At 55.3% G+C, this 57671-nt stretch carries 47 protein-coding genes and 1 pseudogene (1 of these 48 running past the window's edge); 9 read left to right on the top strand and 39 right to left on the bottom strand.

The genetic code is table 11. The features are described 5' to 3' along the window. The 12 genes from NZ823_16125 to NZ823_16070 all read right to left on the bottom strand — a co-directional run. Nucleotides 1-1282: the 5' portion of a 4Fe-4S binding protein gene (locus tag NZ823_16125; protein MCS6806654.1), read on the bottom strand. The gene continues 101 nt to the left of window position 1, outside the view; the window shows 1282 of its 1383 coding nt (coding positions 1-1282); the start codon lies at nt 1280-1282; the stop codon falls past the left edge of the window. 10 nt (nt 1283-1292) lie between these two features. Then, the gene (locus NZ823_16120) at nt 1293-2027 is read right to left on the bottom strand and encodes a sulfite exporter TauE/SafE family protein (GenBank protein ID MCS6806653.1); all 735 of its coding nucleotides are present in this window, start codon (nt 2025-2027) and stop codon (nt 1293-1295) included. A 202-nt stretch (nt 2028-2229) separates the two neighbouring features. Beyond that, complete coding sequence (locus tag NZ823_16115) at nt 2230-4161, bottom strand: FAD-dependent oxidoreductase (protein ID MCS6806652.1); 1932 nt, start codon at nt 4159-4161, stop codon at nt 2230-2232. 9 nt (nt 4162-4170) lie between these two features. Next, a complete protein-coding gene (locus tag NZ823_16110) occupies nt 4171-4476 on the bottom strand; it encodes a hypothetical protein (GenBank protein ID MCS6806651.1) in 306 nt (101 codons plus the stop codon). 10 nt (nt 4477-4486) lie between these two features. Then, entirely contained in the window at nt 4487-4675 is a 189-nt protein-coding gene (locus NZ823_16105; protein ID MCS6806650.1) for a cbb3-type cytochrome oxidase assembly protein CcoS, read from the bottom strand. Nucleotides 4676-4775: 100 nt separating this feature from the next. Continuing rightward, entirely contained in the window at nt 4776-5345 is a 570-nt protein-coding gene (locus tag NZ823_16100; protein ID MCS6806649.1) for a cbb3-type cytochrome c oxidase subunit II, read from the bottom strand. A gap of 110 nt (nt 5346-5455) precedes the next feature. Continuing rightward, a complete protein-coding gene (locus tag NZ823_16095) occupies nt 5456-6853 on the bottom strand; it encodes a cbb3-type cytochrome c oxidase subunit I (GenBank protein MCS6806648.1) in 1398 nt (465 codons plus the stop codon). Nucleotides 6854-6888: 35 nt separating this feature from the next. Beyond that, on the bottom strand, nt 6889-8670 hold the full coding sequence (locus NZ823_16090) for a c-type cytochrome (GenBank protein ID MCS6806647.1): 1782 nt from the start codon (nt 8668-8670) through the stop codon (nt 6889-6891). 151 nt (nt 8671-8821) lie between these two features. Beyond that, entirely contained in the window at nt 8822-10177 is a 1356-nt protein-coding gene (locus NZ823_16085; protein ID MCS6806646.1) for a cytochrome b N-terminal domain-containing protein, read from the bottom strand. 16 nt (nt 10178-10193) lie between these two features. After that, nucleotides 10194-10688, bottom strand: coding sequence for a Rieske (2Fe-2S) protein (locus NZ823_16080; protein MCS6806645.1), 495 nt, complete (start codon nt 10686-10688; stop codon nt 10194-10196). Further along, nucleotides 10660-10863, bottom strand: a complete 204-nt coding sequence (locus tag NZ823_16075; GenBank protein MCS6806644.1) for a hypothetical protein — start codon at nt 10861-10863, stop codon at nt 10660-10662. The genes NZ823_16080 and NZ823_16075 overlap by 29 nt, the downstream gene beginning before the upstream one ends. 12 nt (nt 10864-10875) lie before the next feature. Further along, complete coding sequence (locus NZ823_16070) at nt 10876-11373, bottom strand: Rrf2 family transcriptional regulator (protein ID MCS6806643.1); 498 nt, start codon at nt 11371-11373, stop codon at nt 10876-10878. A gap of 865 nt (nt 11374-12238) precedes the next feature. Between NZ823_16070 and NZ823_16065 the strand changes: the two genes are divergently transcribed. From NZ823_16065 to NZ823_16050, 4 genes are all read left to right on the top strand, one after another. Beyond that, nucleotides 12239-12847 (top strand): DUF937 domain-containing protein, encoded by a 609-nt coding sequence (locus tag NZ823_16065; protein MCS6806642.1) that lies wholly within the window; start codon nt 12239-12241, stop codon nt 12845-12847. A 193-nt stretch (nt 12848-13040) separates the two neighbouring features. Further along, on the top strand, nt 13041-13559 hold the full coding sequence (locus NZ823_16060) for a hypothetical protein (protein ID MCS6806641.1): 519 nt from the start codon (nt 13041-13043) through the stop codon (nt 13557-13559). A gap of 179 nt (nt 13560-13738) precedes the next feature. Beyond that, nucleotides 13739-13963 (top strand): hypothetical protein, encoded by a 225-nt coding sequence (locus NZ823_16055; GenBank protein ID MCS6806640.1) that lies wholly within the window; start codon nt 13739-13741, stop codon nt 13961-13963. A 150-nt stretch (nt 13964-14113) separates the two neighbouring features. Then, nucleotides 14114-15373: a hypothetical protein gene (locus tag NZ823_16050; protein MCS6806639.1), complete on the top strand. Its 1260-nt coding sequence runs from the start codon at nt 14114-14116 to the stop codon at nt 15371-15373. A 253-nt stretch (nt 15374-15626) separates the two neighbouring features. Here NZ823_16050 and NZ823_16045 read toward each other — a convergent pair whose 3' ends face one another. From NZ823_16045 to hslV, 6 genes are all read right to left on the bottom strand, one after another. Continuing rightward, complete coding sequence (locus NZ823_16045) at nt 15627-17195, bottom strand: SPFH domain-containing protein (protein MCS6806638.1); 1569 nt, start codon at nt 17193-17195, stop codon at nt 15627-15629. Nucleotides 17196-17299: 104 nt separating this feature from the next. Then, entirely contained in the window at nt 17300-17914 is a 615-nt protein-coding gene (locus tag NZ823_16040; protein ID MCS6806637.1) for a hypothetical protein, read from the bottom strand. 244 nt (nt 17915-18158) lie between these two features. Further along, nucleotides 18159-18674: a thioredoxin family protein gene (locus NZ823_16035; protein ID MCS6806636.1), complete on the bottom strand. Its 516-nt coding sequence runs from the start codon at nt 18672-18674 to the stop codon at nt 18159-18161. A gap of 102 nt (nt 18675-18776) precedes the next feature. Further along, complete coding sequence (locus NZ823_16030; protein MCS6806635.1) at nt 18777-19979, bottom strand: fibronectin type III domain-containing protein; 1203 nt, start codon at nt 19977-19979, stop codon at nt 18777-18779. Then, entirely contained in the window at nt 19976-21415 is a 1440-nt protein-coding gene (gene hslU, locus NZ823_16025; protein ID MCS6806634.1) for an ATP-dependent protease ATPase subunit HslU, read from the bottom strand. The genes NZ823_16030 and hslU overlap by 4 nt, the downstream gene beginning before the upstream one ends. 12 nt (nt 21416-21427) lie before the next feature. Then, nucleotides 21428-21952, bottom strand: coding sequence for an ATP-dependent protease subunit HslV (gene hslV / locus NZ823_16020; GenBank protein MCS6806633.1), 525 nt, complete (start codon nt 21950-21952; stop codon nt 21428-21430). A 205-nt stretch (nt 21953-22157) separates the two neighbouring features. Between hslV and NZ823_16015 the strand changes: the two genes are divergently transcribed. Beyond that, nucleotides 22158-22781 (top strand): cyclase family protein, encoded by a 624-nt coding sequence (locus NZ823_16015; protein ID MCS6806632.1) that lies wholly within the window; start codon nt 22158-22160, stop codon nt 22779-22781. Between the two features lie 9 nt (nt 22782-22790). Here NZ823_16015 and NZ823_16010 read toward each other — a convergent pair whose 3' ends face one another. Further along, nucleotides 22791-24176 (bottom strand): insulinase family protein, encoded by a 1386-nt coding sequence (locus NZ823_16010; GenBank protein MCS6806631.1) that lies wholly within the window; start codon nt 24174-24176, stop codon nt 22791-22793. 202 nt (nt 24177-24378) lie between these two features. Here NZ823_16010 and NZ823_16005 point away from each other — a divergent pair, with 202 nt between their 5' ends. Then, nucleotides 24379-24882, top strand: a complete 504-nt coding sequence (locus tag NZ823_16005) for a zinc ribbon domain-containing protein (GenBank protein ID MCS6806630.1) — start codon at nt 24379-24381, stop codon at nt 24880-24882. A 149-nt stretch (nt 24883-25031) separates the two neighbouring features. Here the strand turns inward: NZ823_16005 and NZ823_16000 are convergent, their stop codons facing one another. From NZ823_16000 to NZ823_15970, 7 genes are all read right to left on the bottom strand, one after another. Further along, complete coding sequence (locus NZ823_16000) at nt 25032-26357, bottom strand: right-handed parallel beta-helix repeat-containing protein (GenBank protein MCS6806629.1); 1326 nt, start codon at nt 26355-26357, stop codon at nt 25032-25034. A 247-nt stretch (nt 26358-26604) separates the two neighbouring features. Further along, a complete protein-coding gene (locus tag NZ823_15995) occupies nt 26605-28062 on the bottom strand; it encodes a hypothetical protein (GenBank protein ID MCS6806628.1) in 1458 nt (485 codons plus the stop codon). A gap of 255 nt (nt 28063-28317) precedes the next feature. Then, complete coding sequence (locus NZ823_15990; protein ID MCS6806627.1) at nt 28318-30156, bottom strand: hypothetical protein; 1839 nt, start codon at nt 30154-30156, stop codon at nt 28318-28320. Between the two features lie 105 nt (nt 30157-30261). Beyond that, a complete protein-coding gene (locus tag NZ823_15985) occupies nt 30262-32652 on the bottom strand; it encodes a sulfatase (protein MCS6806626.1) in 2391 nt (796 codons plus the stop codon). Between the two features lie 13 nt (nt 32653-32665). Continuing rightward, complete coding sequence (locus NZ823_15980; protein MCS6806625.1) at nt 32666-33595, bottom strand: hypothetical protein; 930 nt, start codon at nt 33593-33595, stop codon at nt 32666-32668. Nucleotides 33596-33927: 332 nt separating this feature from the next. Beyond that, nucleotides 33928-34140: a hypothetical protein gene (locus NZ823_15975; protein ID MCS6806624.1), complete on the bottom strand. Its 213-nt coding sequence runs from the start codon at nt 34138-34140 to the stop codon at nt 33928-33930. Nucleotides 34141-34261: 121 nt separating this feature from the next. Next, nucleotides 34262-34519, bottom strand: a complete 258-nt coding sequence (locus tag NZ823_15970; GenBank protein ID MCS6806623.1) for a hypothetical protein — start codon at nt 34517-34519, stop codon at nt 34262-34264. Between the two features lie 114 nt (nt 34520-34633). On the opposite strand from NZ823_15970, the gene NZ823_15965 reads away from it, so the two are divergent. Both NZ823_15965 and NZ823_15960 read left to right on the top strand, forming a co-directional pair. Then, nucleotides 34634-36943 (top strand): hypothetical protein, encoded by a 2310-nt coding sequence (locus tag NZ823_15965; protein ID MCS6806622.1) that lies wholly within the window; start codon nt 34634-34636, stop codon nt 36941-36943. 489 nt (nt 36944-37432) lie between these two features. Continuing rightward, nucleotides 37433-38635, top strand: a complete 1203-nt coding sequence (locus NZ823_15960; GenBank protein MCS6806621.1) for a hypothetical protein — start codon at nt 37433-37435, stop codon at nt 38633-38635. 200 nt (nt 38636-38835) lie between these two features. Here NZ823_15960 and NZ823_15955 read toward each other — a convergent pair whose 3' ends face one another. The 13 genes and pseudogenes from NZ823_15955 to NZ823_15895 all read right to left on the bottom strand — a co-directional run bounded on the left by NZ823_15955 (nt 38836) and on the right by NZ823_15895 (nt 57235). Then, a complete protein-coding gene (locus tag NZ823_15955; GenBank protein ID MCS6806620.1) occupies nt 38836-39501 on the bottom strand; it encodes an ABC transporter ATP-binding protein in 666 nt (221 codons plus the stop codon). 105 nt (nt 39502-39606) lie between these two features. Continuing rightward, nucleotides 39607-41034, bottom strand: coding sequence for an efflux RND transporter periplasmic adaptor subunit (locus tag NZ823_15950; GenBank protein MCS6806619.1), 1428 nt, complete (start codon nt 41032-41034; stop codon nt 39607-39609). 871 nt (nt 41035-41905) lie between these two features. Next, nucleotides 41906-43093, bottom strand: a complete 1188-nt coding sequence (locus NZ823_15945) for a SpoIIE family protein phosphatase (GenBank protein ID MCS6806618.1) — start codon at nt 43091-43093, stop codon at nt 41906-41908. Between the two features lie 10 nt (nt 43094-43103). Continuing rightward, nucleotides 43104-43487 (bottom strand): response regulator, encoded by a 384-nt coding sequence (locus NZ823_15940; protein MCS6806617.1) that lies wholly within the window; start codon nt 43485-43487, stop codon nt 43104-43106. Then, nucleotides 43484-47383 carry an ATP-binding protein gene (locus NZ823_15935; GenBank protein MCS6806616.1) on the bottom strand — a complete coding sequence of 1300 codons (3900 nt, stop codon included), beginning with the start codon at nt 47381-47383 and terminating at the stop codon, nt 43484-43486. The genes NZ823_15940 and NZ823_15935 overlap by 4 nt, the downstream gene beginning before the upstream one ends. A gap of 165 nt (nt 47384-47548) precedes the next feature. Beyond that, nucleotides 47549-47992, bottom strand: a complete 444-nt coding sequence (locus NZ823_15930) for an ATP-binding protein (protein MCS6806615.1) — start codon at nt 47990-47992, stop codon at nt 47549-47551. A gap of 75 nt (nt 47993-48067) precedes the next feature. Beyond that, a pseudogene (locus tag NZ823_15925) lies at nt 48068-51064 on the bottom strand (hypothetical protein). Nucleotides 51065-51803: 739 nt separating this feature from the next. Further along, nucleotides 51804-52178, bottom strand: a complete 375-nt coding sequence (locus NZ823_15920) for a hypothetical protein (GenBank protein ID MCS6806614.1) — start codon at nt 52176-52178, stop codon at nt 51804-51806. A gap of 427 nt (nt 52179-52605) precedes the next feature. Continuing rightward, nucleotides 52606-53007, bottom strand: a complete 402-nt coding sequence (locus tag NZ823_15915; protein ID MCS6806613.1) for a septum formation initiator family protein — start codon at nt 53005-53007, stop codon at nt 52606-52608. 20 nt (nt 53008-53027) lie between these two features. Continuing rightward, a complete protein-coding gene (locus tag NZ823_15910) occupies nt 53028-53912 on the bottom strand; it encodes a hypothetical protein (protein MCS6806612.1) in 885 nt (294 codons plus the stop codon). 191 nt (nt 53913-54103) lie between these two features. Further along, nucleotides 54104-54931 carry a signal peptidase I gene (lepB, locus tag NZ823_15905; GenBank protein ID MCS6806611.1) on the bottom strand — a complete coding sequence of 276 codons (828 nt, stop codon included), beginning with the start codon at nt 54929-54931 and terminating at the stop codon, nt 54104-54106. 22 nt (nt 54932-54953) lie between these two features. Beyond that, nucleotides 54954-55706 (bottom strand): ribonuclease III, encoded by a 753-nt coding sequence (gene rnc / locus NZ823_15900; GenBank protein MCS6806610.1) that lies wholly within the window; start codon nt 55704-55706, stop codon nt 54954-54956. 140 nt (nt 55707-55846) lie between these two features. Further along, the gene (locus NZ823_15895) at nt 55847-57235 is read right to left on the bottom strand and encodes a hypothetical protein (protein ID MCS6806609.1); all 1389 of its coding nucleotides are present in this window, start codon (nt 57233-57235) and stop codon (nt 55847-55849) included. A 225-nt stretch (nt 57236-57460) separates the two neighbouring features. On the opposite strand from NZ823_15895, the gene NZ823_15890 reads away from it, so the two are divergent. Continuing rightward, on the top strand, nt 57461-57671 hold a 211-nt coding region (locus tag NZ823_15890), incomplete at its 3' end, for a hypothetical protein (protein ID MCS6806608.1).

The raw sequence follows: 57671 nt of genomic DNA, 5'->3' as shown, positions 1-57671 counted from the left end.
CAGGCGGCAGCATAGATGGCGGAACAGCGATTTCAAATTCTTGCTCGCTCTGCTCGCCCGGTTTCACCAGCAACGGATTCTGCGTGGACATCAAGCGAGCGCCCGGCAAATTCACCAATGAGAGTGTGAGCATTGCGTCGTGATGACCGCGATTGGCGACCGTCAACCGAAACTGATTCTGGATTTGTCCGTCCGGTCCAATTCGGTAAAGGGTCGTTCGCACGGGCGTGACGCGCACCAACACATCCCGTCGCATGGAGAGCGCCACGAACAACCCAGCGCCATAAAACAGCACCACTAGCAAGATGACCACTCGCTTGGCGTCTCGCAGGCCCAGCCGGCGATACCAAACCGGTTTCTTTTCTTGCAACAACTCGCCATGCTCGCCCCATGCATAGTGAATCAGTCCTTGTTTACCGAGCTTGCCAAGCACCTCGGCGCAGGCGTCAATGCACTCGCCGCAGTGAATGCACTCGATCTGGTAGGGCGACGTGCGAATGTCAATCCCCATTTCGCACACGCGCACGCACTTCTTGCATTCGATGCACTCACGGTTTTCATCGCGGTAATGCACGATCAGCGTATTGTCATCCGAGAGCATGCCTTGCAGATACCCGTATGGGCACACGCTCGTGCAGAATCGTTGTCGAACCAATGTGAAGTCCAGAAAGGTGATCAGCGTCGTCGTGGCGCCTGCGATGCCGCCTGCCGTCTTGATGTCCAGTGACATGAGTCGCCAAAACAGATCGCGTGGCTCAACGAAGTATGAGATGAACACGAAGGCCAGAAACACCGACACCACGCCGAGCGCCAGATAGAAAAGCGCGCGACTGATCCGTTGGCGTTGTCGGGCCTTCAGGTCAATGAAGCGTTTGTTGATGAAACGCCGGATGCGCTCCTCAATCGCAATGGATGCTTCGCTGAAGATCAACTGCGGACAGAGATAGCCGCAGTAAAATCGCCCATAAAAGATCGAAACTGCCGCGATGAGGAACAGCAGGAACATCAGCGCGAAAAAGATGATGCCGAATTCATTGATCCACAGCTCGTAGCCAGCGAAATAAAATCGTTGGCGCGGAATGTCAAACCGCATTACGTCAAAGAATGGCAGCGCGATGAAGATGATGACGCAGATCAGATGAACCGCCTTGCGTAGGCGGTGATACGAGATGCCCTTAGGGAGGGTCTGGGCCGATGGCTGCCCTGAGGTTTTGGCCGCCGGCGGGCATGTTGGTCGTGGTTTGACCGGTTTCGTTATGACCGACGTTGAGTCATTCTTCACAAGACAACCCTCAGTGATGGCAGCACGGAGCGTCGCCATGGCCGAGCAGTGGTGCGGCCATCACGCCGCGCCAAATCAAAAAAGCGCCGAGCAACGTCACGCTCACCGCTGCCAGTCGTGTTCCCCAGCGTCCCAATTTCAGACTGAACGCGGAGGAGCACAATCCAACGGCCAGCAACGCGCCGACCGTGCCCAAGCCGAATGCGAACATGGTCAGCGCCCCGCCAAGTGGCGTCGCCGAGGCGATAGCTTTGAGCAGCGCCGCATACACCAGTCCACATGGAAGAAAACCAAGCATCAATCCCAGACGAAACTTGCTGGCTACAGTTGGCGAGGCGATTTGACAATTCAGCGGTCGGAACAGGCGCATGGTGAAGCGAAGCGGATCAAATCGCTGAATGGCCGTAAGCGGCATCAGATCGAGCATCACCAGACCGGTTAGCACCATGAGTCCTCCAACGATGATCGCCACCACATTCTCGATGCCGGCCAGTTGTCCGATTAACCCGATTGTTCCGCCGGTCAATCCGCCCACGGCGCCAAGCGTCATGTAAGTCACAATGCGTCCGAGATTGTATGAAAGGTGGGCAACGAGCACGTTAGCGCGCCGTCGGCGTGAATTGCCGGTTGCGTGTGAGCCAAGCGGCAAGCTGTAGGAGAGGACGATCGGCCCGCACATCTGCACGCAGTGAAGGCTGCTCAGGAGCCCAAAGCTGAAGATGAGATAAAATTCCAAGAGCGTCATAGTGTAACGTTACCCATAGAAGACGCGCATGGCCGCAGAGAATTTGCTTGCTGCAACAAGTCGGTGGAGAACCATCACCGGAGCGCCGTTCTCCGACCGCCCGCAAGGCGATGAGCTGGAGGCGCAGGTGGCCAGAGCGGGCCATCTGCACAGACTGACATCCGAGGGGCGATCACCGAGAAATTTGCAGCGTTGTAGTGGGCTATTCATATTTGATCTTCGGATTCCTGACCGGAACCGTCACGCACTCCCGGTAGAACTCAAATCGTTTCATTTTGATCGCGTGGGTCGGACAGCGCGATGCGCACAGCGCACAGCGAATGCACGTCGTCTCGTCTTTCAACATCACGCCGCCGAGTTGATCCAGTTCCTGATCGCTCAACGTCTCCAAATCGGCGAGCGTGATGCCGAACGTTTCCGCGGCGAGCTTCATCAAGCGTTCCTCCATGCGCAATTGATGAAGGCCCACGAGCCGGATGATATTCTGAGGACAGATGTCCACGCAGCCATTGCAGGCGATGCAAATATCGGTGTCAAACACGGTGTTGATGTTGCAGCGCAAACAGCGTGACGCTTGTTGCTGCGCTTCGGCTTCAGGAAACGGCGCTTCAATCGTATCGAGTGAGGCGATCCGTCGTTCAGCTTCCACGACTGGCGGGTGGCGGCGCTCCAGCCGCTCCCAACCTTCGAGCATGGTGTAATCAGCGGGCAGCCAGCGTTTGCGCACCACCACGTCGGTTCGCGTGCCGCGCAAGTAGTCGTGCATCGAGCGCGCTGCGATCTGAGCCGACGCGATGGCGTGAATAAAGAGTCGCGGGCCGTGCGCAATGTCGCCGCAGGCGAAGACGTCGGGGGCGCTGGTTTGATAAGTCTCTGGATCAACTTTAATCAACCCACGCTCGACTTCGACGCCATCTTCTGGCGAGAGAAACGAGAGGTCCGAGGTTTGGCCGATCGCAAAGATAATCGTGTCGGCAGGGATGTCTTCGACATGAGATTCATCAAATGTGGGATTGAAACGTCTCTCGGCATCGAAGACCGACACGCATCGGATCGTTCGCAGGCCGGTGACGGCGCCGTTACTGCTGAGGATTTCCTTCGGACCACGCGCGTTGTGCAGGATGAGGCCCTCTTCTTCGCCTTCAAGAATTTCCGTCTCGTCGGCGGGCATCTCGTGGCGTTGCTCCAGACAGACGATATGAACTTCTTTGTCGCCGCTGAGGCGCAGGGCTGAACGCGCCACATCATACGCGATGCGTTCTCCTCGCTCGATGTCCGAGGCGGCCTCTTCGCTCATGACCTGTTGCACCGGACGAAGCGCTGAGCGGGCAACATCATACGCCACGTTGCCACCGCCGATGACAACAACACGTTTGCCCAGCGGCAGCGGCGTGCCTTCATTGAAGGCGCGTAGGAAATCCATCCCATCGTAAACCTGTGGCAAGTCGAAACCGGGAATTGGCAGCTTCCGCCCTTTGGGCAGACCGACGCCGAGGAATATGGCTTTGTATCCCTGGCGCCTCAGATCGCTGATGGTGAAATCGCGACCCAGGCGCATATTGCACTTGAGTTCCACGCCGAGCGAGAGGATGGCATTGATCTCATGCTCGACCAGCTCACGCGGCAAGCGAAACACTGGCACGCCCACTGTGAGCATGCCGCCCGGTTTGGTGTGCGCTTCAAAGACGGTCACCCGGTAACCGAGTTGTGCCAGATCGTGAGCTACCGTGAGCCCGGAGACTCCAGCGCCCACCACGGCGACCTTTTCATAATCGCCGCGACCCGGCGGCAACATGCGTTTGTCGCAGGCGTCGAGATAGAACTGATAGTCGCCGGTCTCCGGGCCGAACTTCTCGGTCACGAATCGCTTGAGCGCGCGGATCGTGATCGGCGCATCAATGTCGCCACGCCGGCAGTTGACCTCGCACGGCGCCCCACAGACGCGCCCACAGATCGAAGCAAACGGATTCGTCGCCCGTGCCAGCCGATATGCGTCTTCATAGCGTCCTTCGGCGATCGCCGTCACGTACCCGCATGCGTCGGTGTGCACAGGGCAGGCGTCCTGGCACTTGATCATCTTGATCCAGTAATCGGTGCCATCCGGCACGTCCAGCTCGTAGGGCTTTTTGTTCATTGTCGTCCGTTAGTCCTCGTGAAATTTTCTCCAGGCAAAGCTAACGACGATGATGCCGTAGATCAGCGCTAACGCCGCCACAATGTACATCAGCGCCGGCGATGATTGCGTCACCTCATTGAATTGCTGCACCAGGATGCCACGATCCTCGTGCGTCGTCTCGCCATACATGTAGATGAAGAAATACGCCAGACAGCCGCCAGCAATGACAATGAAGGCCACCTTCAAGAACGTCGGCACATCTGTGCCCTTGCGCTCGGTGATCCAGCCGTCGGCATACTCTTTGATCTCCTGTTGGGGTTGAGTCTCGGCCATACTTACCTCCTCAGGCGGTTTTGTTCGCCTCTTCGTCCACGCGATCATCATCAGCAAGCATCCGGTACTTGGGCGACTCGCCGTCAGGTCCCCAATAGCCATCTTTGAATGACCGCAAGAAGAAGATGATCGCGCCGATGAGCAATAAGGCGAAGAAGAAATACGCAAAGAAGATGCTCGGATAAACATAATCTCGCATAAGGCCATCCCTTGTGATTTGTTACTCGTTGTTCGTCGTTTGCCTCAGACCATGCTCGAGCAGCAACCAATGACAATAACAAGTAACCGATAACCAATGGCTATTTCTCATAATCGTTCTCGGGCCGCCACTGCTTGGCGCGACCGAGCGATTGCAAGTACGCTACAATCGCTTGAAACTCTTCTTCGTTGTTGGCGATCCAAGGATATGGCGGCATGATCGAGCCAGGCACCAAATCACGCGGATTGCGGAAGTGCGTCCGATGCCACTGCGTGTCGTACTTGCCACCAACGCGCGATAGGTCTGGGCCGGTGCGTTTGGTGCCGAACAGGTGCGGGTTGTCGTACACGAACTCATCGGGCGTTGAGATGGGCGAGTCCACACCTCTCCAACCCGATCGTTTCGTGTCGGCGAGCAACGTGCGCGTCTGTTGTGTGTGGCAGTACCAGCAGCCTTCACGGATGTAGATGGCGCGGCCTTTCAGCTCTTGTTCGGTCAGTGGTCGGAGCTTGCCCGTTGGTCCGCGGCTCGGATCGGCATTTTCAAATGGCTTAGCCCAACTCTTATCCACCAGCGGTGGAACCACGGTCGTCAGCAGTCCACCAATGAAAAACAGAATCAGGGCGCCCGCGACGAGCGCCACAGCACTGAAATCGGCTTTTCGCAACATATCTGCCTCCTTACATCAATGCGCTGGGAGCGTAGGCATCTTGTCTGCCCCGTTTCACCTTCGACAGGCGACACGCTTGCAAGCGCGCTCCCGGGTTTTTTCCTCCTTCGTCATGCGGCCGCTGCTTTCGCTGGCTTCGCGCCAACCATCGTGGCCAGGATGTTGTAAGCAAAGGTGACGATACCGAGGAACATCAACACGCCGGAGAAGAAGCGCACCGTCCACACCGGTTTCAACGCCACTACTGTATCAATGAACGGAATCGCCGGATTGTTCCACTGCCAGCCTTGCCAGAAGCCACCCAGCCAGAGCGTCACGAAAAATCCTAATCCACCGATCAGGAACAACCAAAAACTCCAATTGGCCAGCGCGTCCGAATGCAGCTTTGTTTTGAACATGCGTGGGACGATGTAATAGCTGCCGGCAATGGCAAAGAACGAGAAGGCGCCGAGCACCGCCATGTGCGCGTGACCGGGAATCCAATCGGTCTTAGAAACTATGGCGTTGACCGAGCGCAAACTGTGCATCGGCCCTTGGAAACAGGTGAGCAGGTAGAACACGACACCCGACATGAGGAACTTCAGCGGCACATTATCGCGCAGTTGATGCCACTGCCCCTTCATCGTGGCGAAGAAGTTATAAACCACAGCCCACACAGGAATCAGCAGCATGACCGAGAAGACAATGGCAATCGTCTGCAGCCACTGCGAGATCGGCCCATGGAGCATGTGGTGCGCGCCGGTCCACACGTAGACGAACGCCAGCGACCAGAAGCCGATCATCGAAAGCTTGTGACTGAACAGCGGCGTGTTCGATGCTTTCGGGATGAAGTAGTAAGCCAGCGCCAAGCCGATCGGTGTGAAGATCAACCCGACAGCGTTGTGCACGTACATCCAATTCAAATTCGCTTGATTCACGCCGGTGGTGAACAGCACCGCGAAGTTGCCTGTCAGGTAAACAAACGCCGTCCACAAGATGCAGCCCATTACGTACCAGATGGTCACGTACATCTGCTGATATTTCCGCGCCGCAACCGTGGCAAAGATGTTCACGCCGAACATCACCCAAGCAATCACCACCAGCACATCGAGTGGCAGCGGCAGCTCAGCATACTCCAATCCCTGGTTCCACCCGGCCAGCATCGAGACGACGGCGCCCAGTACGATCACATTCCACAGCACGGCGGTTGCTACGCCGAGCTTTTCACTCCACAATTTGACGCCGCACAGTCGTGGCACAACGTAGTACGTCAAGCCCATGCTGGCCGCGAGCAGCCAGCCAAAGAGCATCCCGTTGACATGCAGCGCGCGCAACCGACCATACGACAACGGCGCGACTGTCCCGAGCAGTTGCGGCCAGACGAATTTGGCCGCAATCGTGATGGCCACGATGCCGACGATGAAAAAGTATGTGATAGAGCTCACGAGAAAAAATTTGGCGGTGGTGTCCTCATGCATGCGAGAGATGGCGGCTTCTCTTTCAGCTTGGAGTTCTTTCTCTGTCTGCATAGTACCTCCCCAGCGGCACAGACTCGTTGGCTGTGCTAATTGGTTTGATTCAAACTTCTGAGATAATTGACCAGGTCGCCGACATCGTTTTGCGACAGCCCATAGTCAATCCACGGCGGCATGGCGGTTCCTTGCACGCCGTACATGATGGCGTCGAACAATCGGCGATCACTGACGCTATTGATGAAATCGCGGTTGCGCAGATTGCGTGGGCGGGGCAGGATGTCCAGTGAATTTGGCCCCTTGCCATCAGCTTTCCGCCCGTGGCACCCTGTGCACCGCTGCAAGTAGATTCGCTCACCGCGCGCGACCGATTCGCCGCTCATCGCGACCGGATTGTGCGCCGGCACGTTCCGCGCTTTCAGCTCCCGGCGCGGCTCGCGCACGAAGGTTTGCCAAATGTAATTGAGCAGGTCGCGAATCTGCGCGTCGTTAAGCACTTTCCCCCATGCCGGCATGGACGTGCCAGGCACACCTTCTTTGATGGACATGATGAATCGCTCTTCTGGCTTGCTATTCATGAAGGCGACCTTGGTCAAATCGCGCGGGTATGGGTCCAGATAGAGAGCGATCAGGCCGTGCCCATCGCCTTTCTCGCCGTGGCAGCGTGCGCAGAGATTTTTATATGCCTCGGCGGGCGTCGCCGTCGGCGGCGGCGTTGTCAGGCTCTTCAGGTATTGTGTCATCGAAAGGAATTCGCTATCGGAGAACCCGAACGCCGGCATGATCGAATCCGGCACACGCGAGCGCGGATCGCGGAAGTGATCCATCAGCCACGACTCGTCTCTGAGCAGACCTTCAAACGAAAGATCGGGCGCGATCCCGCCGTCACGATCGCCAATCTTGTGGCAGGCGGCGCACGCGCGCTCATTGATCAGCCGCTCGCCACGGGCGGCCGCGCTCACACCGGCCACTTCGGTTGTGGGTTGGGTGGCCGGCTCGACCTTGCTCTCTCGTATTCGTGCGCGATACCGCTCGAGCGACGTTTCAGCAAAGTTCATCCCGCGCCGGCTCTTGAGGAACACGACGAGCGATTTAACGTCCTCGTCGCTCAGGTTAAACTTCGGCATAGAAGAGACGGCGCTATTGGCGCGTGGCTCGACGATAGATTCCCACAGATAATCGAGCTTGAACTTTTTGCCGACTTCCGTTAAATCGGGTCCGAGTGTGCCCGTGGACATCCCTTCGATGCGATGGCAGCCGTAGCAATTCTTTTCAAAGAAGAGCTGCCGACCACGCGAGACCAGAGGCGTGCTCTTGAAATTTTCTTCGGTGTGGCACTGGGCACAATTGGCTTGCATGAACTCTTTGCCGAGGAGCTTCGGTTTGAACTCCGCTCGCCACGTCTCTTGCGTCGTGTAGCCCAGCAGCGGTTCTGGCCAGAAGTGATCCTCGCCATGCGCATAGAATGTTTCCAGCCCACGCCCTTGCCCATCGTGACAGACCGTGCAGCCGAAATCAGAAAACTTGTGTCGCCGCTCCCAACGGCCATTGACAAACGTGTCTCCCAGCGCCTCCGAATTAGGGTGCGTGCGCAACGGCTCGGCATGAGCTTTGAATCGCGGGTCATCTATCGCGATATGGCACGTGGTACACCGGTCTACACGCGCTTCGCCGAATTGCGTGACGATGATTTGTTCAATGCGTGGGCGACGCCCTTCCAGCGCCGCGCGTTCGGCATCCTTCGTAGCTAGCCCACGCGCTTGCTCAAAGTAGGCCGTCTGGTGGTCTTCCCACTGGTGAAAGAATTGGTCATAAAAGACAATTCCATGTATGATCAAAGCGACAAAACTCGAAATGGCCAGCGCCACTCGCATACGCTCACTCCTCAACAATCAGAGATCAGACTTCAGAGAGTCGGACATCAGGCTTCAGACATCGGACTTCAGACCGCCGACAGTTGGTCGTTTCTGAAGTCGAATGTTGGCTTTGTGCGTGTTCATGTGTATTCATTCGTGGCTGATCCTCTCACCAGGGGGAAACAAATTCCCAATTTGGCCCCCGGAAGAATGTGCCAATGATGATCAGGATCACATTGGTCAGAGCAAAGATCAGAAACAACGTGTTCGGTAACAACCGCTCGCGGGCAAACCAGCGACCCACGCCGCGCACGCGACGATCAATGTAGGGAACCAACAACAAGATCAGCACCTCGATGGTTGGAATTCCCACGCCGCCCCAGAAAGCTGAGTAGCTGACCATCTCTTGCAGGCCGAGAAAGTACCACGGCGCTTTGGCCGGGTTCGGCGGGTGCTGCACATTAACCGGCTCTTCCAACGGCGCGGCGAAGAAAAACGAGACGACCAGCACGCCCGCCACCGTCAAGACGAAGACGAACAATTCAGCCATGAACAGATGCGGCCAACTGAATACCGAATTGTCCGGCACGTTGCCAATCGTGGTGAAGGGGCCGCGTACCAACCCTTGGATACCATAGCGTCGCTTGACGACGCCCATCATCCCGGTCGTGGTGTCGCCTACCGGTGCGCCCACGCCGGCGGCCAACGTCGCCGACGCCGGCTCAATCTCCCTGACGGGTTCATCAGTCTGTGCTTGCGACTCAAACAATTCGGTGTCAGCCTCCGGCGGGCGGGAGAGGCCGCCATCTTTACGAATGCGCCAGAAGTGAACAGCCACCAGCAAACTGAGGATCAATGGCAGCACCGCCACATGCAAGACGTAGAACCGTAGCAGCGCCTCCTGACCAACCGTGTTGTCGCCAAGCAACAGGAATCTGATCTCCTGGCCGAACACGGGCGCGTAGGCAGCAATGGACGTGCCCACCGTGATGGCCCAGAACGCCAGTTGGTCCCACGGCAACAAGTAGCCAGTGAAACTCATGAACAACGTCACGAGGAAGAGGAGCACCCCGATGACCCAGTTGAACTCGCGCGGCGACTGATAGGACCCGGTGAAGAATACACGGCACATGTGCAGGAAGACGGCCGCTACCATCCCATGAGCCGACCAGCGGTGCATATTGCGCAAGAACGTGCCAAACGCTACCGAACCGCGCAAATCCAGCATCCGGTCATACGCCTGCGTGGTTGACGGCACGTAATAGAACATCAGCAGAATGCCGGTCACCGTCAAAATCAAGAACAAGAAGAAAGAGATCAGTCCAAGTCCGAAGGTGTAGGTCGGACGGAGTGTGTGCCGATGAACCTTGACAGGATGGATGTGCAAAAAGAAATTGGTGAAGCTCGTTTGTGCGCGTCCCAAATCAGATGATGGCAGCGGATGACGAAAGATCGAGTCCCAGATGTTGCGGGGCAAATCCTTCAGCACACCAAAGAGACCGTTGCGACGAACTCTCTGAACCATGATCGTCCCCTTTCCGTCAAACTGTGATGTAAGTTCCCGGTGGCACTTCTGTGTCTTTATCAACTTCCAGCTCGCCGTTGGGCGCAAGGTTGACTTGATACCAGGGCAACGGCTTGGGCGCGGGTCCACCTGTCACGTTGCCATCTTGATCGAAGCGCGACCCATGGCAAGGACAGGCAAAGCCCGTCTCTGAGGCAGCCACGATGCACCCCAGATGTGTGCACGTCGTGGAAATCGCCGCCAGCCGGTTGCCTTCGCGCACGATACAAACGCGCTTGTCATCAATCGAGATGCGCGTGCCGGGCGGGAACTCTTCCGGCCTGCCGATCGGAAATCGGTTCGGCTCGCCGTAGGTGGCTCGCGGCTTGATGAAGATGAGATTTGAAAAAATGCTGATGATTGCTGACCCAACCAGTCCGACGCCACTGAGCCACGTCAAAAACCGGCGACGCGTGGTGAGCTCGTCTTCAGCGGCGGTTGGTTTATGAATCGCTTTCTTGGTCATGCTCATCGTTTCGTTCCTCCCTCGATGAATCAACTAGCTCTTCCACATCTGACCAGAAGACCTGATATTTGACATTCTCCAAATCGCGGAAGTAGTCCTTGTTCACAGCAAAGATGAAGACACAGATCGCCCCAGCGCCCATGAACAAACTGGCGGCAATGGCAATCCAGGTGAGTTCCATGTGCACCTCTCCTCATCTCTGCCAGTTATCATCACGACATATCTGATTGCCATGAGCCTGACTCAACGGGTCATGACCGTGCCGCTCAACCATTGCCCGGCGCGCCGCTGCCTCAGCGGCCAGCTTGGCCAACGAGGCGCTCTTCAGGACATTGACCAGAGCCGCCTGCGCCTCCGCCCATACCGAGTGCGCCGGACACCACAGGGCGCGCTCGCAGGAGTCCTTTGAGATGAGGCACAGGTTCAGTTCAATAGGCCCTTCGATCGCTTCGACCACATCGAGCAGTGAGACGTTCTCGCTGGCAACGCCTAACTGGAACCCTCCTTGTGTTCCCCGGCGAGAAAAAATCAATCGCGCTCTGACCAATCGTTGCAGCACCTTTGACATAAAGCTCTCAGGCACACCTGCCGCCTCAGCCAATTCGTCGCGCTTCACTCGCGCGCCCTTGGGGAGACTGGCTAAGTGAATCATCACTCTCACCCCATAATCGGCGGCACGTGTCAACTGCATCGTTGCTCCTTCACTTTTTTGCTTTCGGTAGCTGCTGGGCAAGTCCTGTGCCGAAACGTTTGGATTTTTCGGCGCCTGGTTAGGACGAACCAAGGCAACGCTAGATAAGCGCTTCGTTGTTGAGCAATTGGAGTCAATTAGTCCGATTTGTCTACAAAGTTCTTCAAGCTCAGCTCGGCTTCACGAGATCGCGTCAGGTGGGGAATTTTGCCAACTAAGGTGGGCAAATGCCACACGCGGGCCTGTCGTCGCTTCGCTCAAAATAACTCTCTGCTGGTTACCCGACAAAAAGAGCTATGACAGCCTCCGGGCAACCGGTTGACTTGTCCTCGTGCGAAAATCACTAGGAGCGCGCGCCCTGCCCCCGCGGGGGAAATTCGAAGCACGAAATCCCAAATCCGAAACGTTTCGGATTTCGATCTTCGGATTTCGGATTTCCTAATTGCAAGGGTGCTCCCACGTTTTCATCCATCGTGGCGAGCCTCCGCCCATGGGCGATCCCTGTCAGAATGTGGCATAGGCGTTCCCGCCTGTGCTTCATTTTCATGCTTCGTGGCATGCAATCGCATGGGGACGGTTCCTGCAATAGACATACGCTCCCGCGTTGGTTCTGCGTCAAGCGTGGGTTGGTACGCCGGCGCATTGTCGCAAAAGCGTCACAGGTCAGTGAGATCACATGCCGTAAAAACTTCTACTTCCTCGCTTGCGCTCTTGATGAACGTCTCGCTTGACTTGCCGTTGCTCGCGCATTATTCTAGCGGGCGTCGAGGAAGGGGATGGGAGGAAGATAAGTCCACATCAACGGAAACGCACAACCCTCATATCCTGCTTCCGAGCTTACATCAAACACGAAGGAGAGTAAGTTATGAGTTCTATCATGGATATGGTTATGGAGCAATTGCAAAGTGGCGGTGTGCAACAGCTCAGTCAAATGCTTGGCGCAGATGAAAACAGCGTCGGCAGCGCAGTTTCAGCCGCTGTGCCGGTGTTAATGCAGGCGCTCGCCAATAATGCGTCGAATCCCGATGGCGCTTCGTCGTTGTTTCAGGCGCTGGATCGTGATCATGATGGCAGTATCTTTGACGATATTGCTGGATTCCTTGCCAATCCACAGGCCGGCAACGGCAACCCCAGGGCTGGTAATGGCGCGGGCATCTTGGGTCATGTGCTCGGCGGTCATACCGATTCTGTCGCCGCTGGTTTGTCGCAGGGAACAGGCCTCAATGTTGATACGGTGAGCCGCCTTCTTCAACTGGTTGCCCCAATCGTCATGGGTGCGCTGGGCAAGAGCGTGCGCCAAGAGGGGCTGGATGCTAATGGATTAGCTTCCATGCTAGGTGAGCAGACGCAAGCAGCGGCAGCGCAATCGTCGAATTGGTTGGGATTGGTGAGTAGCTTTTTGGATGCGGATAAGGATGGCAGCGCGCTGGACGACGTAGCCGGTTTGGTCGGCCGATTTTTCAGTAATCGCTAATTTTTCCGAGGGCGAACGACGCTCCTTCCGCAGAGAGGTTTTTTCAAGCGGCGGCGGCAAAGCCCGTCGCCGCCCGCTCTTATTGAAGATGGAGTGGATCGAGCTCTCGGTGTGTCTGAAATCCTGCTTGCTTCGGCTGATGAGTTTGATAGAATAAGCGCGGCCCGGAAGAAATTAACCAGTGGAGGAAACCATGTGCAGGAAAAAACTCTATGCGATTCTGCTGATTGTGCTCTTGAATGTGCTCGTTTCCAGCATCGTTACCACATTTTTGAATAACCAAAGCGTTAATTCAGCCAGCGTCGCGCTTGTACAAACGCCGGGCGCCACTGTCGCAGCAAGAGACGAATACACAGTTCGATCAAATGACTTTGAAGATATTCCCGGCATGGTGGTCAATACGCAACCGCTGCCGGGCGGCGACCTGATCATCATGTTTTCTGCCGAAAACTTTTTGACGATTACCAGCACCGCAACCTCGGTTATCACACGGTGTTTGGTTGACGGTGTGCAAGTTGAGCCTGGCGAAGTCACGTTGCGGAATTTCCTGGTTGGTTTCAATCAGAACGAGACGCGCAATAGCACGCTGGTGTTCATCGCACGCAATGTGGGTCCTGGCGTCCATCAAGTTCGCATTCAAGGCCGTCGGGCTGGGCTGTCTGGTGGCATCACAATCCGCGAGCGCACATTGGCGGTCATCAATGTGCGGTAACCGGCGTAAGAGCGTGGCCTGGCTTTCCGTCACTCAAGGCAATGAGGATTGACAAAGCTCGCTCAAGGCGATGACCATTGACAAAGCCGATTGCCTCTGGCAGCATTCCTCTTCTTGTTATTGGCGTGCACTCGTCAATGACATTGCTTGACAAATCGTAGAGGAGAAAGCAAAGACCTATGGCAAGACGGATGTCAGCACGGACAGTGCGATTGACCTGTCCCAAGTGCGCCGCCATGTTCACGGTGGTGGCCTACATTGCGCAGGGCGTTGATCGGGAATCATATTACCGGGAGCGAGCTGCCCAACATGATTGCGCTGAGTATGCCAAGCGCATGGCCACTGTCGGCACGGGCGTCAAGAACCCGTTGAAGGCGTCAAAGGCGGCAGTCAAATCACGCTAGATCGGTAGTAACACAATCCTCAAACTCGGAGGCATGTCCGAAAAATCCTTCGGGCATGCCTTTTTGTTTGCTTGAAGAGCGCATGTCACCGCTTTCTTCATCGGCTTGTTCCGATCAACAGGCGGCGCCGTTGAGCATGATGTTTCAAGAGTGAAACTTCCATTGCGCGAGCGCCGGCGCTCACCACTTCGGCGGTTCGGAAAATCTTTTGATTATGTATTTCCCGACGTTACAGTTGCTCTCTTTTGGTTTGAGCCAGGCGGTACGGATGGATATGCGTTGACCGACGGCACAGCGGTTGCAGTGATGATCAAATCGCTCGCCGCTGGAGGCCGGCAGCCGATGCCGAGAACGGGCATGAGCCATCCAGTGATTGCCAGGCGAGGCCAAGGCGCCGAGCGCGCCCAAGGCGAAGAGCGGATAGGAATTTGCCTCATGAGAGCACGGCAGATCTTCACGCTACAGCGGATATTCACACGAGGAAATGTCGTGTGGATCGGACTGACCGTTGTCATGTCAGCGGTTGTCTTTTTCGACGCCTGTTGGCCGGAAGAATTCGACGCCCCGGCTCAGCAGGTCGAGCCGTCGCCGATGCTTGAGCAGAAGCCTTCCTGGGCAGTTCCACTGCAAAAGCAAGCGCCAGGCGATCCCTTGGAAGACCTAAGGCGATATTATGATGACTTGGTGAGAAAAGAAGACTTTTCCCGACGTCTCACGTTCGCCATCTTGTTGCCGTATTTGCCGGCGGGAACACAGATGAGTTCAGGCTACCGTAGCCCACACGATCAGCTCGATGTGATCTACGAACTCGCGCGACGTTACAACCATGCTCGTCCGTCCGATGCGATTGCGTTGCCGCGCCGTGATCAGATGCGTCTGGACGATCCGGATTCATGGCTGCCGACCCTGATGGGATTGCGCGCGCGCGGTTACATCGTAAACGCGCCGACCGGTACGCCACATGCGACCGATCGAGCTGTGTTTGATCTGGCTGGCGCCGATCTGGCCGCCATTGAAGCTGGCTGCCGACAGGCCGAGAAAGAGGGCGTGGTCCGATTCCGGCAAATCCTGCGTGAGCCGGTCAATCGCGCTGTCCATGTTGATGTGTTGAGCATTGATCCGCGCGCCCTGCAGCGGCTTGCCACGCTCAACGCGCCGGATCACTCATTCATTGATCCAACGACCCTCACGAGCGAGGATCAAAGACAGCAAATTCTCTCTGACCTGCAACAGAAGCATGACCGTGAGCCTGATCCCCAGAAGAAAATTGATTATGACCGGCAGATAGGACTTTTCCTCAATCCGGTGACTGATGCTGAACGGATTCAGGCGCTCTGGGAAGAAATTTTGCAACATGAACTGGAAGTCAAGCTGCGGCCGATGAACCAACGTGCCGGACGACAACGGTGATTTTCTGCTGAAGCCGTCAAGCGTATGCCTGAAGACGAAAAAGATGAACCAACGTGCCGGGCAGCAACGGTGATTTCCTCCATAGCGATTTTCAGTTGTGTCTTTACCTAGCAGCGCCCGCTGAGACGCAGAGACGGCTCGCCGTGGTCGCCCGCAACGAGACGCCAATCCGTTTTGAAATGAGTCTTTGATTCGCGCTTCCCGGCTCCTGTCTCCTGAGTTCTGGATGCTTTCGTTCCGTCGCAATCCCTCATCAGGACGTTGGAGGTCCCGGCTCGCTCAGCGATTCAGCGACCGCTACCGGCTGATTTGTTTGTTTGATACCGAGTTGATTCATGATCTCGGGCAGATTCAATCCGAGGGCTTGGAGCTGCTGCAACAGGTTGAAGATTAATGCCGGGGCATTGTTGGCGAATCGGGTCACGCCGCTTTGTGAAGTGGAGCCGTTGCCTTGTTCGATCACGATGACCTTGTCAATATTGCCCAAGGGAGCGGCCACCGCGCCGAAGATGCCGGTGGAAGCCTGCAAAATGCTCGGCAATTTCTCCAAGATCGTTTGCAATCGCGCAGCCTCATTGAATTGCTTCCAGGCATCAGCTTTCTTCAGAATCGCCGCAGCCTCGGCCAGGCCCTGCGCTTCGATGGCTTTGGCCTGTGCCAGGCCGATCGCTTCGATCTTCGCCGCTTCAGCTTTGCCTTCGGCCTCAATGGCTGCCGCGCGGCCCAGTCCCTCTTTCTCCAGTCGTTCTTGCTCGGCTTCAGCAATGGCGATCAACGCTTGTTTTTTGCCCTCGGCTTCTAAGATAGCCGCTTGCTTGGCTGCTTCGGCTTTCAGGATGGCTGCATTTTTCTGCGCTTCTGCCGGTCGTTCCACCGTGGCTTCCAGCTCGCGGGATTTTCGCTGGACTTCTTGTTCCTGCACGCCGATTTGTTCCTGTGTGCGAATCCGTTCGACTTTGACTTCCTCGGCCACGACTGCCTGTTGAGCTTGTGCGCGAGCCAGTGGCCCGGCCTGCTCAGCGCGAGCGCGCTCCGATTCGATTTCAGCCAGATACCGAGCTTTCTTGATTTCCAAGTCACGTTGAGCTTGCGCGATATTGGCCTCTGCTTCCAATCGAACCTTTTCTCCCTCTTGGTAGGCCAGCGACGATTTGATTTTCGCGTCACGGTCAGCCTCTGCCTTGCCGATTTCAGCATCACGTTTCACTTCAGCCGTCCGTTTTTTGCCGAGCGAATCCAGGTAGTCGTGTTCGTCGCTGATCTCTTGTATGGTCAGCACATCCACGCCAATACCCATGCGCTCCAGGTCCACTGCGGCTTCGGAGGTCAACTTCTGCGCGAAGCTCTGCCGGTCGCCGTTAATTTCTTCAACCGTCAACGTCCCCAAAATAGATCGCAAATGACCTTCCAAGGTTTGGAAGATGACCTTGTGCATTTCATCTTGATCAACGCCGAGAAACCGCTCGGCCGCTGCTTGCAGTGACACATCATCGCTCTTGATTTTGACGTTCGCCACGGCCTTGACCGACACCGGCACGCCCATCAATGTGTAGGCGCGTTTGATCTCCAGCGGAATCGTTAGGACGTTGAGCGAAAGGTAATCCACCTTTTCCAAGAGCGGAATGCGCAAGCTAGCGCCGCCCTTGACCAAACGGTAGCCGACCGTTTTTCCATCGGGCAGCGTGCGTTTGCGACCGCTGAACACAGCCACCTCGTTGGGGGCTACCTTGATGTAATTGCGTGCCAGCAGCATGCCGGCGATGAGCACCGTCAAGAGGATGATGAGAACCATCATCGGAATAAATAAACTGCCTAATTCCATACATGTCCTCCCTTATCCAAAAACTCAACACAAGCGATTAGAGGGCGAGTCTTCCTTTCGGCTCTCCGTATGTCGCTCGTCGTTCGGTAGTGAAGACGGCATGTTCACGATTTATCGAACAAGCGTCCAACCGTGAACTCTGCGTCTATGACATCCGCGCGTCGCACAACGACAAAATCTGGATGAATATCATCAATGCGCACCAGCGTGCTGAATGGGATTTCGCTTCCATCATCAGAGCGAGCAATTTTTTCGATTACGGTCTCTCCCATCACGCAGCGCACTTGTCCCAAGCCATTGCGTGGGATGGTCACCGTTACCGTGGCTAATTGTCCAAGCAGATCATGCACGGAAATCTCACTGGAAGCTTGCTGCGAATAGAGGAACCGACCAAATGCATAGACCAACCAACCAAGCGCCAATCCACCTATCACGCCACACAATGAGCTGACCAGCACGCCGACTCCTGCGTAGGTGGCGATGGCGCCCAGCGCCCCAAACGCCGTGATGAACACACTGATGACACGGCTGTTGACGAAACTGGGACCTTCGTGCCCATGTTCGGCAATGCCGTGGCCGCTCTCGACGTCGTGGTTGAGCCCCACGTCATGCTCTCCCCAGTCGCCGATCAACAGGCTCACCAGCAAATAGCAAAAACCAAGTGCAGTGATCCCTAAGAAGATCATGAGCGGCGTCACACCGGAAAACAGGTCCGACATAGGTTTTTTCCTATTTCACAATCTATCTGATAGGGCAGCCACTGAAACGCTTTTGCCCATGTTTGCGACCTGCGTAGGGTCAAACCAGTCGAAGCACAGCCATGCCTCACGCGAACAGGCGCATTGGCTGCGGCGGGACGGGCCGAGCGGTTGCGTCAACAACCCTTGCTTGTGCTTCTCCCTATGTTCGGTGATTCCAATTTCAAGATTCATCTTTGAACCTTCATCGTTTCGTCAATGACATTCACCGCGGTTGGCGAGCAGCTAGCTTGAGAATCTTCACGAGGTGCTCTTCAACCGTGCCTTTCGGCGTTTCAATGATACGCCCGATTTCACGACCTGCAACGGAGACGACGAACGTGGGCACCCGCTCGATGTGCCGCCACTGAGTTGATCCGCCGGGTTCTTGCTTGTTCTCATCCACTGCTACGAAGCTGACAGAGAAATTCGGATTGTCAGCCTGTTCTATCACTTTGATGAAGCTGGGCACATGATCTCGGCTATCGCTGCACCAACCGCCGTAGAAAACTTCTATGGTGACAGGAGCAGAAAAATGGCGAAGAAAGTCAATGGCTCCACGCTTTGGTTTGTAGCTGACGACCCGTTGGCGATATTCAGGATTAAACGTCATGACTTCGTCCTGACTCAACGGGCCGACCGGATAAGCTTTCTCGCCAGGCTTGGTCTGAGCCGAGCTAGACGCCAGGTTCCAGCTCAATGCGCTAACGATCAGCAAGGCGAAGAGTATGTTGTCCGTCATCGGCTTCCTCATGCTGATAGAATCACGCAAAAACGATAGAACATCGGGTGGTGAAAGGTCAAACGGCGGCGCGTGACGGCGCGGGGAATCGAACAGCTTCAGTTACTGCGCTTGTTGCTCGATGACAGGCGTTGGGCGGCTGCTATTGCCGGCTCGGTCTACCGCTACGATGCGATAGAAGTAAGTTTTTCCACGCACAGTCGTCTCATCGCGGAACGTGATGCGTGTGTGAATCTGAGGATTTAATTTGATCCATTCAGCATCGGGCGCGTCAGCTCGTTCCGCGCGGTAGATGTTGTAGCCGGCCAGGTCCGGTTCATTATTGGCTGTCCAGAAGAGGCTGATGACGGCGTTGGCTGAACCGGCTGTAAGCCCTTCAGGGGTTGCCGGCGCGAAGTGATCGCGTGGCATGTGGGAGACGAATTCGGAGTCGTCGCTTTCGATGATCTCGCCCGTGTGACTCCGCGAGATGGCGCGGACGACATAAACGTACTCGCTGCCATACTCAAATTGCCGGTCGAGAAATTCGGTTGAGGGAACGGGCGTGGTCCCATTGAGCGGGAGGCCCAGTTGGAGCTGATTTGCTGTTCGACGGTAGACATTGTATCCCAACACAGAAGCCGGCGTGGAACCGTCAATATTGACCGCTGGCGCTGTCCACGATAAAGCGATGACGCCTTGCGCTTGATCGGTGGCGACGAGCCCTTTGGGCGCGACTGCGACGCTGCCCACCGGGACCGCATGAACGATATTGGATAGCGCCGCGCTTTGCCCGCGCGTGCTGACATAACGAATCGCGTAGTAGTGGCGCCGATTGAAGTGCGTCAGCGGGCCATCAGCAAAAAGCAATTCAGCGCCGGCGGCCGTGCTCCGTAGTCGCGCTTCATCTACTGAACCGATGAGTGAGGCTTGGGTAGCAAACTCTTCTTCGGTGAGCGCAGCTTCGGTTGAGCTGGCCGACTCGATCACGCGGTAGACGTCAATGCGACTCAGGTTGAACCCTAGTGATTCAAGGGTCTGCGCATTGGGATTAGGCCATCGTAACACAAGCAAGGGACCACGCTGGAAGATGGCCAGTTCTCGAGTACGCAGTGGCAGCCGCGGCGCTGGCGGCAGCGGGTCGCCAACTTTACCGCAGCCCGATAAGCAGAGCACAGAAAGCAGACCATAGACCAGAGACCAATAGCTCTTCCATCGCAACCGGTGTTGGACTGAGCGAGTGCGGTGACGACGACACAAGTCCTCTCCCGCTGTGTTGGAGAGGCCTGAGACTTGAAAACTGAGAGCTGAGATTTGCGCGTTCACAAGATGTACCGACTCAAATCCTGATTCTTCGCAATATCGGCCAGTTTTCGGCGAACGTACTCGGCATCTATCGTCTGTTCTTTGTTCTCCAGGTCCGGAGCCTCAAAGGCGATGTCTTCGAGCACTTTTTCCATGATCGTCTGCAAGCGGCGCGCGCCGATATTTTCCGTCTGTTCATTAACGGCAAACGCAAACTCAGCCATTGAATCAATAGCGTCGTCGGTGAAGTTCAAGGTGATACCATCGGTTTCAAGCAAGGCTTTGTATTGTTTGATGAGTGAATTCTTGGGCTCGCGTAGAATGCGCTTGAAATCGTCCACAGTGAGCGGGTCTAGCTCGACGCGGATTGGGAAGCGGCCTTGTAATTCAGGGATGAGGTCTGAGGGTTTCGACACGTGAAACGCGCCGGCGGCAATGAACAGAATGTGATCAGTGCGCACAGTGCCGTAGCGTGTGCTGACGGTTGTGCCTTCAATCATGGGGAGCAGGTCGCGTTGGACGCCTTCGCGTGAGACATCGGGTCCGTGGCCGGACTCACGTCCGGCGATCTTGTCAATTTCATCGAGGAAGACGATGCCCGATTGTTCAACCATCTCCAGCGCCTGACGCGCCACCTGGTCCATGTCAATCAGTCGTTGTTCCTCTTCTTGCAGCAGGTATTCGCGGGCTTCGTCAACGCGCATGCGGCGCCGTTTCTTTCGTCCGGCGCCGAAGAGGCCTGGGATCATGTCTTGAATGTTGACGTCCATTTGCTCGATGCCTTGACTGGTGAAGATTTCAAACGTCGGATAGAACTTTTCGCGGACTTCCATCTCCACCTGTCGGCTGTCGAGTTTGCCCTCGCGCAGTTGCTGACGGAGTTTCTCGCGGGTGCGTTGCAGATGGTCTGCTTCGTAGGGCTCTAGCGGGGGCGTCCATGCGTCCTGTTCGTCATCGCTTTCCGCATCCTCGTCAGAGGCGCGGCGCGCGCCGCGTCGGTTCGACGGCAGCAACAGGTCGAGCAGGCGTTCTTCCACATTGCGTTCAGCTTTCTCCTGGATTTCTGCTGTTTTTTGCGCGCGTACCATGTCCACGGCCATCTCGACCAGGTCACGAATCATTGATTCAACATCGCGACCGACATAGCCGACTTCCGTGTACTTGGAGGCTTCAACCTTGATCATCGGCGAGTTGGACAACCGAGCCAAGCGTCGCGCAATTTCCGTCTTGCCCACGCCGGTCGGTCCGATCATCAGAATGTTTTTCGGCAACACGTCTTCGGCCACGTCGGGTGAGAGCCGTTGCCGCCGAATCCGGTTGCGCAACGCGATGGCTACCGCCTTTTTGGCGGCCTGTTGGCCAACCACGTATTTGTCCAATTCTTGGACAATCTGACGAGGCGTCAATTCATCAAGCATCGGCGTGGTTTCTTCGCCGCCAGTCACATAGATCACCATAACGCTTTTGGACTATAACTCCTCAAAGATGAACTGATCGTTGGTATAGATGCAGATTTGGCTGGTAATGCGCATGGCTTCTTGAGCGATTTGACGAGCTGTCAATGCAGTGTGCTCGTACAGCGCGCGAGCCGCCGCCATGGCGTATGGGCCGCCAGAGCCAATGGCAATGACCTGATGGTCTGGTTCAATCACATCACCCGTGCCCGAGAGCACCAGCGACAGTTTTTGGTCAGCGACTAACAACATCGCTTCCAGATGTCGCAGATACTTATCCGTGCGCCACGTTTTGCCCAGTTCAACGGCCGCGCGACTCAATTGCCCGCGGTATTCTTCCAGCTTCGATTCAAACCGTTCAAACAAGGTGATTGCATCCGATGTGGAACCGGCAAATCCGGCCAGAATCTGGCCGTTGTATAACCGACGCACTTTACGAGCTGTTGATTTCATCACCGTGTGATTGAACGTGACTTGTCCATCCGCCGCCATCACAACCTGACCGTCGCGCCGCACGCACAGAACGGTCGTGCTTTTCATCTGCGGCGGTTCTCGCTTCGTGAGCGACAGAGAGACGCCCTCACCCACGTTGCTTGTTTGAGAGTTGATCGTGCTCATGAGGTATAGCACTATAAAGGCGGTACGCTGAACTTGTCAAGAAAACGCTTTCCAGAAGCGAACTTGACAGGAGACAGCAAGGCCATTACTATTCGCAACCCGTTTGTGGGAACAGAGGTAATGATGCATGAAGATTTATGATGTGACGGTCACTTTATCCTCGCAAACGCCTTTGTATCCCGGTGACCCTGCCGTGGTCATTGAACGCAAACAACAGCTTGATCAGGGTGATCTGTCCAACACGAGCTATTACAGCTTCGGGTCTCATACGGGCACGCACGTGGATGCCCCATCTCATTTCGTCAAAGAGGGGATTACCGTTGATCAAATTCCGCCAGAGTGGCTCATCGGCCGCACGCGCGTGATTGAATTTGCCAGCGGCATGGCGATTACAGCCGAGCACCTGCAGGAGCATGATCTGGCCGACGTCATGCGCGTGTTGTTCAAAACCCGGAATTCCTACTTATGGGATAGCGGCGAGTTTGTGCAGAAATACGTCCACTTGACCGCTGATGCGGCTCAGTACTTGGTGGAGAGCGGCATCAAAGTAGTCGGCATTGATTACCTCTCTGTTGATCAATATCCCTGCGAAGAATTCACAGTGCATCAGACGCTGCTCTGCAATGGCGTCATCATCATCGAAGGACTTAACCTGCGCGAGGTCGAGCCGGGCGATTACGATATGTTTTGTCTGCCGCTCAAGATCAAAGATGGCGATGGCGCGCCGGCGCGCGTCCTGCTGCGTGCATGACATCCGGTCTCATTTGACGAGTTCTACTGTTCCGACTGATTTCAACGGCTCAGCTAACTCAGCCGCAGGGCCGATGACCACAACGTGGGCATTTGTTGTCGAGAGAATGTCAGAAGCGACATTCTTCACCTGTTGGAGCGTGATCTGGTCGAGACGCTGCTGAAATGCCACGATGTAATCCCGTGCCAGGCCGTACAATTCGATGTCCTGAAGCTGATCGGCAAGTTGACGATGAGTTTGCACCTGAGCCGCGACGTGTGTGGCCAGTGACGATTTTGTCGCGCTCAGCTCCGGCGCAGAAATCTCCCGCGCCCGTTCCAGCATTTTGAACAGATTGGTCAGGACGGTCGGTCCCAGTCGCGCCGGCGCGTTGGCTGTGATCGTCACTGCGCCGGCCAGTCGGTGAATGTTCAGCGAGTTTGTGATCGTCACTTGCTCCGGCGCAAACGCATTGGCGGACTGCTGCAATAGTTGGACTAGCGCCTGATTGAGCAGCACCAGCGGAAGATAGGAGTCGGCATCACGCCCGCGCGTCAGATAGCCCACACATATAGCCGCTTCACGCATCTGGGGACGATCAAACAATTTGATCTGAATGCCAGTCGGTGGTGTCGGCGCGACAAATGTGCTGGGCACAACCTTGCCTTTTCGCATTGCTCCGAACGTCGGTCGAATTAACTGCATGACGGCTTGAGCAGACACGTTGCCGACAACGGTCAGAATCGAATCGTTGGATAGATAGAACCGTCGGTGATGGCGTGATAAGTCTGCCGGGGTGATCGTCTCATACGTGGCGGCTGTGCCTTCAACCGGTCGCGCGTATGGGTGACGCGCAAAAATGAGCTTCATACATTCGGCTTGGGCTTGCGCCAGTAGGCTCTGATTGGCCTGCCGCAACTCAGCCAATCGTTGTTGCTTCACTTGCGTCACATCGGTTTCAGGAAAGACCGAGCGCGTCAGAATCTCGGCCAAAATAGGGAACACGTAGGGTAGATTCTTGACCGGCGTTTGGAAGGTGAAGCGGGTCATGTCTAACGTGACGAGAACATCCGCTTTGGTGTCAAGTTCCTGAAAGAGCTGCGAGAGCGGCCGGTCATTGACGGTTTGCGAGCCACGCAGCACGAGTCGAGCCAGCAAATCCGCCGAGCCTTCCTTGCCAACAAGATCGAAGGCAGAACCTTTCTTGATGGTGAACCCGATCACCGCGTCCGATGGACCGGGTCGCTCGACAATCAAGATTTGCAGGCCGTTGAGCAGGCTATCGAAATAGACCGGCGGAACAGGGGGACTCTTCTGAGATTGTGACGTCTGAGACGAGTCTTGACCGGCTGCATGCAGGCTTGGACTGACCACACTGGCAATCAGAATCAGGCCGACAACCAAGTTCTTCATCATGGTTGCTCACTCACACGAAAATGAAGCGAAAGTGTAGTGGCAAGCCACAATCAGTGACAAGGGACAAGTTGCTCGTTGCTTGCCGTCCAGGTCAGTGTTGCTGTCATCGTTGTTCGTGACAAGGGGTAAATTGGTCGTTGCTTGCCGTCCACGGGGGAATTTGCTAGGCTTTAAGTGAATCATTGACCGGAGGAGAAACATTATGTATTGCCCCAATTGTGGACGACAAGCAGCGCCGACCCAGCGGTTTTGCAAATCATGTGGCTATAATCTGGCGGCATTAATGCAAAGCATGAGCGTTTCATCCAGCTCCTCTCCGGCTTCAATAGATGACATCAGAGAGGAACGTCGTCGGTTAGAGCAAGCACGTCATGGCCTGCGCACGGCGTTCACCGGACTTGGATTGGCGCTTTTCTTCTTGTTGTTCTTCAAGAGTTGGGCATTTGCTGCCATCGGCCTTATTGTGCTGTTTAAGGGGCTTGGTCAAATTGCCAGCGCGACGCTCTGGGCGACGCCGAAACGTACACTGGAATTTCGTTGGCCAAGAGAATCACATGTGACGCCCCTGCCGACGCCTCCACAGATTGCGACCCCAACATCGTATGTGGAACCGTCGCCGCCCGTGAGCGTCACCGAACACACGACGCTGCGGCTAGACCAACCAAACATCAGTTTGCCACCGGAGCGCAACCGAGCTGTCGAATGACGGACTTCTGATGTCAACATGGACGTGGCGTCAAGTGGCGTGAGGCCGCCCTTGACGCGAGCCGTCGAGTAACGAACTTCGGATGTCGATCGTATACGCTCAGGCCTAGCTTTCCATGATGTGGCTCAGTCTGAGGCCGAGCGCCTGATCTAGGGTTGTTGGAATTCATACGCGCCAATGTCCACTGCTCTTCCAGCCCGTCGCGGGTTCCCGGCAATATCGGTTTCTGGCAAGCCCTGGACACTGTCATCGCCAGCGTCAATGACAGGCGAACCAGCTTGGACACCATAGTTGCCATTGAGCGGAGCAACGTAGCGTGGATCGCCCGTGATGTTGCCATTCGTGCCCACAATCATAATCGGGTCTCGATCAACTAGGTTGTTACGCGCCGTCAGTTCACGCGGACCGCGACTAGCCGCTTGCTGCGTGAATAAGATGTCAAATGGCCCACCTGAACCCGATAGGATATTGTTCACAAGCAGAACAGACGATCCACCCGTGTTTAGCGCATAGAGGATGGCGCAAACGGCGTTATCGGCCACCGTGTTGTTGATCAGCGTAAAATTGTGGCGCGTATTGCTGGTGCCGACCAGTTGGAATCCAAAACCGGCATTCGGATTGAACGTGCCGCTATTAAAGATGAGGTTGTTGATGATCGTCACCGAGCTGGTCACTCGGGGCGTCGGATCATCCTGCGGCGTGAAGGTGCCAATGGCAATCCGACCAATGTCAATGAAGCGATTGCGGACCACTGTCGCCGTTGAGCGAACCAGTTGAACACCGTCAGAGAACTGACCGTTCATTGGGCCGCCACGAAACGTATTGTTCCGAATCGTTGCCGTGGCCACATTGACCTGAATGCCGGCGCCCAGCAAATCATCAAATGTGTTCCCTTCAACGACGACGTTCGAGCCATTGAGCACTGACATGCCCAGACCCGCTCGATTCGTGCCAGTGCCCAGTCGCCGAAATATGTTGTTGCGGACTGTGCCGGTGGAATTATTGTTGAGGATCACCCCAATGTCGTTGAGCGATTCAAAGACGCAGTTTTCGACCGTCAGGTTGGTCGCGCCTGGGCCGGGGCTGGCTGTGATCGCATCATCACTGCCACTCGTGAATCGGATACCGCGAATCGTCACACCATTGGTCCCGCTGACATCCAGTGTATCCAGTGTGTCAGGCGCGCCGGGCCGACCGGAAATCGTCGGTGACTGCCCTTCGGCTGCTTGCAGCGTCACATTATTCTTGGCCAGCCTTAAATGCTCCGGATAGTCGGCGCTATCCATGATCAAGATCGTATCGCCGGGATTGGCCGCGTCAATTGCTGCTTGAATGGTGGTGAACGCCGCTGCGCCAGGCGTTTTCGACACAGTCAGCACCGCTTGAGCTGCTGATGGGCTTCCATCGAGCAGCATCCACATGCAAAGTAACATGAGAAATACTCCAGAAACCATCATGGTAGATTGTTTCTTCATAGTGCCTCCTCAGGAATGTTTGCCCGCCGGGTCAGGCAGCCGTGATAATAGTCCATTGCGTCAGCAAAGACAAGGCAACTTCCTTCAGGGTCCTTAGTAGGTGGACAAACGTTCTGGGACATTTTGGGGGACGGGTTGGAGGGACGGGACGTTGTGGAGTGCGGTGACGTGTCACCACTTTCCGGCCAAAGCTGCGACACGTCGCAGCACTCCAAAAACGCCACGAACTTTTGTCACGTTGCTTTGATTAAGGCGATTCCTCTGAGCGCGGCGATGATGCCCGTTGAATCGGCTCACGCCAGTGCTGGTGTAGAAGATGAAGCATGACAAACACGACGATGGGAGCCAGTTGAAACAACAGCCGGGCAATGGCGCGGCTCTCGTAGAACGCGCGCTTGATATTGCTCACCGGCGCTAGTGACACGACCAGCATATCCGCTGCCAGACAGCCAAGGATGATGATGTAGAGGTATTTGATCGCTGTCTCTCGGATGAATCGCCATTGTTGCAGTGAGAGAACGAGCCACAGCACCCAAATCAGTCCCCAGGAAAAAAGATTGACCGCTTCCGATAAGAAAAATCCTATCACTGACGGCGCGTTTTGCCCAAGACGAATGATGGCATCCATGTTCCATTCGAGCCGCGCCACAGCTTGTTCAACCGGCAGGTGTTGACGGAACCAGAGCCAGGGGCCGATCAGCATGGCCCAAATCGAAGCGAAGAGAAGCCACGCACGCCACCTGTGAGTGTGACGATGATGAAAAATGAAGAAGGGAAGCATTGCCAGAATGATTACCGAGAGCGCCAGTCCTTCATTTTTGGTGAATGCCGCAGCGGCGCTGAACACAGCCGCGCTGATGAGCTGAGCGGCTTCTGCGTGAACGAACCAGCGATACAACGCCGTCAGGCTCAATAACGCAAAGCAGGCTAGCGGCAAATCTGCCAGTCCGCCCAAAATGGCGCTTTTCTTGCCGCCAACTAACACGATGCGAAACACGCTCTGGTAGTAAATGAATGGCAGCGAGAGCAACAACGCGCAGCCAAGCAGAGCCAGTGGGCGGGGGAGCCACAGTCGAGCGGTGGTATAACTCGCCAGTATGAGCAGCCCGAAGAAGAGCCCGACAGTGAATTTGATCGGCGCTGCGTCGAAGCGCCCGAGCATGAGCGCCGCCAGATGCTGTTGTAACGGCCAACCTAACGGGTACTGCGGTCGTGGTTGAACTCGCGTCAGGGCGTCAGCTTGATCCAACAAAGATTCGGCATAAACAGTTTGTTCGTGATACAGCACCTGGGCTTTGAATCCCCACGTGGTGACAGCATCCCACACGTCGAACGGTTTTGACATGGCCAACAGGAACGCGAAAAGCACGCTGCCCGCGATGAGTGTCAGCATGGCTTTTTCCCATGATGAGAGTGGAGCAATCCGTGCCTGAGCGTTTACCAAGGGCCATTGCTTCCAACCGACAACCAGTGATAGCGCCATCAAAGGACTTAACAGCAATAACACGTGAGGTGTTGTCAACGCCACACCGGTGAGTGCCAGATTGAACATCAACAGTGGGGTCAGAGCTAATCCGAAGCCAAGCGTCAGCGTGAGATGATGGAGCCGGGGCAATTCAGCGCGCCGAAAAATCACTTGTGAGAGGCCATGACCAACCAGGAGAATCGTTGTTGCATACAGCAGGAGTTGAATGGCCGTCTTCACAGCGATGGTATCGTTCCTTTGCCTGAGAAGCTCGTTGTGATCGTTACGCCGCTGGAGTGCCGCGTCGTTGATCGGCTACGCAAATGCGCGAACCAGCTTGCTCGGCGTGGCTGGCTGTGTCACAGCGCCTGCCACGGGCTGTAGATCGAGTCAGCATCGTCCGACTTTGCTAAGCACTTCAGATGTCGCGATTGCTTACTTGGCTAAGCATTTCAGATGTCGCGATTGCTTCACCGCGTGCCTGGCGACCCATTGCTATGGCTGAGAAAACTGCAAGATGTAAAGTCCTTGATCGCCGGCTGCCAGGTAAGCCACATTGCCACGCACCTGCACGTCAATAGTCGCTACCGGTGGGATCGTGAATGATCCGATTTCCTTTGGCTGGCTCAGTTCGGCAATATCCACTACGCGGAGCCCGGCCGTATCGGCCACGTAGACGAGTGTGCCAACTAGCGCCAGATTTCGCACGCTTGCCGAGGTGAAAAACTGCCCGGCTGCGCGTGGCTTGGTTGGATCAGAGATGTCAACAATCCGCACGCCGTTTCGTAGATCAGCAATGTAGACGGTGTCGCCAGAGATGGCCACGCCGACCGCATTGCCGGCGCGGCGAAGATCAACCAAGCCTGTGGGCTTGGTTGGGTCGCTCACATCAACAACCTGTAATGAGATGCCATCAACGACTGCGACGCGTGTTCCGTCAACAGCCACATCCAAGGCGCTGCTGGGCGTGCTGAACGATCCAACTTCGCGCGGGTGATCAGCATCGCTCGCGTCAACAATGCGCAGTCCGGACGAGCCGGCCGCCACATAGACGTAAGGATGGGAGATGGCGACCGCGTGCGCCGTGCTCTCGGTGTGCACAGAACCGCGCCGCCGAGGATTGCTGGCGTCTGAGAGGTCATAAATTTCCACGCCGGCGAGCGTCGCCACATAGGCCAATGATCCCGACAGAGCGATGTCCCTTGGCGTTGACGAGACCGTCACGCTGCCGATGATTCGCGGCTTCGTCGGATCGCTTGTATCGAGGATGGTTAGGCCATTTGTCAGGTCCAACACATACGCTCGCTGCTCTGCCAGCGCAATGCCAGTGACAGCTCCCGATGTCGGCAATTGGCCGACTTGTCTGAGCTCGCTGACTTGGCTGATGTCAAAGATGTGAAGACCAGCTCCTGATGTGGCAACATAAGCGTTTGATCCGCTGAGAGCGAGGCCGTAGGAAAAATCTGGCAATGGCCATTGTCCAAGCTGGCGTGGTTGAGCGGGGTCACTCGCGTCAATCACCATGAGCCCGGCCAATTCATCCACCGCGTAGACCCATGAACCAGTCACGGCCACGTCGCGCGCGCCCACCGTGGTGGCCGAGCTGATGAATCTCGGCGATGTCGGCGCGCTCACGTCGGCGATGTGCACGCCGCCGAATTCGTCGGCTACATAGGCCGTGTTGTTGACCACGGCGACATCGTGTGCTTTGATCGGCCGATCAAAAATGCTGAGCTGTCGTGGTTGGGCTGGTTGACCGACATCCAGCAGCAGCACGCCTTGAAAACTGGCGCAGACAAAGAGGATGTTGTTGCTGATCGTCAGGCCAAGCACTTGATCCGGCATCGCCCGCGACGCCAGTATGGCAGGTCGTTCCACATGACTGACATCCACCACATCAATGCTTCTGGTTGTGCCGATGTAGGCGGTGCTACCGCTGACGGCAACGGCTTGCACAGGCCGTTGAATGGCTAGAAATCCGCGCTCTCGAGGTGAGGTTGGATCGCTCACGTCAACGATACGCAGACCGGCTTCGCCGGACGCCACGAAGACCAACGAGCCTGACGCCGCGATGTCCAGCCCCGGACCCGGTAGAAACAGATGCGAAAGCAAACGCGGATGCGTCGGATCGCTCACGTCGGCGATGATCAATCCGGTGCCCGTTGTAACGTAAGCGTAGCGGCCTTGCACGTGCACATCAAACGCCGGGCCGGGAAAGACGCGGCTCAGTAATTGAACATTCCTCGAACCAAGCTGTGCATGGACGGTTGTCTGAGCCAACACCATCAGGCTGCACAGCAACGCCTGCAATCGCGCGAGTGGATGATTCACCATAATCAAAGCTCCTCCTTATCAAGGGCGCCACGTTTCAGGTCTTTCATTGACAGCCGGGCTGAGGGATTGTACCTGCCCTTATCCGGCTTTTCAACAAGTTGACCATCAACGCGGTTTTTTCAGCATGCGTTTGAGGTTCCAATCGCCGGAATGAATCGGGCGAGTTGATTGCCAGTCAAACCAGCGCCCAAACGTGGTTATCATTTCACTGGCCTTGGTTGGATGGCTGGCGATGAGATTGCGTCGCTCCTGTGGGTCCTCGGCCAGGTGATATAACTCGAATGTGTTGCTGACAATGTCATACATCAACTTCCACGACCCTTGGATCATCGCCCAAACATAGAAATTTGGTTCGGGTATATTGCGCGGCGTCTCGCTGATAATGATTCGTGGCTCGTTGAGCGAAGGCGATGCCAAGTCAATGCCTTCATAGGCTGACGGCACAGCAATACCCGCGAAGCGCAGCACGGTTGGCCCGATGTCAATCAGCCCGACAGGTTGCTCAAAGCGAGCCGGCAGCAGACCCGGATAACGCATGAGCAGCGGAACCCGAATCTGTTCTTGATAAGGGCGAGAGCTATGTTCTTGTTGCCCGTGTTCAAAGAAGGCTTCACCATGATCCGATGAGATGATGACCAACGTGTTGCGCCAACGCTGCGTTTGATCAAAGTACTGAAACAGGCGACCCAACGCCCGATCAGTATAGGCAATTTCGCTATCATAACGATCCAACCGACTTGAGCCAAAATCGAATTCTGTGTAGCGACGATACGGATAATGCGGCTCCAAATAGTGAGCCCAGATGAACTGCAGCCCGGCTGAGTCCGGGCTATTGAAATAATCAATGAGCGCATCGGTGATTTCGTCTGCCGACCATTGTCCAAGCTGATCTTCGTGCGCGTGCACGTTCATGCCCTTTAGCAGCGTTGGTTTGTAACGCGCCCATGTTTTGCCCCGCAGCCATTTCTGCATGCGTTTGGCGCTGAACGAAATCGTTTGATAGCCATGAGCAGCCAATAACTCAACGAAGGTTGGACGATCCTCATCGAAGATGTCCTCTCCATAGGCCGAACGCAACATGGATGCAAACGAGTGGCCAGTATTTGTGCCTTGCGCATAAGCGTAGACGAACTGTTGGCCATGCTGGGTGAATCGGTCTAGGTGAGGGCTGGTCGGTCGCGTATAACCATAACAACCCAGATGATCAGCCCGCAGGGCGTCAATGGTAATCAGCAGGATAGTCGCCGGCGTGGTTCGTGGTTCGTAGTTCGTGGGGCGTGATCCGCGATCCGTGATTCGTGGCTCGTGGGTCGTGGCTCGTGGGTCGTGGCTCGTGGCTCGTGGCTCGTGAGTCGTGAGTCGTGAGTTGTGCGTCGTTTTCCGACCCGCGACCGCCGATTCATTTGTCTTTATTCCCAATCCCTGGTCCGTAAGGTTCAGGTCACCGCCCAGACAATTATCGTCGAGGCCGTTGTTCGGAATTTCGGGAGCCAATGGATGACGGGCTGCATTGCGGTTGTCACAATCGCCGCCGCCCAGTATGGCAGCAAAACCATCACGGTCAAAATCGGTGACGGACTGGAGCAACACGAGAGTTCGTCGCGCCAGCACGCTGCGACTCCAGAACAAGGCTCGCAGCGACGGATCATCGCTCAGTTGGACGAGCGCCCAGCACGCCAGCCCCAGTGTTAAGAAAATTCCTATGGTAGCCCATCGGCGCTGGCGTTGTCGCTCTATCCTGCCAAACGTGAAATACAAAAGTGCGACTGTCAAAAAGCTCAAGCCGAGTTGCAGCAAGAAAAGCGGCAGATGAACGGAACGATCATACAGGCTGAAAAAGTAGCGGGAATCCACACTGTAAATGCCCACGGTCAACGCGCCTAAGATCAAAGCCACTACCAAGCGTTGCGCGAGCGACAAACGCACTGTTTGAAGAGCCCGACGACGTAGAACCCAGCGGATGGCTAGTCCAACCAGAACAAGAACGACACAGAGAATGATGAGAGGGTGAGCTTGCATCCAATGAAACACTGACTTGGCATACTCAAAACCGTCGGGGAACAAGCTCTGCACCCGATCTTTCATGAGCGCTGAGACACGGCGCCCCACTGCCATGAACGTGGGGCGTAAAACAATAGCCATGGCCGCTGCGCCGATGCCAAATAGAATCATTCTGAGGCCAGCAGAAAGCCACCGCTTGGCGATGTCGGTCGGTGAGATTTGATTCTCCCAACGGCGAAACGCAGCCCAAGCGGTGAGCGTCACGCCAACCAGCGCGCCCATCAGCGTCATGCTGATGACTGTTGGTGATAGATACGCGAGAAACCGCCAGCGTTCTTGATTGGTTGTGAAGAACGGAGCGACGCTCCGGTGAAGATCAAAAGCTTCCACCAATGTCAGCAGAAAACCTGCTCCACAGCCGATGAAGACGTAATCAAAGAAGCTAGGTGTGGTCGGCTCAGGGAATGCCCCGGTCGTCTTACCGTTCAGGCCCATGCTGCGATGGCATCTAAGGGGTTCCCATATCCAAATCAGGGCGATACAACGCGCCCGTTTGCAGCGCCATGATACAGGGAAGCGGAGGGCGACATAGCGCGCGTGGTCCAAAGCCGCCCCACACAATCATCTCGCGGCCTGTCCAGATGGCGCAATGCAGTTCCCGATCTGAAGGCACGCCCATCATGCTGGTGGATCGCCATTGATTCGTCACCGGATCATATCGTCCACCAGTAGAGAGAAACGCTGCGCCGCTGGAACCGCCCCACACAATCATTTCCCGGCCAGTCCACACAGCAGTGTGGTTTCCGCGCGCCGTCGGCGCGTTGTTTGTGGTGATCGCAGTCCATGTATCAGTTGTGGGATTATATCGCGCACCATCGTTGAGTGCTCCACTGGCGCCTCGGCCACCCCAGATGATCATTTCTTGGCCGGTCCAGATGGCGGTGTGCTCCGTTCTGGCTGCTGGCGCATTCATCAGGTTTGTTGCTTTCCAGGTATTTGTCCGAGGGTCGTAAACGCCGCCCGTTTGTAGCACGTCCCTATCGCCGACGCCGCCCCAGACAATCATGAATTGACCAGTCCACACAGCCGTATGAGCCCGGCGTTCGGTTGGCGCATTCGTCAAGGTGACCTCGCTCCAACGCTTGGTGATAGGATTGTAACGGCCACCTGACTTGATGGAGCGGGCATTATTTTTGCCACCCCAAATGATCATCTCTTGCCCGGTCCAGACAGCCGTGTGTTCCTGCCGGGCTTCCGGCGCGCCAGTTGTTCCAACCGGCTGCCAACTGTCCAGGGTCGGGTTGTAATGTCCGCCGTCGCCAAGCACACCTCGTGTGGCATTGCCGCCGCCCCAGACAATCATTTCCGTGCCTGTCCAGATAGCCGTATGATGAATCCGCGCATCAGGTACTTGATCTTTGTTTTTGTTCGTGTCCATCCACGCGTCAAGAATAGGGTTGTACCGGCCGCCGGTTTTGACGCCGAAACCGGCAGAATTAGCACCACCCCAGACGATCATCTCTCGCCCTGTCCACACAGCCGTCGGCTTTTGGCTAGAAGCCGGCGCGTTATTCGCATTAGTCGGTGACCAACTCGATGTCTGAAAGAGGCCTGAAGATACTGAGGGGCCTGTTATAAAAACACCTGCCGCAAAAATCAGAGGAAAATAACCACAAATAAAAAAAGCAGTCACCTGACTGCGAATCCAAGAACCCATACAACCTATGTATACAAGCAAACTCTAGCGTCCGTCCCGATGGCTTCCCAGTCTTACAGACCTAGAAAAAGTTCAAACGGAGACAAACCTGATTGGACAAGATAGCCGTACACGAACTGGAACAGATAAGCCCCTGCGCCGACGAATAAGGCCGCCGGTCCGCCCATGACAATAAGGACAATAATCCCGACGTAGGGCAGCAGGGTATTAGCGAACCCTAACACAACGCTGGGGAACACTAGCCCTAGAGTCACCAGATATTTCATATTACCTCCGAACTAAAGGGTCGAGGGCCCAACGAAGATACGCAAACCTCACCCATGATTATTCGCAGGTCACCCCCCTCTCGTTACTTCTACCGAAGGAGGGTGACCAGACAGTAGTCATTTACAAACCAATGACCATTTCATTCTGCGTGATCCCGCCAGCTCTGAAATACGCAAGCATAAAGTCAATCAGGGTCGCGCCCACGCCGCCGCTAACGAAGCCATATCCGGCGTTTGTTCCCGGCACCCCTGCTGCCGGAGGGATTAGCGTGCGGAACGTCAGAACGAGCAGGATCCCAAGAATCTGGGGAAGAATTGATGTCATCGCCCAAACTGTCGCAGACGAAGCAAGACCACCAAAAGCCAGCAACTTCTTCATAATCTATCCTCCATTAGTTTTGATGTTGACAACTCCAAAATCCGCCCCTAATATACCCAAAACTTGTTATATGGTCAAGAGAAACTTTGAAATGTGTAGGAGGGTTCATCTGTCATGAAACGTTCTGTGAAAGTACTGACCAACGCATTTTTACTCACGAGTTGTTTGCTGCCAATGATGACTCTTAGGCCACAAGCTCAAGCTGGCGCGACCGTGTCAACCGTCGTTGGCGGAAGCGTGGGTGATGGGCGACTCGCGACGCGGGCATTGGTCAATCGTCCAACCGATGTGGTTGCTGATCGTGACGGCAATATCTATTTCACCGAAGAGTTTTACGAGCGGGTCCGCCGCATTGATGTCCGAACCGGCGTCATCACTACTGTGGCCGGCAATGGGGTGTCTGGCTATAGCGGCGACGGCGGCCCGGCGACAGCGGCCAGTTTGAATCGGCCTCAAGGTCTTGCGTTGGACGCTTCAGGAAATCTCTACATTGCTGACTTCGGAAACCATCGGGTTCGCCGGGTTGACGCGCGCACAGGAATCATCAGCACGGTCGCCGGCAACGGCACGCCGCCGCAAAATTCGAGGTCTCCAGCCGGTGATGGTGGTCCGGCGACGATGGCCAACTTGAACAACCCAGTTGGTCTGGCGTTCGACGCGGCGGGTAATCTCTATATCGGTGATTTCAACAATTTTCGCGTGCGCCGTGTTAGCGCAATGACAGGTGTCATTAGCACATTTGCTGGTGATGGCAATCCGAGGAACTTTGATCCGCTCTATGTTGGTCCAGCCACGCGAACGCCGGTCAGTCCGGCCGGCTTGGCCTTTGATGCGATGGGCAATTTGTACATTGCGGATACGCGCGCTCACCTCATTCGTAAGGTTGATCCGTCCGGTGTGCTTTCCACTGTGGCCGGCGACGGATTCAGGGTGCAATGCGATTTGCGAGGGAATCCGTGCACATGTTTGCCCGGTATCGTTGATGCCGGTCGCTTTCAAAATGGTCTGACCACTGTGCCTGACGAGAGTGGGCCTGCGAGGCAGGTGAGCTTGAACTACCCTCAAGATGTGGCGGTTGACGCGGCAGGCATTGTCTACATCGCCGATACACACAACCAACGTATTCGCCGGTTAACTCCGGATGGGACCATCTCCACGCTCGCCGGCGGCGGTGAATGGGCCTTAGTGCCGGGTGTGACCGGTGATTTCGATGGCGATAATCCCAAGGCAGCCAGAGAAGCTCGGTTTCGCCGTCCAACCGGCATTGCTGTTGATCCATCTGGAAACCTATTGATCGCCGACTTTGAGAACGATCGAGTTCGTCGAATTGACACAATGGGAGTAATCACAACTGTGGCTGGCGGTATCAATAGTTTCGGAGATGGCGGCCTGGCTACGGAATCGGGCATCTATGTATGTCAGGCAGTGGCAGCAGATGCTGACGGCAATATCTACGTCGGTGAAGTAGGCACGGGTCGTGTCCGGCGAATTGATGCCAGAGATGGGAGGATCACCACGGTAGCCGGGAACGGAACGTTAGGATTTAGCGGCGATGGTGGCCCGGCTCTACAAGCCAGCATCGGCGGCGTCGCTGGGTTGGCGGTAGATTCTAAGGGGAATATCTACATCTCGGAGTTACTGCCGTACTTTTTTAACGCAAATGATCCAAATTCGTTTGGGCATCGCATCCGCCGCGTTGAGCGGGCGACGGGATTGATTACTACGTATGCCGGCGGGGGCAGCAGCCTTGGCGATAACGGACCGGCCACACAAGCGCTATTGAAGTTCCCCGGCGGGTTGGCGGTTGATGCCGCCGACAACCTTTACATCGCCGATTCGTGCAATCAAAGAATCCGAAAAGTTGACGCACGAACACAGATCATCACCACTGTTGCCGGTAATGGCGCGTCTGACGGACCGACTGATCCGTGCAGCCCCAATGATCCTTGTAAAGGCTCGTTCGCGGGTGATGGCACCGATGCCAGGCAAGCCTCGTTGTGGAGACCGGTGGACGTCGCCGTGGATCGCAGTGGAAACATCATCATTGCCGATAGCAGAAATTTTCGCATTCGGATGGTGGAAGCGGCCACGGGTAGGATCAACACGATCGCCGGCGATGGCACGATAGGCGATAGGGACGAACGGGCCACCCGAGCACGGTTCATCCTGCCGGTGGCGGTGGCTGTTGATGCAGCAGGGAATGTCTACATCGCTGATGGTCAATCGGCGAACAAAATTAAAAAGCTCGATAAAGCGGCAGGCCGAGTGGCGACCATCGTCGGAACCGGCGACATTGGCTTTTGGGGCGATGGCGGCCCGGCGCTGAACGCCAAATTGCGTGGACCGACCGACATTGCCATGCTGCCGGATGGAAGTTTTGTTTTCACCGACACATTTAACCATCGTGTCCGACGCGTCAGGTAACCTGTGACTTGTCAAGAGACAGTCTCTTGGTGAGAGGGGCTGGGCTTGTGAGTCCTTCTCACCTATTTTTTATGTCGCGCGTCATCACCGGCAGCAGCAACAAGGACAGGAAGCTTGTGCTTGAACCCTTCTCATACCAAATGGGGGGAAAAAGATCGCGTTCTTTGTAGGGGCCTCGCTGTGTGGATGCCCGCTGACGTGTGGTGTTTTTGTGTTACGGTGACGCACGTTTGGAGCGACGTTGCTGTGTGGACGCGCGCTGAGTCCGAGCAGCGGCGGCAGCCGCCCGCGCGATGGTAGCGAAGTAGCTGGACAAACGTCCCGTCCCTCCAAATGTCCCAGAACTTTTGTCCACCTACTTGTAGGTATTTTTCTGGGGCAACTCAAGCAGTTTTCCCTAGGCTTTTAGGCAAAGATACAATTGTCCTGAGCCAGCCCCTGTTGAGACAATTTGTATCTGCTTTATCCAACGTTGAGGAGGAGGTAGACATGATAACGAAAAGATCCATGCTGGGTCTCAGCTTATGCCTGATCATGGGGTTGTGTGGCATGTCCGCTATTGGCCAGACACAAGCTCCTGATCAACACATCACGATTAACTTTGAACAGATTGGTCACGGCAACCTCATCGGTGATTTTTATGCTCAGCACGGCGTTTCGTTTCAAACGTTTGATGACGGCGATGGGATAGCGTGGGACGTGCTGCAAGCCGGACATACGTTTCAGAATCCCCCGTCTGGCAACAAAGCGGCGCATCTTTCCTTTGGAGGCCCTCAGCCGTGTGGTCTGAATGCCAGAACCGCGCCAGGCGCCTTGATTTTTTTCAATCCGCCAGTCCGGTCCGTCAGGTTTCTCTATGCTGCTTGCAATGAGGCATCGTTGGAAGCAGTGAGCGCGACTGGGAGGGTGCTTGGCAGGGTCTTAGGCGACGCAACAGATAGCAGCTATCCATTTCGGCACTGGAGAGCGTTGGCGTTTGAAGCATCGGATGATCTGATTGGGCGCATCTTTGTTAGTGGCATCGCTCTGATGGACGATTTGCAGTTTTCGCGCAGTAGTACCTCCAACTGTCCTCCCTATGCTCTTCAGGCGAATTTCAATGAGTATCCCATTCATGCCGGTCGGTTCATCTGGTTCAACAGCGCGGTGAGGGTGAGCGGGCTAGGCGCGAGGCCGATGAGACTCCTACTCGACGATGCAACGGTCCAGTTTAAGGCTAATGGCACGACTTACATTGTACCTGTTCCGAAGGCTCAGATTACTTTTTCGCCGACGGTCAGCGTGGCCACGACCGAGTTTGATCTGGAGAGCAACACCTGGATCACCCAGGTGCCGTCAGGCATCAGTGGAGATGTTTTCCTGGCTGGGGTGACATTTCCTGTTCGTAGTCCTTTGCCGGCTCAAATTCCATTGGTGACTTGGAAGGGCCGTATCTTGACCGACACGCCGGAGGTCACCGTCCAATGGAAGTGGGCTGCTGCTGTGTATACGCAATTCAGCACCTTCTATCCTGATCTTGGCGTTAAGCCGGTAGACGATGCTCAGGCCAGTCAGTACCAGAACGCGCATCCGGCCGGTTCACCGGAAAACTTTATCGGGCAGGTGACAGGTGGAGCGCTCGGTCGCGGATTCACGGACTACACAGGTTCCTATCGAATATCGAGACCCTTCACGCCGTGCCTGCTACCATAGGGCGGCTTGTCAGTGAGCTCATCTTGGACGCGCCCACTGGCTTGGCCGAATCAGCCCACCGAAGGCGGGCGCTGCCAGGGGAAAGTCGCTAGAGCGATTTTAGTTGCCTTTGGCTTAGCGGTCCTACATCTTGTGGGCTCATTACGCTGGAAGCGTACGCCCCAGGACTCGTTCGCAAACCGATCTAGCGAGGGCACTCCCTACTGATATTCCTCGCTCTCGATACGCCCATCGCGCAATCGAATGATGCGACGGGCATGCTTGGCAATGTCTGGCTCGTGCGTGACGAGGATGATCGTGTTGCCTTGTTCATTCAATCGGTCGAACAAGGCCATGATCTCCATACCGGTTTTGGTATCGAGCGCGCCGGTCGGTTCATCGGCCAGCAGAATGGACGGATTGTTGACCAACGCTCGTGCAATCGCCACACGTTGTCGCTGGCCGCCGGAGAGTTCATTGGGTTTGTGATGCATGCGATCGGCCAGATCAACCGCTTCCAACGCCTGCTTAGCTCGCTCGATGCGCTCGTGGGCAGGAACGCCGGCATAGATCAGTGGCAGCTCAACGTTGTGCAGTGCTGTCGCGCGTGGTAACAGATTGAAGAGTTGAAAAACGAACCCGATCTCCTGATTACGGATATAAGCGAGCTCGTCGTCATCCATTTCGCTGACCAGTTTTCCTTTGAGCCAGTATTGGCCTTGCGTCGGTGTATCCAGGCAACCGATCAAGTTCATCATCGTTGATTTGCCTGAGCCGGAAGGGCCAATGATGGCGACGTACTCGCCTGGACTGATACTGAGATTGATGCCGCGCAAGGCGTGGACCTGCTCCTCACCCATCGGGTACGTGCGCCAGATGTTAATCATGCGGATGAGCGTCTCGGCCGGCGCCGCTGTGACAACGCGGTGTGGCACTTCAGGTCGAGTGAGCGTGGGCGTAGCGAGTGATTCAGCCATGATATTTCCCCGTGATTAAGATTTGGTTGGGCCGGAGGTCGTGCTCTTTTCTTTCTTCACCACGGCGCCATCTTTGAGGTTGCGCAGTTCGCGGTATGGCCCGACCACAATCTCTTCACCGACCTTTAATCCTTCGATGATTTCAATATCGGTTTCTCCGATGATGCCGGTGATGACAGGGCGGAAGCGCACTTTGTTGTTTTCCACGACGAAGACGCCTTGCACTTCTTGTTTAGTGCCTGTTTGATCGGAGGTGGCTGCGTCCGGTCGCTCGCGTTGCACAATCGCTTGCAGCGGGATGGCAATCACGTTTTGCCGCGAATCGGTGGTGATGGTGGCTGTGGCAGACATGCCGGGTTTGAGGCGGCTGCGCACATCCTCCGTCAAATTGGTCAAGCTGATGACGACTTTGAAATCCTTCGCTTCCTGCGATGTTCTGGCCAATGCTTCCATACTGCCGCTTTGACTGGTTGGGGCTTGGCCGACCTCTTTAACGATCCCATCCAGTTGGGTGTCGCCGAGCGCGTCCACTTTAATTTTGGCCGGTTGGTTCGGTCGCACGCTCGTGACGTCGGTTTCGTCCACTTGGACTTCGACGTTGATCTGAGACATATCCGCAATCGTCAGCAGCGGCGTGGTATTAAACGTTGTCAGCGCGTATTGTCCAACTTTGATCGGCAAGCTGGCGATCACGCCATCAATAGGAGCGCGTTGTTCGGTTTTGGCGAATTGATCGGCTGCCCCTTGCAATCGCGCGCGAGCTTGAGCAATGCGGGCTTCGGCTGAACTGATTGCCGTCTTGGCCACGTCAATACGGATTTTGGCGTCACGCAATTGCGCCTCCAGTTGATCAATTCTGGATTGTTGCGCGCGGACCACTGCTTGAGCCGCTTCATAACGGAATTTCGCTGCATCAAATTGCGCTTTGGAGAAGATTTCCTGTTCGACCAATCTTTGCGCTCGCTCGAACTCTTCCTTGGCAAGGGCGGCGTCGGATTTAGCTCGTTCCAAATCGTACCGGGCGGCTGCCAACGATGCTTCAACGCTGGAGACATTGTTACGCGCCGCGATCAATTGTACCTCGGCGTTTTCTTTATCTGATTGAGCGACGCGCAAGGTGGCTTTGTCACCTTCAAAGCTCGCTTCCAGTTGCGTTGAATCAATTTTCAGCAACGGCTGGCCTTTTTTGACGACGTCACCTTCGCGGACGTAAATCTCCAGCACGCGTCCGGCTACCTCGGATGTGAGCTGGTAGAAGTTGAGCGGGCGAATCTCGCCATTCGCCGTGACCTTGGCTTCCAGCAACGGACGCTGCTTGACTGGCTCCACTTGGACCGTCGGGACATCTTGCCGGTTACGGGTCACGCTGAAGGCCACTACGGCAGCTAAGATGACGACCAGGACGCCAAAAATGATGAATTTTCTTTTACGTGTTACTGCCATATTTCACCAATTGTCACACTTTGGATTCAATCACTGCGATGATACGCTATGAGAAATTCTTTTGTTTCAGCAAGTCAGTAGAATAACTCCAACCTCAAGAGGTGTCAAATAGGCTCAGGGCCACGGCATTTCCCCGTAGAATTGGAACGGGCGGGAAATCAGGTCAGAGGGAATCGCCCATGCGCAACAGCACGCCACGAACAATGGGAAATAAGCACAGATTGACTGATTGACTGATTGAAGAATCTGTTCTTCAGTTAATCTGCGCCTGCTTTTATTTCCAGAGGAGTTGTTCATGTCGTCCGGGACGACGCCCAGACACGATGAAAAACGCGACAGGCGGGAACGCCTGCGCCACTTTTTCTGAGGATTCAGAGATTTTGCGCTTGGATAAACTCTAGCCCGGATTTCTCAAGGCTAGTGGTTGAGCGAGTCAGAGATGCTGAAAAACGAGGCGAGTGCCTGATGAGGACCCGTGGCGGGGGGAGGAAAGGACAACCAGCCGTGTGAGAAGGTCATCAGGGCTTTCAAGAGGATCATGGATTCATCCTGAATTCTTACTATGTTTGCCATCTCCTATACAGTTTTCTCCTCCCACAACAACTTGATGGCTAACAGATGCTCGTGGACCCGTTTGTCTTTCTCCTGCTTGAGACACTCTTCCAGCTCCCGGACGTTCGCTTCCTGACTCTATTTCATCCGTCTCATTCTTCTTCCCCTCCGCCCTTTATTTTACTCCCCCTATCTTGTGCAAAAAGTCACGTAAAACAGTATAAGACAACGTCTCTCGATCAAATCATAAACGCACATTGAGGCTGGCAGAATTTTATGACCGCGTCTTATTTCCCCAAGAGCCGGCCGGAAGGCTTAATCAAGAATGATTGCTGCCATCCCGGTGCCCGACGGAACCCCAGTACCTTATAGCCAGGATGGTAATATCGTCTGTTTGAGGTGCGCCGGCAGAAAAATTCTTCACCTCACCAACAACGCCCTGGATCATCTCTGGCAAGGAAGAGTCACTGATCCGTTGCAGGAACTCGGTCAAGCGGTGCTCGGAGAAAAAATTTTGGTCAGCATCCCTGGCCTCGGTCACTCCATCGGTGTAGAGAAAAAGCCCGTCACCGGGCTGGAGAACGATTCGCCCGACCTGATACTCATTGTCCTCAATCACACCCAATACCATGCCGCCTTTATATTCCACGGGGGCGATGCGGACCCCTAAGAGATAGGGAGGAGAGTGGCCGGCAATACTATACTCCACTTCTCCGGTAGGAGTTCGGAGAATCCCATAAAACAGCGTGACGAACAGCCCTGAATCACTTTCGCGACAAAGCAGACGATTGACGTGGCGCAAACACTCACCTGCTGGCACGCCCGTTAACGCCGTCGCCTTCAGTAACGCGCGACTCATCGCCATGAAGATGGCCGCTGGCACACCCTTGCCTGAAACGTCAGCGATGACAAATCCGATTCTCTCCTCATCAATGAGGAAGAAATCATAGAAATCACCACCCACCTGTCTGGCCGGGACCATCTGAGCGTAGATTTCCACTTCTTGCCGATGAGGAAAGGGCGGGAACGTCCGGGGGAGAATGGATTGCTGGATGCTCGTGGCCACGCTCAATTCTTTCTGGAGGGTCAGCAGTTGGTCGCGCGCTTGCACCGCCTGCTTCAGCACCGCTAATTCGTGCAGCGTTTTGTCAATCGTGATGTCCAAATCCTGAAAATCAATCGGCTTGGTGAGAAAGTCAAACGCCCCGCGGTTCATCGCCGTCCGGATATTTTCCATATCGCCATAAGCGGATACGATAACGGCTTTGAGCAAGACATCGAGTTCCGAGAGTTTCTCAAGCAGGGTGAGGCCATCCATTTCGGGCATATTGATATCCGTCAACACGATGTCGATCCCGGAATGTTCCCGCAGCTTTTCCAGCGCCTCGACGCCATTGTAAGCAAAAATAAACTGGAATTCCTGGGTTTGGATCTTTTTTCTAAATCGCTGGCGGATCAACGCCTCCAAATCGGGCTCATCATCCACCACCAAAATTTTGACTGACATATCTCTCTCCTTACTGAGCCTTTCCATATAAGTTTGCGATTTTGTTCTTCAGCTCATCAAAGTCAATGGGTTTGGTAATGTAGTCGTCCGCACCATACGCCATCGCCTGCTGGTAATTGTTCTCATCCCCATAGGCGGTGATCATATAGATCGTTAAGTGAGCGAATCGTGCTTTGATTCGCTTTAGCAGCTCCAGTCCGCTCATCCCCGGCATATTAATGTCGGCGAGAATCAGCACCAGATCCACGCCGCCCTGATCCTGCACGTAGTCCAGCGCCGCTTCTCCAGAAAAGGCAAAGTGAAAGTCAAGCACTCCCGCTTTTCGCTCTTTCCTAAACTTTTGCTCAAACAGAGGCTGAACATCCGGCTCGTCGTCTACCACCAGGATTGTCATGATTGGTCTCCCTTATCCTCGTTCACATTTTTCGGCAAGATGATAATGAACTCCGTAAACTCTCCTTCCTGCGTTTCCACCATGATCTCTCCCTGATGGACCTGAACGACCAGTTCGTGGCTGATGGACAAGCCCAGGCCAGTTCCCTGACCGGCGGGCTTGGTGGTGAAGAAGGGATTGAAGATTTTATCCCTGATCGCCGGTGGAATCCCATTGCCGTTGTCCCGAATGCGAATCTCTATCTCCTCGCCGTGATGCTCGGTACGCACCCACAGCCTGGGGGAGAAGCTGTCGCCCATCTGCTTGCTTTTCTCCTGCGCCGCATAGCAGGCGTTGTTGAGGATATTGAGAAAGGCGCGGCTGATGTCTTGAGGCGCCACTTCGATTTTGCCAACGGAATCGTCATAGGTCTTTTCGATCGTGATATCGAAGGACGCATCGCGGGCGCGCAGGCCGTGGTAGGTCAGGTTCACGGCTTCGTCCAACAGATGATTGATGTCAGTCATCTCGCGCTGGCCGGATTTGCCGCGCGAGTGCTGCAACATGCTGTACACGATGCTGTCGGCGCGCTGGCCATGCTCGGTGATCTTCGCCGCGTTCTGGTGCAGGGTCTTCAGGATCTCTTCAATCTCACCAGCGATGTCGGCGACCTTCTTATCCTTGTGTGCGTCCAGTTCTTCCCGCAGTTCATCCACCATCTCCACCGACAGCGCAGCAAAGTTGTTGATGAAGTTCAGCGGGTTCTTGATCTCGTGGGCGATGCCGGCGGTGAGCTGGCCGAGCGACGCCAGTTTTTCCTGAACAATCAACTGTGCTTGCGTTTTGACAATTTCCCGGTTTTTCTCCTCCAGCGTTTTCAACGTGTTGGCTTTGGCAATGGCCGAAATCGCATGCTCCCGCAAGCGGTTTAACCGTCGGGCGTCCGACCGGTCGAAGGCCTCCAGATCCGTCAAGTTGTCGAACACCAAATAGCCCTCCAGCGTGCCGCCCCACTCCACCGCCATAATCAACATCGCGGCCGCCCTCGGCTGGGCGCTTATTTTCTCCTCCCCCGCGAGGTCTTTCACATGCTGCAAGATGTACACCCCCGGTTCCACTTCTTCTGATTCGGTGGTATAGCGGCCGACCATTTCCTCCGGCGTAAAAGAAATATCTTTGAGCTGTTCGAGATCATAGCCGACGGTGGCGGCGAATTTGAAGCATTTCCCTTGGTGGTCGAAAATGAGCACCGTCGCACGCTCGGCGTGGGGCACCAGCTTCAGTCCCTGCTCCAGTAACGCCTGAAAGAGACTCTCCAAATCCACAGTCCGGTTGATCACTTTGACAATCCGGTCAATCGTCTCCAGTTCCGCGGCCTGCTGGCGGATCAACTCGGCTTCGCGCCGTTGCGCTCGGTCCCGCTCTCGCTTAATCACGCGTCGCCGCTGGATTCGATCTACAGCCGCGCCACCGACAATCAACAGCAGCGCATAGATCATATACGCCCAACCTGTCCGCCACCACGGCGGCGTAATCGTAACGTTGATCGCCACGCCTTCGTCATTCCAAACGCCATCGTTGTTCGAGGCTTTGACCCGGAATACATATTCGCCGGGATCGAGATTGGTATACGTCGCCGTGCGGTTCGTTCCCGCCGGCTGCCAGTCTTTATCAAAGCCGTCCATCTTGTACGCGTACTGATTCTTGGACGGCTCCGTGAAATCCAACGCGGCGAACTCAAAGGAAAAAACTTTATGCTCATAAGACAGCGTGATCTCGCCGGTTTCGGTGATCGGTTTCTTCAGTGGCGAATCGGGATCCTTGAACGAGACGGATTGGTTGAAGATTTGAAAATCCGTGATGACCACCGGTGGCGCGTGCGGGTTGTCTCTGACATCCTCGGGATAGAACGCATTGAAGCCGCTGATGCCGCCGAAGAACAACTCGCCACTAGCGCTTTTGAAAGAGGCGCAGGAGTTGAATTCGTTGTCTTGCAAGCCGTCTTTGATGTCGAAGTTTTTGAACCGGCGCGTGCGCGGATTGAATCTGGCTAGCCCCTGGTTAGTGCTCATCCAGAGATTGCCCTCTCCGTCGCTCAGAATCGCATAGACGACGTTATTGGGCAACCCGTCTTTTTCGGTGAAGTGCGTGAACGTTTCGGTCTCCTTATCGAAGCGATTGAGTCCGCCGCCGGCAGTGCCGACCCAGAGAATTTTATCCGGCTCCAGCGGGTCTTCCGCAATTGCGCGCACCACGTTGTGGCTTAGGCTGGAGGGATTGTTCGGGTTGTTGCGGTAGCGTTTGAAGCCAGCGGTTGGCGGGTCAAAGCGCAGCAGCCCGTCCTCAGCGCCGAGCCAGAAGATGCCGTTCCGATCCTGGTGGATGAACGTATAGGGGTCTCCGGGAATCGTGTCCGGATCCCTCGCGTCGTAGAGGTAGCTAACGAAATGTCCTATGGCGCGGTCAAGACGGCTCAGTGCGTTAGCCGTCGCAATCCAAATCTCACCAGACCTGTCTTCAATAACTTTATAAACATCATCACGACCGGAACCTCTGGGCACATCTGGATCGGGCTTAAACCGGGAAATCTGTCCGGGCTTTCCATCGCGCCAATCCACCTGGAATAACCCCTCCGAACTGCCAATCCATAATGCGCCGGTTCTGTCTTGTAACATCGAGAACACCAATTCCAAGGGCGGGACATTCGGTTGAGCCACCTGAAACGGTGTCACTTCACCGGTGACGCGATTCATCCGCAGTAGTTGCAGGTTTGCTGTGCCAATCCACAGCGTACCGTCGCGCGTCTGGCACAATGACCTGATGCTTGTGCCGCGCCAGAGCGAGAGCTTTGCGCCCTCCCTATGGCGATGAGTGAAGCGCTGAGCTTTGGGATCATAGCGGAACAATCCATTGCCGTTCGAGCCAAACCATAGCACGCCGCCGCTGTCTTCACAAATTGAATAGATACCGCTCTCAGCAATGCTGTGCGGATTGCCCGGCTCGTAACGGAAAGCGGCAATCGTATCCATGCCCGGATCAAACCGCGCCAGTCCCCAGGTCGATCCGATCCAGATGGTTCCGGCGCGGTCTTCCATCATCCCTCGGACGGCCTGCCAAAAGTTGTCCTCCGGCTTCCAGGACGTTCCCGATATCGCGCTGAAATCAATCTGGTGGTGAGTGAACTTCTCGGCGATGGCATCCCACTCAATCAAGGCTGATCCCACCCCGATCCAGACCCGGCCATTTCGTCCCCGGCAGATGAACTTTCTGTATTCGTCGCGTTCCAGCCAATCGTTCCACGCCGGATGGCTTCCGTCGCCGCGGAAGCGGGTCACCAAATAACCGCCCTGTGCTGGGGGTAACGTGCCTTTCATCGTCGTAGCCCAGACCGTGCCTCTGCCGTCCTCAACGACTTGTCCGACAAAATCACTGCCCAAGCTGTTCGGATTGTTCGGATCGTGTGTGAAGCGTGTGAACCGTGCGCCCTCTAACGGGTTCGCGCCGGACGATGCCGCCGATGCTTTTCCACCAGCCGGGGGGCGCAGCACCAACTTGTTGAGGCCGCCGCCCAAGGTGCCGATCCAGATTGCTCCCTCCCGGTCTTCGGCGATGGCGCCGACGCTCGGATGGCTCAGGCTGTTGGGATTGTTCGGATCGGGCAGGAGGCGATAAAAAACTTCTTTGCTGCGGTCGAACAGATTCAGCCCGTTCTGCGTGCCAACCCACATCCTTCCAGTTTGGTCTTCATGCAAGGCGCTGATGGCACTATCCGAGAGCGACGTCGGTTCATACGGGTCGTGCTGATAGACAGTGAATTTGTAGCCATCAAAGCGATTCAATCCGTCTTTGGTGCCAAACCACAGGAAGCCTTGGCGGTCTTGCAGAATGCACGTGATCAGATTTTGTGAAAGCCCCATCTCGCTGGGAATGCGGTCGAATTGGATGCGCGCCTCTTGTCCGTTGCCCGTCGTCCGTCGTCCGTCGTCCAAGAGCGGTCGTTTCTGACCACTGACCACTGACCACTGACCACTGATCAAGCACGCGCTGATGAGCATGAGCCACATGAGGTTTCTTTTCATCGGTTACACTCCCTGCTTCCCATCCTTGGGCAAAAGGATGATGAACTCCGTAAAACTGCCTTCCTCCGACTCCACGCGAATCTCACCGCCATGCTCCTGTACGATGATGTCATAACTGATGGCCAACCCCAACCCGGTGCCTTCCCCGGACGGTTTGGTGGTGAAGAAAGGGTGGAAAATTTTATTTCGAATGTGCGGCGGTATGCCGGGACCGTTGTCGCGGATGCGAATCTCTATTCTGTCTCCCAGGTTTTTGGTGCGCACCGACAGTACCGGCGAGTAACTGTTCCCCACCTGTTTTTTCTTCTCGTGGGTGGCATAGCAGGCATTGTTGACCAGGTTGAGAAAGACGCGGCTCAAATCCTGCCGCACCACTTCAACCTGCCCAATCGAAGGGTCGTACTCCTTTTCGATTTTGATATTAAACGTCGAGTCCGTGCCGCGCATGCCGTGATAAGCCAGGCCCACGTATTCGTCGAGGATGGCGTTAATGTCCGCCGGCTGCCGCTCGCCAGCCTCGCCGCGAGAGTGTAGGAGCATGCCCTTCACGATGCTGTCAGCGCGTTGGCCGTGCTCGTTGATCTTGGCGATGTTTTCTTCCAGCAGGCACAGAACCTCTTGGAGATCGGCGGTCGTTTCGGCGTCCGCTTGTTCATTGAGCTTGTCCAGACCTTCCCGCAGTTCTTGCAGCAAGTCGCGTGATAGCGTGGCAAAATTGGTGACGAAATTCAACGGGTTCTTGATCTCATGAGCGATGCCAGCGGTCAACGTGCCCAGCGAGGCGAGTCTGTCCTGCATAATCAGTTGTTCCTGCGCTTTGTGAATCTCTTGCGTCCGCTCCTGCACGATTTTTTCCAGCGCTTGCCGCGATTGTTCCAGGTGCCGCGTGCGGAGTTTGATGAATCCAAACACCAGGAAGAGAGCCAGCGCCACATAAGACAGATACGCCCACCACGTTCGCCACAGCGGCGGCGTGATGCTGATTTTGATGGCTATGCCTTTTTCGTTCCAGACCCCATCATTATTGGAGCCTTTGACGCGGAACACATAGTCGCCCGGATCCAGATTGGTGTAGGTAGCAAAACGTCGGCTGCCGGAATACGTCCACGCCTCATCAAAGCCGTCCATCTTGTAGGCGTACTGATTCTTCTCCGGAACCGAGTAGTCGAGTGCGGCAAACTCAAAGGAGAAAACACTGGCTTTGTAGGACAGCGCGATTTCATTGGTGATAGTAATGTGTTTGGGCAGCGAGAACCGGCTCTTCGTTCCAGCCGCCGCCAGCGGCACTGACTCATTGAAGATTTGAAAATCAGTCACGACAATGGGTGGGACATGCGGATTATCTTTGATCCTGTCAGGATGAAAGAGATTCAAGCCATTGACGCCGCCGAGATACATTCGTCCACTCCGACCTTTGAAGACCGCGCCGAAATAAAACTGATTGCTTTGCAGGCCGTCTGTGACATCATAGTTTTTGAAGCGATTCGTCGCCGGGTTGAACTGGGACAGCCCTTTATTAGTGCTCATCCAAAGATGGCCGGCCTGATCTTCCAAGATCCCGTAGATGACATTGTTGGGCAGACCGTCTGATTCGCGGTAGGAGGTGAAGCGTCCGGTGTTCGGATCGAATCGGCTCAAGCCCTCAAACGTTCCAATCCAGAGCGTGCCGTCTGTGCTTTCATAAATGGAGTGGACGCGATCGCTGATCAAACTATTCGGGTTGTCCCGCGCATGACGGTAGCCGACCACGTCATACGCCGCTGACTTCCGGCTCCCGACTAGTTTATAGAGTCCTGCGCCGTCGGTTCCGACCCACAGGGTTTTCGTCTTAGGGGATTCATAGACGGTCCGGATTGAATCATGATTGGGGTCGTCACGTTTTTTATTGTCATAAGGAACATAAGTGAATGTTGACGATGTTCTGTCCAACCGATTCAACCCCCCGTCGTCGGTGCCAATCCAGAGCACGCCCGGCTGGGTCGGCGAGGCGCAGAGCGATAGGATGCGGTTGCTGGTCAGGCTATCGGGGTTCCTGGAATCGTGTTGATAAAGGGCAAAGGATTTTGTTTTGGTGTCCAGCCGGTTCAGCCCTTTGTCAAAAGTGCCAATCCATAAGATCCCTGGCTCATCCGGCGCTTCATACACCACCGTCACATAGTTATCGCTCAAACCCTGGGCGTTCTTGTCTTGGTGTTGAAAAGACTCGAAGGTGGCCGAGCCCGCGTCATCCCAACCGATGCGGGTGAGCCCGCCAGCCTGGGTACCCACCCAGAGCGAACCGGCATGATCTTCACACACGGCAGTGACGTAATTGTGAGGCAAACTGTGGGGATTATTCGGCTCGTGACGATACGCGGCAAATTTCGGTTTGACCAGTTTATTGAGCCCGCCGCCCCAGGTAGCCACCCAAAGCACGCCGGCCCGGTCTTCATAGATGTGTCTTACGATATTATTGCTCAAGCTGTGGGGATCGCCCGGATCGTTCTGATAATGGATGAATGTTTCCGTCGCTCGATCAAACCGGTTCAGCCCGCCACCATACGTGCCAATCCACAGATGGCCGGCGCTATCTTCAAAGATGGGCCGGATGGCATTGTGGCTCAAGCTCTGCGGGTTCGTCGGATCATGCTTGAACGGCGTGAATGTTTCTGTGTTCCGCTCAAACCGGTTGAGCCCGCCATCACTGGTTCCCACCCAGAGCGCCCCGGATCGGTCTTCATAGATTGAGGTCACGTAGCTATGACTCAAGCTCCAAGGATTCTTGGGGTCAGGCTGGTAGTTGATGAACTTCACCCCTGGCGAATTCCTCGCCTTTTCTTTTTCCTCTCGATTCAATCGGGATAAACCACCGATGGTTCCCAACCATAACGCACCCGTTCGGTCTTCGCACATGGACCAGATCAAATCATGACTCAAGCTGGTGGGATCGTTGGGATCATGACGATAGCGAGTGAATGTTTCTTTGTGTGTATCAAACCGATTCAAGCCCCCGCCATACGTGGCAATCCAGAGGATGCCCGGCTCATCAGGAGATTCATGGATGGCCCGGACACGATCATCGCTTAAACTGTTCGGGTTTTGCGGATCGTGTTGATAGTGGGCGAAGGTTTGGGTGGCCCGGTCGAACTTATTGAGCCCGCCGCCATAGGTGCCCACCCACAACGTCCCGGCCTGATCTTCATAGAGCGCCCAGATGGTATTATGGCTCACAGTGCCGGGACCTTGATGCCGAAAGATAGTGAATTCGTAGCCGTCGAACCGGTTGAGCCCATCCTCGGTGGCAAACCATAAGAACCCTTGATGGTCCTGGAGAATATCCCAGACGAAGGCATTGGAAAGCCCGTCTTCAACGGACAGGCGCTCAACTCGGAAATCCGAAGCACGGATATCGAAATCCGAAACATCCGGATTTTGGGTTTCGCTATCGTTTCGGATTTCGGATTTCGGATTTGGGAGTTCCCCCGCCGGGTGGTTCAGGGCTAATACCGCTATCGCCAGAGCAAGACCGATAAGCCACATTGAGCCGGAGAAGAATTTTTTCACAATCGAGTCTGTGCGTGTCATTATTTGCCGACCGAGTCTTCACCACGTAACCATGAATGCCGCGCTCATTATAACTGGTTTCATCGGAATGAGCCAACGACATCAAACGGTTTGCAGCAATTCCCGGTAGGGCTGGAACGCGCGAAAAATCGGCTCAGATGCAGTCACAGTTGTGCGCTTGGATTGACTCTAGGGCTTATGCAACAACTCTGGGAGCATGACCCTCGAAGGAATGATTCGCCGACTGTCAGACGCATTCGCCCTTATTCCTGACTCGCGGACTCCAGAACCCGAGTTGATTGCCTGTTACACGACACGTTGATGAGCAGGCTTGACTTGATTTTCTTGCAGAGGCAACCTGCTGCCGTTTCAGCGGGTCATGGGGCCGCAAGCGGAAGCGATGTAATCTGGAGACGATCTTCCGGGTCTAGGCGGTGCCCCAGATGCAGGAGATTTTGGACGGGGTGCCGGTGGAGCGTTGTGTCGGTTCCGGCCGGAGCTGTTTGAAGAGGCGCGACGGGCGCGCCTGGGCTTATCGGTTCAAGATTCATGTGCCAGCGGACAACAGCGGGGAATGACTACACGGTGGTGTTGGAAGGTACCCAGTACATTCACTCGGCCAGATCGAATGTTCTGGCTGTTTGCGGCGGAACGATGCCCACCGCAACAGTGCATTACAGCCACCAGGTGGTGGGCGACGCTGGTGCGGGCCGGCTCACATCGGGTGTTTCCCAGCGATGTGAAAGAGGTACACAACACCGACGGCGAGAGCAAACGGGACTGTGAGATCAATGCGGAGAAGCGGCTGATTGAGCAGCTTCGGCGGGAGCACCGGTAGATAAAAGCAGTCGCCGGTGGCTATGAGTTGTATGCCCATGAACCGTTCGTGCAGCAATTGAAGCAGAGCTGATTGCCGTTCGTACTGGTAGCCAAGATTGACTCGTACCAGCACCTGTTTGAATGGTTGGAGATGGTGAAGCGGGCCGGGGCGGCTGCGCTCGGTGCCCGGCACGAGGGACCGACCCGCCAGTGCGTTGCACGCAAACCAGCCTGCCAGCGACGATTCTTTCAGTAGCCGATCGTGCGGCACGCGCCGCTCGAGGCGGCACTGACCGCCTGGATGACGCTCGTGCAAGTATGGGAAACGGACAAACAAGGGAAGGTGCCACAATCGCCGAGTGACCGACTAAGTAGGTGGACAAAAGTTCTGGGAGATTTTGGGGGGACGGGACGTTTTGGCGTGCGGTGACGTGTCACCGCTTTCCGGCCAAAGCTGCGACACGTCGCAACACTCCAAAAACGCCACGAACTTTCGTCACGTTACTTAAAGGTGGAATGAGCTGGAGACGCCGTGGCGCGTCGCTACAGCCGCTGGCTTCAAATCGAAGCGGAAGGCTTGGTCAGCGTTGTGCGATTGACCGTGAAGCGGTCTCGCGTCTGACATCAGTACGCGTTAGCCTCCGGGCAGCATGGCACGGTTGTGTGGTTGACCGTGAAGCGGTCTCATCTATGCAGGTCTATGGAGTCGCAGGGAAGCCCGTCGCCTGTGCTTCGGGCGCGAGCCTACCCGCCGGGAATGAGACAATAAGCTCGTTGGGGCGAATCATATTTAGTTCTTCTCGCGCCACTCGTTCGATTGTTGCCGGATTGTGACGCAGCGCCTCGATTTCTTCGCGCAATTGTTGATTTTCTAACTGGAGCTGGTTGGTGATGGCCTCGGCCTGCTCGGTCGCTTGTCGCGCCACGTGCCGTTCATGCACTGTTTGCGCCAGTATGCTGATGCATACCATGAGGGGAATGAGGAAGCATAGCCAGCAACTTGCTTGCTTGAGCCTTTGTGCTTGAGCTAATTGTCCAGCAGCAGTTGCTGTTGAGCGGTTCACCTGCGTTTGAGCGTATTGCCACGTCATCATTCGCATATTCACAAGTCGCCTCCACGTTATTGGTTCACTGGACGAAATACTTTGGTCTGATAGGTCAACCCGAAACTGATGCCACCTCGAGGACTGTGTCTGGTCAGTCCCTTGATTGCCGCAATATCCCAGTGCAGAGCACCTGTATGAAGCTGGAGACCCAGACGCGCTTGGCCTTGCGATTCAGTGCCCAGCGGGGCATTGCCCGAACGTGTATTGGCCCGACCGTTTACCTCGCCGAGCAGGTCTAGCCATTTATTCAAACGATAGGTTCCGGCCAAGCCATACAGGAGCATGTCGTTTTGCGAGAACGGCTCAACCGGCGCGGGAAAGATGCCCAATCCAATGTTGCCGGAAAGATTCAGTCGCCCAACGTGCTTGCCCACCAGCAACGTGGTGAAGTAATTGGTTTGATTGACACCGATGCCGCGCGCCTGATTGGACGTCGGTAAGCCAGCGCCAACCCTGAAGCCGATGGCTGGCGCCCGTCGGGTTTCACGACGCACCAGAAACTTAGCTGAAACAGAAAAGTCACCGACATCATTGGTGCTGTTGACGCGAGGCAAATCCAACGGAATCGCTCCTGGTTCTCGCTCGTTGATACTGAGAAACTGTTGCAGAACGCCTTGAATCTGCAATTCAACATTGGGAGCAAAGCCAAACGTTAAGCCGATCACGCCGATGTTTGTTAGGTCGCCGCGTAGCCCTGATAAAGCAAAACGTTGGTTCTGGAAAAAGTCGAAGCCGATCTCTAACCGTACCGTTCCCGGATCAACAACTTCGACTTCTTCGGTGAGCAGAGGCCGTTGTTGAGCAGCAGCCGAAAGCGGCCAAGCCACGAGCAACGCAATGAGCATCGGCCAAGTTTTGATCCAGTTGATGTGCTTACTCAGCCGCACAGTGCTCGGCATTCTATGAAATAATCAATGGGCTGTCAATCAATAAGTGAGGTGAAGGGAGCGCGTGAGTGGGAAACAGGGTCTGCGGGGCACGGTTGCAGCCAGGTGATGAGCACGGCCCTGGTGGGTTGTTAACGAATCAATGTGCCGGTGCGGCCGGATTGCGCTGCTGTGCTGGGCATACTGATTCGTCCAGTGGGTTGTTAACGAATCAATGTGCCGGTGCGGCTCCACCGTGTGTAGCGAATGATGTTGGTGAAGAAGTCCTTGCCGTTGTATTGAGCCGCGCGTTCGTCATACGACCAGTAAACGATCAACGCGCGGCCAACGATATGTTGGCGGGGAACAGCGCCCCAGTAGCGACTGTCTTGACTGTCGTCACGGTTGTCGCCCATGACGAAATAAGAGTCCTCAGGGATTTTGTATGGTTCACCCACGCCAAACCGGCCGTGATGGAATGCCGAGCGAGACCACTCATCGTCCAGGCCATGTTCCCAGTAAACGGTGTAAGTCGCCTCAGGCGGAGCGGGTTCAGCAGAGATGATTTCCAATTCTGAGCTTTCGGCATCATAGGCGGGTGATTTGACGATCATGCGGCGTTCTGGCAGCTCTTGTCCGTTGATGAAGACGCGCGTTCCTCTAATTTCCACGGTTTCTCCCGGCAGGCCGATGACACGTTTAACGTAGTTGGTCTGGGGGTCTTCGGGGTACTTGAATACAATCACGTCGCTGCGTCGGATGGAGCGCACAGGGAGAATGCGATCCAGCCATGTGTTGGTTGCGCCGAAGATAAATTTATTGACGAGGAAGTGGTCACCAATCAGGATGTTGTTTTCCATGGAGCCGGTGGGCACTTTGACGGCTTGAACGATGAATGTCATGCCGAACAGGGCCATGATTACCGTGACCACCGCCGATTCAAAATACTCACGCAACACAGAGCCGTGAGCTTGTTCTTTCGTGTGCACTGTGGCGCCCGCCTGGGCCGTTTCTGTGGAAGGATGGGTCAATTCGTTCAGTTCTTCTGCCATGTCAACGCTGTCCTCTGCTCACTCAGCTTTTGTTGAGACGGTCTAGTTGCCGCAGGGCCATGCGGGCAGCTCGCTGATGGGCTGCTTTAATCGTGCGCCCGCGCCCGAAGGCGACGATTGAATCATTGGCGGTGAGTCGCACGCGAAAGATGCGGTCGTGCGCCGGCCCGTATTCACCGACAACGGAGTAGACCGGCGGCGCCATGCCTTTGGCCTGCAATCGCTCTTGCAAAGCTGTTTTGTAGTCCATGGATTCCGTTTCATCAGGATCAAGGTGCTCAAACGTCTCGGCAAATTGCGTGCGCAAAAACCGATTGGCCGATTCAATGCCGCCGTCCAAATAAATGGCGGCGATGAGCGCTTCGTAGGCGTCCACAAGCAAGGTTCGCTTGCTGCGGCCACCGGTTTTCTCTTCGCCACGATTGAGTCGAAGGAATTTGCCTAGCTCGATTCGCTGGGCGTGAGCTTGCAAGTTGGTGGCGCTGACCAAATAGGCTTTGAGCTTGGAAAGTTTGCCTTCGGGAAGCTCAGGATAACGCTCGAGCAACCAATCGCTCACCAGAAAGCCAAGCACTGCATCGCCGAGAAACTCCAGCGCCTCGTTGTGAAGAACGGCTGGCGAGGATTTCCCATGACCGTAAGACCGGTGCGTTAACGCTCGTTGGAGCAAAGACCGATTGGAGAACCGGTAACCGATTCGCGCTTCCAGTTCTCCAAGTTTTTCCAGTTCTGCATCCAGCATCGAGGTGACAGCGGCAGCTTGCTTTGCCTCCATGGCTCATCTGAGAGCGTTTTGCCGATCAACTGCTTTATACCATATCTGAAATTTTGCAATGAGACACGTCACATCTCAACTTGACTGAGATGTGACGTGTGACATTCCCCTGAATGCACTATAACGCCCATGAAAACGGCCTAGGGTTGTTCGGTTTTCATTCTTTCAATAAGCGCCGGTAGACCGTCGAGCACCCCTTTGTTGCGATACTTGTAATACCGCTCCAGATGAGACCGAGCGTTTTGCTGTAATGGCGGCACGTTGGCAGAGAGAGCAACCGCTTTGGCATAGATGCGAATCATCTGGTCGGTCAATTGATTGGTTTCCTCGACCAGCCGATCGTTTTCTGCCTCCAATTGATCCAGCCGCGGTGTAAGGCTTTCGCCTTTTTGGGCGAGCTCTTGTCCCTGTTTGCTCAACTCTTCAATGCGGTTTTTTGTTTGTTCAGTTTGGCGAGGTGCTTTACTCAACCGTGTCAATTCGTCATTGATTTGCTTGACTTGTGTTTCGATTTGTTTCAGTTGACCACTCAGGTTGTTGTACTCTTTTTGTGTTTGATCAACGGCGTCGCGCAAATCGGCATACTTGCCTAACCGGCATGCTTCACCCCACAGGTAAAAGGTCACCGGGTCGGTCGGGGCGAGGGCAGCGGCTTTCGCTAAGTGTTCAGCAGCTTGATAGTAGGGCTGACGGTTGACCGCATACTTACCTAACAGCGGTTTCAGTGTAGCCATCTCTTGTGCGCCGACCAACGCTTGCACCTCACTATTGAGCTTGTCCAGTGCGTCAAATTCGCGGTCGAGCAAGCTTGTCAACTTGCCTGTGACGGCCTCGCTGACGCCCTCAGACTTCAACGCGTCGAGCGAGCGGTTGGTCAGCTTGAAGCCTGCATGATTGAAGCTCATCAGCCCAACCGTTTGTTGGAGTACCGCCTGAAATGCATTTTCGTTACCCGTCCAACGCGCTTTGGGCATAGTGGGTGGTGGGCTGTCCGGCTTGATCAGGTTGGAAGCGAGCTCAATATATCGCTTGGTTTGCGTGTCAAAGCTTGTATTCTTGGCTCGCGCCGCGCCGTTTGAAGCGACAATCAGGTTGATCAAGACATCGAAATCGTCTGTCGGTTTCATGGGGAGCGTGGCTTCCGCTTTCTTGAACAGGTCGCCGTAGGCCCTGTCAAATGCCTCGGCATATTTCTCATGGTGTGAGTTCAAGTAGGCATCGCCAGCTTGAAATGCCTTGGCCAAGTCTTGCGTTTGAAGATATGCAAACACCAAATTTCGACGAACCAGAGGAACCAGTGCGCTGCCCGGATATTTGGTGGTGAACTGCTCAAAGAGCTGAATTTTCTTAGCCATGTCCTGTGTCGCGCTGGCGTCATAGAAGTCCTTATACTCTTCGGCCGTCCAAAGTTCGACAGGGCTGTCGGGTTGAGCACTTTGGTAGGGGAACATCGGTTTTGCTGAGGCCCCCCAGTTTGTGGCGGGCATCACGAGCAAAGCCAAGGCTAGCAAGGTGACAATTTGTTTCATCGAGTTGATCCTCCTCGCCTTCATGAAATTGAAAACATGGATTGGGTTTGGTGCATTGCCGCTGAATCGGTTTGTCATTCGTCCATCCAAATGAGCACAAATTGTATGACAAAGATGAGATGAGGGCAAGCAGGAGTTGCTTGGTAATCGTTTCAAATTTTGTGCTTGAAAGAGAGGGATTCCTCTGGCAAGCTGTAATACTTTATGTTTCCTGGAGGAAGCCCAATGCGGCGATATATTATTCCCATTGTAAAGGAAGAAGCGCAAGCGGATCGGCGATGTCCCACCTGTCAGAGAGCGAGCGGGCATATCCATCAGCGAGAGGAGCGAGGGGTGGTGGACATCCGGCTGGGGCGGGTGCTGAAGTGGCGGATGCAGTGTGGGCGGTGTGGGCGGACCTGGACGTGCCAACCGGAGGGGATCAAGGCGCATTCTC

Source organism: Blastocatellia bacterium, assembly GCA_025054955.1.
Classification (GTDB): domain Bacteria; phylum Acidobacteriota; class Blastocatellia; order HR10; family J050; genus JANWZE01.
This window is presented reverse-complemented; position numbering and strand designations above follow the sequence as displayed.

Bases quoted from the DNA above. Each gene is read 5' to 3' on its own strand.
- NZ823_16120 (MCS6806653.1), bottom strand. From the start codon at position 2,027: ATGACGCTCTTGGAATTTTATCTCATCTTCAGCTTTGGGCTCCTGAGC.
- NZ823_16115 (MCS6806652.1), bottom strand. From the start codon at position 4,161: ATGAACAAAAAGCCCTACGAGCTGGACGTGCCGGATGGCACCGATTAC.
- NZ823_16110 (MCS6806651.1), bottom strand. From the start codon at position 4,476: ATGGCCGAGACTCAACCCCAACAGGAGATCAAAGAGTATGCCGACGGC.
- NZ823_16105 (MCS6806650.1), bottom strand. From the start codon at position 4,675: ATGCGAGATTATGTTTATCCGAGCATCTTCTTTGCGTATTTCTTCTTC.
- NZ823_16100 (MCS6806649.1), bottom strand. From the start codon at position 5,345: ATGTTGCGAAAAGCCGATTTCAGTGCTGTGGCGCTCGTCGCGGGCGCC.
- NZ823_16095 (MCS6806648.1), bottom strand. From the start codon at position 6,853: ATGCAGACAGAGAAAGAACTCCAAGCTGAAAGAGAAGCCGCCATCTCT.
- NZ823_16090 (MCS6806647.1), bottom strand. From the start codon at position 8,670: ATGCGAGTGGCGCTGGCCATTTCGAGTTTTGTCGCTTTGATCATACAT.
- NZ823_16085 (MCS6806646.1), bottom strand. From the start codon at position 10,177: ATGGTTCAGAGAGTTCGTCGCAACGGTCTCTTTGGTGTGCTGAAGGAT.
- NZ823_16080 (MCS6806645.1), bottom strand. From the start codon at position 10,688: ATGAGCATGACCAAGAAAGCGATTCATAAACCAACCGCCGCTGAAGAC.
- NZ823_16075 (MCS6806644.1), bottom strand. From the start codon at position 10,863: ATGGAACTCACCTGGATTGCCATTGCCGCCAGTTTGTTCATGGGCGCT.
- NZ823_16070 (MCS6806643.1), bottom strand. From the start codon at position 11,373: ATGCAGTTGACACGTGCCGCCGATTATGGGGTGAGAGTGATGATTCAC.
- NZ823_16065 (MCS6806642.1), top strand. From the start codon at position 12,239: ATGAGTTCTATCATGGATATGGTTATGGAGCAATTGCAAAGTGGCGGT.
- NZ823_16060 (MCS6806641.1), top strand. From the start codon at position 13,041: ATGTGCAGGAAAAAACTCTATGCGATTCTGCTGATTGTGCTCTTGAAT.
- NZ823_16055 (MCS6806640.1), top strand. From the start codon at position 13,739: ATGGCAAGACGGATGTCAGCACGGACAGTGCGATTGACCTGTCCCAAG.
- NZ823_16045 (MCS6806638.1), bottom strand. From the start codon at position 17,195: ATGGAATTAGGCAGTTTATTTATTCCGATGATGGTTCTCATCATCCTC.
- NZ823_16040 (MCS6806637.1), bottom strand. From the start codon at position 17,914: ATGTCGGACCTGTTTTCCGGTGTGACGCCGCTCATGATCTTCTTAGGG.
- NZ823_16035 (MCS6806636.1), bottom strand. From the start codon at position 18,674: ATGACGGACAACATACTCTTCGCCTTGCTGATCGTTAGCGCATTGAGC.
- hslU (MCS6806634.1), bottom strand. From the start codon at position 21,415: ATGGTGATCTATGTGACTGGCGGCGAAGAAACCACGCCGATGCTTGAT.
- hslV (MCS6806633.1), bottom strand. From the start codon at position 21,952: ATGAAAAGCACGACCGTTCTGTGCGTGCGGCGCGACGGTCAGGTTGTG.
- NZ823_16015 (MCS6806632.1), top strand. From the start codon at position 22,158: ATGAAGATTTATGATGTGACGGTCACTTTATCCTCGCAAACGCCTTTG.
- NZ823_16010 (MCS6806631.1), bottom strand. From the start codon at position 24,176: ATGATGAAGAACTTGGTTGTCGGCCTGATTCTGATTGCCAGTGTGGTC.
- NZ823_16005 (MCS6806630.1), top strand. From the start codon at position 24,379: ATGTATTGCCCCAATTGTGGACGACAAGCAGCGCCGACCCAGCGGTTT.
- NZ823_16000 (MCS6806629.1), bottom strand. From the start codon at position 26,357: ATGAAGAAACAATCTACCATGATGGTTTCTGGAGTATTTCTCATGTTA.
- NZ823_15990 (MCS6806627.1), bottom strand. From the start codon at position 30,156: ATGGTGAATCATCCACTCGCGCGATTGCAGGCGTTGCTGTGCAGCCTG.
- NZ823_15985 (MCS6806626.1), bottom strand. From the start codon at position 32,652: ATGGGCCTGAACGGTAAGACGACCGGGGCATTCCCTGAGCCGACCACA.
- NZ823_15980 (MCS6806625.1), bottom strand. From the start codon at position 33,595: ATGGACACGAACAAAAACAAAGATCAAGTACCTGATGCGCGGATTCAT.
- NZ823_15975 (MCS6806624.1), bottom strand. From the start codon at position 34,140: ATGAAATATCTGGTGACTCTAGGGCTAGTGTTCCCCAGCGTTGTGTTA.
- NZ823_15970 (MCS6806623.1), bottom strand. From the start codon at position 34,519: ATGAAGAAGTTGCTGGCTTTTGGTGGTCTTGCTTCGTCTGCGACAGTT.
- NZ823_15965 (MCS6806622.1), top strand. From the start codon at position 34,634: ATGAAACGTTCTGTGAAAGTACTGACCAACGCATTTTTACTCACGAGT.
- NZ823_15960 (MCS6806621.1), top strand. From the start codon at position 37,433: ATGATAACGAAAAGATCCATGCTGGGTCTCAGCTTATGCCTGATCATG.
- NZ823_15955 (MCS6806620.1), bottom strand. From the start codon at position 39,501: ATGATTAACATCTGGCGCACGTACCCGATGGGTGAGGAGCAGGTCCAC.
- NZ823_15950 (MCS6806619.1), bottom strand. From the start codon at position 41,034: ATGGCAGTAACACGTAAAAGAAAATTCATCATTTTTGGCGTCCTGGTC.
- NZ823_15945 (MCS6806618.1), bottom strand. From the start codon at position 43,093: ATGTCAGTCAAAATTTTGGTGGTGGATGATGAGCCCGATTTGGAGGCG.
- NZ823_15940 (MCS6806617.1), bottom strand. From the start codon at position 43,487: ATGACAATCCTGGTGGTAGACGACGAGCCGGATGTTCAGCCTCTGTTT.
- NZ823_15935 (MCS6806616.1), bottom strand. From the start codon at position 47,383: ATGGGGCTTTCACAAAATCTGATCACGTGCATTCTGCAAGACCGCCAA.
- NZ823_15930 (MCS6806615.1), bottom strand. From the start codon at position 47,992: ATGCGCGGCACGGACTCGACGTTTAATATCAAAATCGAAAAGGAGTAC.
- NZ823_15915 (MCS6806613.1), bottom strand. From the start codon at position 53,007: ATGCGAATGATGACGTGGCAATACGCTCAAACGCAGGTGAACCGCTCA.
- NZ823_15910 (MCS6806612.1), bottom strand. From the start codon at position 53,912: ATGCCGAGCACTGTGCGGCTGAGTAAGCACATCAACTGGATCAAAACT.
- lepB (MCS6806611.1), bottom strand. From the start codon at position 54,931: ATGGCAGAAGAACTGAACGAATTGACCCATCCTTCCACAGAAACGGCC.
- rnc (MCS6806610.1), bottom strand. From the start codon at position 55,706: ATGGAGGCAAAGCAAGCTGCCGCTGTCACCTCGATGCTGGATGCAGAA.
- NZ823_15895 (MCS6806609.1), bottom strand. From the start codon at position 57,235: ATGAAACAAATTGTCACCTTGCTAGCCTTGGCTTTGCTCGTGATGCCC.